Annotated in this window: 46 protein-coding genes and 2 pseudogenes; 26 read left to right on the plus strand and 22 right to left on the minus strand. The window is 59.0% G+C overall.

The genetic code is table 11. The features are described 5' to 3' along the window. Positions 1-201: 201 nt before the first annotated feature. From ALO64_RS18290 to ALO64_RS18300, 3 genes are all read right to left on the minus strand, one after another. The gene (locus ALO64_RS18290) at positions 202-528 is read right to left on the minus strand and encodes a DUF7693 family protein (protein WP_044320800.1); all 327 of its coding nucleotides are present in this window, start codon (positions 526-528) and stop codon (positions 202-204) included. An 82-nt stretch (positions 529-610) separates the two neighbouring features. Next, positions 611-1,534 carry a hypothetical protein gene (locus tag ALO64_RS18295; protein ID WP_044343394.1) on the minus strand — a complete coding sequence of 308 codons (924 nt, stop codon included), beginning with the start codon at positions 1,532-1,534 and terminating at the stop codon, positions 611-613. A gap of 65 nt (positions 1,535-1,599) precedes the next feature. Beyond that, positions 1,600-2,760: a TDT family transporter gene (locus ALO64_RS18300; protein ID WP_005732636.1), complete on the minus strand. Its 1,161-nt coding sequence runs from the start codon at positions 2,758-2,760 to the stop codon at positions 1,600-1,602. Positions 2,761-2,889: 129 nt separating this feature from the next. Between ALO64_RS18300 and ALO64_RS18305 the strand changes: the two genes are divergently transcribed. Then, positions 2,890-3,843, plus strand: a complete 954-nt coding sequence (locus tag ALO64_RS18305; protein WP_010206659.1) for a LysR family transcriptional regulator — start codon at positions 2,890-2,892, stop codon at positions 3,841-3,843. Here the strand turns inward: ALO64_RS18305 and ALO64_RS18310 are convergent. From ALO64_RS18310 to ALO64_RS18360, 11 genes are all read right to left on the minus strand, one after another. Next, entirely contained in the window at positions 3,777-5,192 is a 1,416-nt protein-coding gene (locus tag ALO64_RS18310) for a lipid II flippase MurJ (RefSeq protein ID WP_002554129.1), read from the minus strand. The genes ALO64_RS18305 and ALO64_RS18310 overlap by 67 nt on opposite strands. A gap of 15 nt (positions 5,193-5,207) precedes the next feature. Beyond that, positions 5,208-6,029: an acyltransferase gene (locus tag ALO64_RS18315; RefSeq protein WP_005732638.1), complete on the minus strand. Its 822-nt coding sequence runs from the start codon at positions 6,027-6,029 to the stop codon at positions 5,208-5,210. Continuing rightward, positions 6,026-7,441: an O-antigen ligase family protein gene (locus ALO64_RS18320; RefSeq protein WP_031594878.1), complete on the minus strand. Its 1,416-nt coding sequence runs from the start codon at positions 7,439-7,441 to the stop codon at positions 6,026-6,028. Before ALO64_RS18320 ends, ALO64_RS18315 begins: the two co-directional genes overlap by 4 nt. Further along, entirely contained in the window at positions 7,441-8,541 is a 1,101-nt protein-coding gene (locus tag ALO64_RS18325; RefSeq protein WP_005732640.1) for a glycosyltransferase family 4 protein, read from the minus strand. The genes ALO64_RS18320 and ALO64_RS18325 overlap by 1 nt, the downstream gene beginning before the upstream one ends. Next, positions 8,532-9,749 (minus strand): glycosyltransferase family 4 protein, encoded by a 1,218-nt coding sequence (locus ALO64_RS18330; protein WP_044343393.1) that lies wholly within the window; start codon positions 9,747-9,749, stop codon positions 8,532-8,534. Before ALO64_RS18330 ends, ALO64_RS18325 begins: the two co-directional genes overlap by 10 nt. Positions 9,750-9,751: 2 nt before the next feature. After that, positions 9,752-11,065 carry a cellulase family glycosylhydrolase gene (locus ALO64_RS18335; protein ID WP_044343392.1) on the minus strand — a complete coding sequence of 438 codons (1,314 nt, stop codon included), beginning with the start codon at positions 11,063-11,065 and terminating at the stop codon, positions 9,752-9,754. 1 nt (position 11,066) lies between these two features. Further along, complete coding sequence (locus tag ALO64_RS18340; RefSeq protein WP_044343391.1) at positions 11,067-12,245, minus strand: glycosyltransferase; 1,179 nt, start codon at positions 12,243-12,245, stop codon at positions 11,067-11,069. Then, positions 12,245-14,236 (minus strand): GumC family protein, encoded by a 1,992-nt coding sequence (locus ALO64_RS18345; RefSeq protein WP_044343390.1) that lies wholly within the window; start codon positions 14,234-14,236, stop codon positions 12,245-12,247. The genes ALO64_RS18340 and ALO64_RS18345 overlap by 1 nt, the downstream gene beginning before the upstream one ends. Positions 14,237-14,253: 17 nt before the next feature. Continuing rightward, a complete protein-coding gene (locus ALO64_RS18350; RefSeq protein ID WP_044343389.1) occupies positions 14,254-15,033 on the minus strand; it encodes a polysaccharide biosynthesis/export family protein in 780 nt (259 codons plus the stop codon). A gap of 131 nt (positions 15,034-15,164) precedes the next feature. Continuing rightward, complete coding sequence (locus ALO64_RS18355; RefSeq protein WP_044320780.1) at positions 15,165-16,622, minus strand: mannose-1-phosphate guanylyltransferase/mannose-6-phosphate isomerase; 1,458 nt, start codon at positions 16,620-16,622, stop codon at positions 15,165-15,167. After that, on the minus strand, positions 16,622-18,058 hold the full coding sequence (locus ALO64_RS18360; protein WP_044343388.1) for an undecaprenyl-phosphate glucose phosphotransferase: 1,437 nt from the start codon (positions 18,056-18,058) through the stop codon (positions 16,622-16,624). The genes ALO64_RS18355 and ALO64_RS18360 overlap by 1 nt, the downstream gene beginning before the upstream one ends. 522 nt (positions 18,059-18,580) lie before the next feature. Between ALO64_RS18360 and yegS the strand changes: the two genes are divergently transcribed. Further along, positions 18,581-19,498 (plus strand): lipid kinase YegS, encoded by a 918-nt coding sequence (gene yegS / locus ALO64_RS18365; protein ID WP_002554118.1) that lies wholly within the window; start codon positions 18,581-18,583, stop codon positions 19,496-19,498. Here the strand turns inward: yegS and ALO64_RS18370 are convergent. Beyond that, positions 19,482-20,144: a response regulator gene (locus ALO64_RS18370; protein WP_044320779.1), complete on the minus strand. Its 663-nt coding sequence runs from the start codon at positions 20,142-20,144 to the stop codon at positions 19,482-19,484. The two genes, yegS and ALO64_RS18370, sit on opposite strands and share 17 nt — an antisense overlap. Before the next feature lie 157 nt (positions 20,145-20,301). Then, positions 20,302-20,733, minus strand: a complete 432-nt coding sequence (locus ALO64_RS18375; RefSeq protein ID WP_002554116.1) for a hypothetical protein — start codon at positions 20,731-20,733, stop codon at positions 20,302-20,304. A gap of 450 nt (positions 20,734-21,183) precedes the next feature. On the opposite strand from ALO64_RS18375, the gene ALO64_RS18380 reads away from it, so the two are divergent. Next, positions 21,184-22,110 (plus strand): chemotaxis protein CheV, encoded by a 927-nt coding sequence (locus ALO64_RS18380; protein WP_044343387.1) that lies wholly within the window; start codon positions 21,184-21,186, stop codon positions 22,108-22,110. Between the two features lie 102 nt (positions 22,111-22,212). Next, a pseudogene (locus ALO64_RS18385) lies at positions 22,213-23,020 on the plus strand (MOSC domain-containing protein). Between the two features lie 48 nt (positions 23,021-23,068). Here the strand turns inward: ALO64_RS18385 and ALO64_RS18390 are convergent. Next, positions 23,069-24,997 (minus strand): transglycosylase SLT domain-containing protein, encoded by a 1,929-nt coding sequence (locus ALO64_RS18390; protein WP_044343386.1) that lies wholly within the window; start codon positions 24,995-24,997, stop codon positions 23,069-23,071. A gap of 204 nt (positions 24,998-25,201) precedes the next feature. On the opposite strand from ALO64_RS18390, the gene ALO64_RS18395 reads away from it, so the two are divergent. After that, the gene (locus tag ALO64_RS18395; RefSeq protein ID WP_044343385.1) at positions 25,202-27,112 is read left to right on the plus strand and encodes an ATP-binding cassette domain-containing protein; all 1,911 of its coding nucleotides are present in this window, start codon (positions 25,202-25,204) and stop codon (positions 27,110-27,112) included. 66 nt (positions 27,113-27,178) lie between these two features. Here the strand turns inward: ALO64_RS18395 and ALO64_RS18400 are convergent, their stop codons facing one another. Further along, entirely contained in the window at positions 27,179-27,619 is a 441-nt protein-coding gene (locus ALO64_RS18400) for a universal stress protein (RefSeq protein WP_002554110.1), read from the minus strand. A 131-nt stretch (positions 27,620-27,750) separates the two neighbouring features. On the opposite strand from ALO64_RS18400, the gene ALO64_RS18405 reads away from it, so the two are divergent. The 7 genes from ALO64_RS18405 to ALO64_RS18435 all read left to right on the plus strand — a co-directional run bounded on the left by ALO64_RS18405 (position 27,751) and on the right by ALO64_RS18435 (position 36,209). After that, positions 27,751-28,188, plus strand: coding sequence for a hypothetical protein (locus ALO64_RS18405; RefSeq protein ID WP_002554109.1), 438 nt, complete (start codon positions 27,751-27,753; stop codon positions 28,186-28,188). 658 nt (positions 28,189-28,846) lie between these two features. Beyond that, positions 28,847-31,012, plus strand: coding sequence for a fatty acid oxidation complex subunit alpha FadB (fadB, locus tag ALO64_RS18410; protein WP_044343384.1), 2,166 nt, complete (start codon positions 28,847-28,849; stop codon positions 31,010-31,012). 4 nt (positions 31,013-31,016) lie between these two features. Then, positions 31,017-32,192 carry an acetyl-CoA C-acyltransferase FadA gene (fadA, locus tag ALO64_RS18415; protein WP_004656895.1) on the plus strand — a complete coding sequence of 392 codons (1,176 nt, stop codon included), beginning with the start codon at positions 31,017-31,019 and terminating at the stop codon, positions 32,190-32,192. 105 nt (positions 32,193-32,297) lie between these two features. Continuing rightward, on the plus strand, positions 32,298-32,534 hold the full coding sequence (locus ALO64_RS18420) for a DUF1653 domain-containing protein (RefSeq protein WP_005732650.1): 237 nt from the start codon (positions 32,298-32,300) through the stop codon (positions 32,532-32,534). Positions 32,535-32,648: 114 nt separating this feature from the next. Then, positions 32,649-35,261: a type I DNA topoisomerase gene (topA, locus tag ALO64_RS18425; RefSeq protein ID WP_005732652.1), complete on the plus strand. Its 2,613-nt coding sequence runs from the start codon at positions 32,649-32,651 to the stop codon at positions 35,259-35,261. 131 nt (positions 35,262-35,392) lie between these two features. Further along, positions 35,393-35,914, plus strand: coding sequence for a DUF6586 family protein (locus tag ALO64_RS18430; RefSeq protein ID WP_044343383.1), 522 nt, complete (start codon positions 35,393-35,395; stop codon positions 35,912-35,914). A gap of 61 nt (positions 35,915-35,975) precedes the next feature. Beyond that, entirely contained in the window at positions 35,976-36,209 is a 234-nt protein-coding gene (locus ALO64_RS18435) for a hypothetical protein (protein ID WP_002554102.1), read from the plus strand. A gap of 16 nt (positions 36,210-36,225) precedes the next feature. Here the strand turns inward: ALO64_RS18435 and sulA are convergent, their stop codons facing one another. Both sulA and lexA read right to left on the minus strand, forming a co-directional pair. Beyond that, positions 36,226-36,696 carry an SOS-induced cell division inhibitor SulA gene (gene sulA, locus ALO64_RS18440; protein WP_004656886.1) on the minus strand — a complete coding sequence of 157 codons (471 nt, stop codon included), beginning with the start codon at positions 36,694-36,696 and terminating at the stop codon, positions 36,226-36,228. 9 nt (positions 36,697-36,705) lie between these two features. Next, the gene (gene lexA / locus ALO64_RS18445; RefSeq protein ID WP_044343382.1) at positions 36,706-37,314 is read right to left on the minus strand and encodes a transcriptional repressor LexA; all 609 of its coding nucleotides are present in this window, start codon (positions 37,312-37,314) and stop codon (positions 36,706-36,708) included. A 258-nt stretch (positions 37,315-37,572) separates the two neighbouring features. On the opposite strand from lexA, the gene psrA reads away from it, so the two are divergent. From psrA to ALO64_RS18460, 3 genes are all read left to right on the plus strand, one after another. Beyond that, positions 37,573-38,289 carry a transcriptional regulator PsrA gene (psrA, locus tag ALO64_RS18450; RefSeq protein ID WP_004665746.1) on the plus strand — a complete coding sequence of 239 codons (717 nt, stop codon included), beginning with the start codon at positions 37,573-37,575 and terminating at the stop codon, positions 38,287-38,289. A 103-nt stretch (positions 38,290-38,392) separates the two neighbouring features. Then, a complete protein-coding gene (gene nagZ / locus ALO64_RS18455; RefSeq protein WP_044323041.1) occupies positions 38,393-39,403 on the plus strand; it encodes a beta-N-acetylhexosaminidase in 1,011 nt (336 codons plus the stop codon). Positions 39,404-39,412: 9 nt separating this feature from the next. Then, positions 39,413-40,153 (plus strand): S-methyl-5'-thioinosine phosphorylase, encoded by a 741-nt coding sequence (locus tag ALO64_RS18460; protein WP_002554097.1) that lies wholly within the window; start codon positions 39,413-39,415, stop codon positions 40,151-40,153. Position 40,154: 1 nt separating this feature from the next. Here ALO64_RS18460 and ALO64_RS18465 read toward each other — a convergent pair whose 3' ends face one another. After that, positions 40,155-40,694 (minus strand): cytochrome b, encoded by a 540-nt coding sequence (locus ALO64_RS18465; protein ID WP_004656874.1) that lies wholly within the window; start codon positions 40,692-40,694, stop codon positions 40,155-40,157. Positions 40,695-40,910: 216 nt separating this feature from the next. Here ALO64_RS18465 and ALO64_RS18470 point away from each other — a divergent pair, with 216 nt between their 5' ends. Genes ALO64_RS18470 through ALO64_RS18480 form a run of 3 tightly spaced genes read left to right on the plus strand, consistent with a single transcriptional unit; the run spans position 40,911 to position 43,938 of the window. Further along, a complete protein-coding gene (locus ALO64_RS18470; protein ID WP_044343381.1) occupies positions 40,911-41,696 on the plus strand; it encodes an endonuclease/exonuclease/phosphatase family protein in 786 nt (261 codons plus the stop codon). Continuing rightward, entirely contained in the window at positions 41,693-42,943 is a 1,251-nt protein-coding gene (clsB, locus tag ALO64_RS18475; protein ID WP_044343380.1) for a cardiolipin synthase ClsB, read from the plus strand. The genes ALO64_RS18470 and clsB overlap by 4 nt, the downstream gene beginning before the upstream one ends. Beyond that, positions 42,940-43,938 (plus strand): lysylphosphatidylglycerol synthase domain-containing protein, encoded by a 999-nt coding sequence (locus ALO64_RS18480; RefSeq protein WP_002554093.1) that lies wholly within the window; start codon positions 42,940-42,942, stop codon positions 43,936-43,938. The genes clsB and ALO64_RS18480 overlap by 4 nt, the downstream gene beginning before the upstream one ends. 19 nt (positions 43,939-43,957) lie before the next feature. On the opposite strand, the gene ALO64_RS18485 is transcribed toward ALO64_RS18480, so the two are convergent. Next, positions 43,958-44,866 carry a MurR/RpiR family transcriptional regulator gene (locus tag ALO64_RS18485; protein WP_002554092.1) on the minus strand — a complete coding sequence of 303 codons (909 nt, stop codon included), beginning with the start codon at positions 44,864-44,866 and terminating at the stop codon, positions 43,958-43,960. A gap of 291 nt (positions 44,867-45,157) precedes the next feature. Between ALO64_RS18485 and ALO64_RS18490 the strand changes: the two genes are divergently transcribed. The 8 genes and pseudogenes from ALO64_RS18490 to ALO64_RS18525 all read left to right on the plus strand — a co-directional run. After that, positions 45,158-47,095 carry a bifunctional 5-dehydro-2-deoxygluconokinase/5-dehydro-2-deoxyphosphogluconate aldolase gene (locus ALO64_RS18490; RefSeq protein WP_044343379.1) on the plus strand — a complete coding sequence of 646 codons (1,938 nt, stop codon included), beginning with the start codon at positions 45,158-45,160 and terminating at the stop codon, positions 47,093-47,095. 46 nt (positions 47,096-47,141) lie between these two features. Then, positions 47,142-48,047 carry a myo-inosose-2 dehydratase gene (gene iolE / locus ALO64_RS18495; RefSeq protein ID WP_004665739.1) on the plus strand — a complete coding sequence of 302 codons (906 nt, stop codon included), beginning with the start codon at positions 47,142-47,144 and terminating at the stop codon, positions 48,045-48,047. Positions 48,048-48,060: 13 nt separating this feature from the next. Further along, positions 48,061-48,870, plus strand: a complete 810-nt coding sequence (gene iolB, locus ALO64_RS18500; protein ID WP_044343378.1) for a 5-deoxy-glucuronate isomerase — start codon at positions 48,061-48,063, stop codon at positions 48,868-48,870. Positions 48,871-48,898: 28 nt separating this feature from the next. After that, positions 48,899-50,401 (plus strand): CoA-acylating methylmalonate-semialdehyde dehydrogenase, encoded by a 1,503-nt coding sequence (locus ALO64_RS18505; RefSeq protein WP_044343377.1) that lies wholly within the window; start codon positions 48,899-48,901, stop codon positions 50,399-50,401. Positions 50,402-50,436: 35 nt separating this feature from the next. Continuing rightward, on the plus strand, positions 50,437-51,267 hold the full coding sequence (locus tag ALO64_RS18510; protein ID WP_044343376.1) for a TIM barrel protein: 831 nt from the start codon (positions 50,437-50,439) through the stop codon (positions 51,265-51,267). Between the two features lie 55 nt (positions 51,268-51,322). Next, a complete protein-coding gene (gene iolD / locus ALO64_RS18515) occupies positions 51,323-53,260 on the plus strand; it encodes a 3D-(3,5/4)-trihydroxycyclohexane-1,2-dione acylhydrolase (decyclizing) (RefSeq protein WP_044343375.1) in 1,938 nt (645 codons plus the stop codon). A gap of 67 nt (positions 53,261-53,327) precedes the next feature. Next, positions 53,328-54,337: pseudogene (locus ALO64_RS18520) on the plus strand (Gfo/Idh/MocA family protein). A gap of 51 nt (positions 54,338-54,388) precedes the next feature. Continuing rightward, a partial coding sequence (locus ALO64_RS18525) for a sugar phosphate isomerase/epimerase family protein (protein WP_054991776.1) occupies positions 54,389-55,137 on the plus strand: 749 nt, incomplete at its 3' end.

The following is a 55,137-nucleotide window of genomic DNA, read 5'->3' on the forward strand; positions in this document are numbered from 1 at the left end:
CTGAGCCGAACCTCAATCCACCTGAAATAACAGAACCGCCGTATGACGCAGAGCGTCACGAACTGCATTCCCAAGCGGTGCGTGAGGAACGAGGGGTACCTCTGCCAAACTGTCGTGACTCAAGTGCGCATAGGCATGCCCGACGCCCGTTTTCGAACCTGCGGTACTCAACCATTAATAACGGATGCGTTGCAGGAACTATCATTGAGACTCAGGTGACTGCCCCCGGACCTGATCGGCCGCCTCACCCAACAACCGCTCGATCTGCGCATGCTCCCAGCCACTGAGCAAACTGACCGGGTCGGTGCGCAGCCAGCTTTCGAACGAGCCCTCCCGGCCTTGCGGACAGCAGCACGCCCGACAGCGCGTCGGGCTGCCATCGGTTATTTCCAGCGTCAGCAGCCAGCCGTCGATATCGACCTTTTGCAGCCCGGAGCCGGAGGTTGTGCCGATAAGCCTCAACGACCGTGTGCCCATCGCAGCATCCCGCAGTTGCTGATACACCTCACGAGTCGTCAGAGCTTTCACAGGCGTCACCCGATTCCATTTTTTTGAGTAAAGCACGATTTCGAAGCGTGCAGGATGAGATAACTGCCAGCTCAAAAGCCCTTCAGGGCGCCGCGCTAAACAGGCGCTCGATCTCGGGCCGGGTCTGATTGATCGCACCCAGCTGGCGGATCAGCTCGGCCTGTCTGCTGCCACGTATGCCTGCGGTGGTCATGACCGCGTCGCGCACGTAGGTATAGACACCGCTGACGCCAAACGGCGTGATGTAACGCACGTGCTCGCTGATACCTTGAGTGATGGCCTTGAAGTGCTCGCTGGCGTAATAGGTTCGACGGGCCCAGGCCGATTCGAACACCAGTTCCATCATGATGATGTTCAGGCGTGACGCCTCGACCTTGTGATCAACGTCGGGCGCAGGCGGTGCCGGCTGCGCGTTGTCGTAGGATTGCGCGAGGTGCAGGCGCAGTTTGAGTACGGCATCGGCATCGGCATCGGCACCGGCCATTTCATTCGCGAGCTTTTCAATGGCCTTGCGGGCGGCGGGCAGGTCATCGCTGGCGAGATGGAAATGCAGGTGCATTTTGTCAATCGTCGCCGTTTCGTTGGGAATCGGATCGGGCAGGCGATCCACCAGTGTGCTGGAGCCATCCGGCACGTCGTAAGCAATGGTTTGCTCAAACATGTTCTGCTCGTCGGAGAACAGCAGAGCGCTGGCGTCCTTGAATTGTTGCTGACTTTCGGCGGATAGAAAGCCGATCTCCACACCGCCATCCAGCACGTAGCCCGGCAGTGGCGTGACGCCTTCGATCAGCGGCCACAAATGACCATCCTTTTCACGCGTCAAGTGATGCTGCACATACCAGCCAAGGCCCTCAAGCCTCGCGCACAGAGGGCCGTGAACATCGCGCCAATAGGTGGCGAACAAGTCATGGGGAACGCCGTTCCTGCGCAACACCGTGGTATACGAATTGATAACGATGCTTTCATCGCGAGCGCCGTAGTTACCGGAAAATTCTGAGATATGCATGAGTGCTCTTTGTCCTGAAGATGTTTCTCTCAGGCGCTTCGTCCGCGAGGTAAGTTCAAGGGAAATTACCGGCGGACACATTGGCTCGAAGCGATGCAGGGCGAGACGAACAGATGTCCCCGGTAGGCGCCTGCCAGAGTACGTGCCGACACCACCGACCACATCAGTGCCAGCAGCGCGCCGAGCCCGGTACCAAACACGTCGAAAAAGCTCAGGTGCAGGGTAGCGCCGAGTTTGAGCGTCGCCAGCGCATACACGCCGAGCGGGAAGGTAAATGCCCACCAGCCCAGATTGAATTCGATACCCTGCTTGAAGTAACGCGCCGTGATCAATACAGCCAGCGCCAACCACCACAGCCCCAGCCCCCAGAACAGCGTACCGACCATCACACCGATGCCAGCCACCACCGTGCCGAGCGACGCCAGGCCGTGGGCGGCAAAGATGACCGGGGCCTCGTTGCCCATCACCAGCATGCCCAATGCGCCTGTGCCGATAGGACCAAGTGCCAGCCAGCTCGACGCCGCCATGCTTTCATGAGGCAGTTTGTGCAATGCCAGACGCAACAGCAGAATCACCAGAATGCTCAATGCCACCGGTACCGAGTAGGCCCACAACACGTAGCTGGTGATCAGCACGGTGAACTGCGAATCAGCGGCTGCGAGGTGCGGGGTCAGCAGTCCGCCGCAGGCTGCTGCAACTTCTGCTGCCACCACTGGCAACAGCCAGACAGCGGTCATCTTCTCGATACTGTGTTCCTGACGGGTAAACATCATGAACGGAATCAGCACGCCACACGCCAGGGCCATTGCTACATCCAGCCACCACAATGCTTCGGCCAGCGGCACGATGGCAGTGCCCCAGCGCGCCGGACCATACACCAGCAGGCCGCTGATGACAGTCGCCAGCCCCATGGGAATGGTGCCGAAGAACATCGATACGGTGGAGTGCCCGAACACCTGACGCGCCTCGTCGAAAAACAGCAGCCAGCGGCTGGCATACATGACGCTGAAGAGGGCGAACAGGCCTATGTTCAGGAGCCATAACGCTTCACCCAGCGTGCGCAATGCAGCAATGTCCCCCGGCAGTTGCGCCAGCGCCAGTGACAAAATTCCGGTGCCCATAGTCACTGCGAACCAGTTGGGGGTGAATTGTCGAACGGCCTCCAGCGGGCTCGTCAGCGCTGCAAGAGGCGCGTTGACCTTGTTGATAATAGCGAACCTGCTCATGACCGTATCCTGCTGCTGAATGGGAAACAGGTTTTCAGTCTACGTAGTCACAGACAATCTTCTAAACGGGTAATCTATCTTCTTGTTACCTGATTTTCAGGTAGATTTACCCGGCTACGGAGTTCAGTCTTGAGACTCAACCTGCGTCAACTACAGATTTTTTGCGCAATCACCCGCTGTGGCAGTACCACCAGCGCGGGTCATGCCTTGTCTTTGTCCCAGTCGGCTACCAGCGCGGCATTGAACGAGTTGGAAAGTGCGCTGGGCACCCGGCTGTTCGATCGGGTGGGCAAGCGGCTGGTCCTCAACGATAACGGCCAGACACTGCTGCCACGTGCCATGAAGATGCTGGAAAACGCCCAGCAGATCGAAGACAGCTTTCTATTGCCGGGCGCGACCTTGAATGCTCGCCTGCGAATCGGCAGTAGCAGCACCATTGGCAATTACGTCGTGCCGCAGATAGTCGGCGCACTGCGCAGTTCGACGCCTCTGCTGCGAGTCGATGTGGACATCGGCAACAGCACACTGATTGCTCGCAAGGTCGCGCAGTTTGAAATCGATATGGGCCTCATCGAGGCACCGTGCCATCTGCCAGAGCTGATCGCTGAGCCATGGCTGGTCGATGAAATGGTCATTGTTGCCGGCAGCGCTCATCCGTTGGCGCGGCAACAGCAGGTTTCACTGGGGGAGCTGCAAAACGCTGAATGGCTGTTGCGTGAGCAGGGTTCGGGGACCCGGGAGGAGGTCGAGCACTTGTTGCTCAGGCATTTGCACGATCTGCAGGACATGCGCCAGATAGGCAGTTCTGAAGCGATAATGCGCACCCTTGCTCAAGGCATTGGCATCAGTTGTCTGTCCCGGCGTATCGTCGCCGATCTGCTGGTGAGCGGGCAGTTGCGCACACTCGCCAGCCCGCTGCCGCCGCTCAATCGTCGGTTCTTCATGATCACTCACCGCGACAAGTTCGTCTCACCGAGCCTGGAGCTGTTCAGGGAGGCCTGTCGGCAGTCTGCCGATCAGGCAGGCACGTTGCGCCATGGTTTGAGCCACAACGTCAGCCCGAGCAGCAGCAAAGCGCCGTAAACACAGCTCAGGCCCAATTGCAGCCAGGTGTCGTGAAGCGGGTGCAGGAGCAGGGCGGCGAAGATCATCAGCAGGCTGGCCAGCAGCCAGTGACTGCGCCACGGCAAAACACCGAGCAACGCCTGACGGCGCATCAGCAGCACGCCTGTGACCAGCGCGCCGCCCAGCGCCGCGATGGCGATACCGGTCAGGCCGAAGGCAAAGGGCAGCGTCGCCAGCAGCAGCGCGTTACACAGACTGCCGATCAACTCGCAGTTGAGCGGCAGGCGAGTGTCACCGGCGGCGTAGGCGTAGCGCGCCAGCAAGGCGTTCCAGGCACCAAACATCAGCGGCACGGCAAACCAGGCCAGCAGCTCAGGCAACGGACCCTCATGGCTCTGATTGGGCAGCAACAGGGTCACCAGCGCACCGGCCGCACCGATCAGCCCGGCTACGGCCGGCAGGGTCAGTAATGTGGCGCTGCCCAGCCCGCGTCTGAGTAGCGACAAACGCTGCTCGCCCGCGCTGCCGCTCATCAACCCGAGCAGTACCTGGTTCAGGCTCATCAATGCAATGAGCGGCAGGTTGATCAGTTTGCGCGCCAGATTGACCCAGGTTACCGCGCCTTCACCGAGCAACGACGCGACCATTCGCTCAAGCAAGGCAAGGCCCTGGCTGGCCAGGTTGCTGCTCAGCAGTGGACCAATGCGTTGCAGCAGTTCGCGCACGGCACCGGCTTCTGATTGCCACTGCCAGGGTCGCCATCCCGAACGATACAGGGCAGGCAACAACACGCCCGGCATAAGCACGCTGCCCAGTACGCACGCGCTGGCCAACCCGGTCGATGTTGCGGCGTGGCTGAACGTGGCGAGGTAGATAACGGGTGGCAGGTTGAACAGCAGCGAGCCGAGCCCGGCCAGTACGAAGCGCGAACGGGCCTGCAAAGGTACGCAGAACAGCGCGTGAAGCATGAAGCCGGGTGCGCACCAGGCCAGCCAGCGCAGGCCGCTGGCTGCCTGTGCATAGCCGTCGGCGTCCAGCCCCGGACCGATAAGACGCACCAGAAACCCGGCACCGATCGCCAGCACTGCGCTCAATGCCACCCCGGTCAATAACAAACGCGGTGCCATGCCGCCCAGCCAGCGTTGTTGCCGGTCAGCCGGACGTTGCTGATAAAGGGGCAGGGCGGCAGCGCTGAGCAACCCCGCGGCCAGTGACATACGCAGCGCTTCGGGCAAAAACATCGAGACCAGAAAGGCATCGCTCTGACTGCCGGCACCCCAGGCTGCTACCAACAGCCATTCACGGGCAAAACCGGCTGCCAGACCGGTGAGGGTGGCCAGTGTCAGCCAAAGTGTCGAGCCCAGCATCGTGCGCCCTGCCGATCAGTGAAACAGGGTGAACAGGCCTTTGCCGCCCACCTTGTAGTTGAGGCCGCGGGCGCGCTCACCCTTGACCTCGGCATTCGGCCCGCTGACGATCGCATACGGCGCGACAGGTTTGGACACCACACTGTTGCCGCCCACTACCGCGCCTTCACCGATGTCTGCACCGAACGAGAGCAGCGCGCGGCTGCAGATCCATGCGTAGTCGCCGATGAACACCGGCCCGCCGACCGCCCAGAATTCGGGCTCGGCGAGGTCGTGTCCACCCGCAATAATCAGCACGTGTGAAGCGATGGTGACGTGATCGCCAATCACCAGCCCGCCACGGGCGTCAAGCTGGCAGTGCCAGCCCACGGTGGTGTCGTTGCCGATGCGCAGGCTGTCGACGCCCAGCACCTCGGTATTGCGCCACACAGTCGAACCCTTGCCGATTTTCGCTCCACCGATGCGCAACCACAGCAGGCGCAGGGTATGGCTGGGGATCTTGCAGATCAGGATGTTGTAAGCCTGTTCCCAGGTCCGCAACATGCGGTCACGCAGGGTCGGCCAGTTGATTCCGTACAAAGGAATCAGCGCACCCAGGGTTTCGCTGGACAGCAGCTTGTAGAAGCGCCGCGCCAGCGGGTTTTCGATTCTTGGTTCGATATTCAGGTAGCAGATGAACGACAGGGTGCGATCCTTGATACGTGTTTCAAAGCACACTTCGTTGTCCAGCATCCACTGGTAGGCGGCTTCCAGCTCTTCGAGCGGCACCGCCATCTTGCGCGCGTAGTCGGGCAGTGCCTCTCTGAGATTATGAGAATGCATCATGCGGTGTTTCATGAGGAGGCTCCCGGCTCGTGTGAGGCGTCAGGGTGTTGAGGAGTCGTTTCGGCCTTGGCGCGCAGGCGTCTGGTTTCGTGCAGGCTGATGCCGACAAATAGCCAGAACAAGGCAACCAGCACGCTGGTGAAACTGAAGTAGTGGTCAAACAGGCCGCTGAACAAAGCAGACAGCACGCCCGTGGTGCAGCCCAGCGCAATGGCGTTTTCCCGAGTCAGCACTACCCGGTCGCTGCCTGGGCGAACTTCTTTCCACCAACTGATGGTCACGGCGATGAACAGCAACATGCCCGGCAGGCCGATCTTGTAGATGAAGTTCAGCCACAGGTTGGAAATACCGAATTTTGTATAGCCCAGTACCGGCGGGTCGACCTTGAAGCCGATGCCGAACGGGAAGGTGGCGACTGCGTCGGGAAAATGACTGTATTCCAGGAAGCGAATCGCGGTACTGGCGTCGTCGGAGGTGAACAACCCCATCAGTCGGTCCTGCAGCGGCGGGTAGAACGCCAGCAGGAAAATACCGGCGACCAGTCCGCCCATCAGTAGTCGCCCCAGATGCGGAATGCGTCGCCGGGCCATCAACAGCATCACGGCGATCAGGCTCAGCAGCGCGCCGCGTGAGCCGGTCAGCAACAGACCGATGGCACCCAGTGCCGCCACCGTCAGGCCCAGCCTGCGCGCCGAGCCGGTGCGCGTCATACCGAAGCAGAATGCCAGCGGCAGCAACATGGCCAGAGCACCGCCTGCCACGTTGGGGTGCATCCACGGTGAGCCCATGCGGCTGGCAAGCGAAAGCAGGCTCTCGCTCAAGATGTCTGCACCGCTGTAGCCCAGGCTGCCGAGGATCGGAATGATGGCAGTTGCCGAGCCTTTGGTCACATACACCGAGATCGACAGCACCAAAAGCAGCAAAGTCCCGCCGAGAAGCGCCATGACCGCCTTTTCCAGGGTCTTGAGGTCAGTCAGCAAGCGCGGTACCAGAAACAGGGTAGACAGGTTGAACAGCCAGCGAACCCAGTTGATCGGGCCGTTGCCGTCGGCGACGACGGTCAACTGGCCGACCAGAAACGGGAACGCACTGAACAGCATCAATGCCACCAGCAATTTTTCGGTGCTCAGCATTTTGGGCACAGTGTTGCGTTCCTGAAAGACTGCATGCAGCAGGTAGCTGGCCCAGGTCAGCATGATCAGCGCTTCGGACACCGTGGTACGAACGCCAATCTGAATTGTAGAGTAGGGCAGGAAGGTCCCGATCAGGCAGAACAGCACGAGCCCACGGACCGGGCGGCGAATGATCGTGGCCGCCGCTGCCAGACCGATTGCTGCCGCCACGACGAACGGTGCAGGCAGCATGCAGATCATCACACCGAATATCAGGCTGAACATCAGCCCCAGGGGTAAGGCCAGTGGCATCAGCGCAATTCCTCCAGCGTCGCGTGCACGCGTTCGCAAAAGGCTTTCAACTGGTAGCGTTCTGTCCATTCCCTGGCAACTGCGGGGTCCTCTTCGGGCGCATGCGACAACGTGCCCATCAGTCTGATCAGGTTGCCACTGTCGACAGGTGAAAAGCGCGGGCTGTCGGGCGGAGCGATTTCATCCAGCGAAGAGCCTGTGGCCACGGCAACCGGCGTGCCTGTGTTCAGTGCTTCGATCACCGGTAGCCCGAAGCCTTCGCTTCTGGACGGCTGCCAGAGTCGCTCGGCATTTTGGTAGACCGCGTGCAGTTCTGCATCGCTCAGGCCGCTGAGCACGTGCAGGCCCGGTAACTGGCGCTGGGCTTCGGTCAGCGGATCGTCGCCACCGACCAGTACCAGTTCCGGGGTGTCGACAAATTGCATGCGTGCGGTCTGCCAGGCATCCACGAACCACTTGATGTTCTTGCGCGGTTCGCGTGTGCCCACGCATAGCCAGTAACGCAGGGGCATTCGCAGTTGGCTGATATCAGCCGGCTCACCCTTGAAACCTTCTACCAGCAACGGCACCACGCGCAGCTTGCCTTTGACCCTGGGAAACAGGCGCGCGACTTCGTTGGCAGTGAATTGCGACGGCACCCAGATCTGGTCGGCCACTTTCAGCGACCAGGCAATCGAAAGGTAGTCGGTCAGCCGGTAAATCCTGGCTTTCAGTCGTGAGCCGTGACTGTTGTGCTGAGTGATCTGAAACAGATCGTGCAGCTGTAATACGTAGCGCATGTCAGCCGGTTTGCGCCCCAGCGGCAGGCCCATGTTGATGTTGGCGAAGTAGATCTGCACCCCGGCATCACGCAGGGCACCCGGCAGGAACATGCCTTCGAAGCGCAAGCGATCCGGCAGGCGATGCACCGAGTCCAGTGGTGCCGCCCAGCGTGGAGTGTGCATCAAACGGCGTACCGGGTGATCGTAGGGTGCCACGCCGAACAGCTGCAATTGCACGTCCGGATGTTCACGAAACGCCTGTTCCAGCGCGAAATTCTGGCGACCGATGCCGCTGATGGGGTAACCGGCTGCCGCGCGGTAGTCGAGTCCTATACGCATGAGCGCGATCCTTGCTTGGGGAGCGAAAAGCGGGTGTAGATCACTTCCAGCTGGGCGGCCGAAACGGACCAGTCGTGCCGGGGACGCACATAAACGCGGCCGGCTTCGCCAATCTGGTCGAGCCGTAACGGTTTATCGGTGTATTCAATGATCAGGGTTGCCAGCCCGGACGCGTCTTCGCTGCCCAGGTAATGTTCGCCATTGGTGACCGACAACCCGGAAACGCCTTGCGCGGTGGTGACTACCGGCAGTCCGGCGGCCATGGCTTCCAGCGTCTTGAGCTTGGAGCCGCCGCCCTGGCGCAGGGGCGCGAAGAACATTGAGGCACTGGCCTGCAAGACGCGCAGGTCAGGTACGAAACCCAGCCATTCGATACGCGGGTCAGGCCAGCGTTCACGCCAGGCTTCAGGCAGCCCGAAGCCGCCGATGGCAAAGCGCACAGCAGGTGCCTGAGCCCAGACCAGCGGCATGATTTCGTCCAGCGCCCATTCGATGGCATCGATATTGGGGCCATATTCGTAGTTGCCGATGAACAGCAGGCGATGGCTGTTTCGGTCCGCATGAACGCTGGCGTAGTAAGCGCAGTCGACACTGTTGACGACATAAGACGTGGCCCTGCCGCTCAAGCGCGACAGCACCTTGGCGTCGTCTTCGGTGACCGCGATCAACTCGCCGGTCTGGCGAAATACCCGGGTTTCCCAACGCCGGTAGCGCCAGCGGTCATACACGGCGAAGGCATTGGCCCAGCGTGGCAGGCGGTCGTAACTGGCGGCGCCAAGGTCTGATTCAACATTATGTTCGGTCAGCACGAACGGTTTGCCTGAACGCTTGAGTACGCGTTCGAATGGCTGAAAGAAATAGGTGTGCTGCAACTGGATGATGTCCCAGTCTTCTTCAAGCAATTGCTCGAAGACTTTTTCCAGTTTCGGGGCGTAGCCGTTGACGCTGGCGAGCATCGGCGCAGGTGCAAACGCCACGGCCAGCAGTGTGCGCAGGCTCAACAGCGGGCGTCGATCGATTACGATCAAGCGCTCCAGCCAGGGTTCCAGTGCCGAATGAGCGCTATCGTCCAGCGCGTTCTTGGACTGCACCAGCAGGGTGATGCGATGGCCGCGCGCTGCCAGATTGCGCAGCAAATGGTATTCCCGGGTTTTGCCGCCGCTGGTGGTAGGCCAGGGCAGGTAAGGGAGCGTCCATAGAATTCGCATACTCAGGGCTTCCATTCCAGAATTTGCAGAGTCGGCTTCAGCAGCAGAGTGACACCCTGGCTTGCGGACAATGGAGTGCGGCTGCCGCTCAGCGGGTCATGCACGACCGCGTCGGTGATGTTCGGGAAATTCAGCGAGGTGCCGGTCGCACTCCAGAACATCAGTAGATGAGTGCCATCGTCACGGGTCCACGGCACTGCGTAAAGATCGCCCGGTACACGGCTCACTGCGGGCGGCTCGGCGGGTTGCAGGCGCGGGCCGGTGATCTTGAGAAAATTCTGCAGTGCGGTGTAGACCGGTTTGGGGCTGGCTTGCAGGTCAAGCAGGCCGTAACCCTGATCGCGGGCCGAGGCGCGCTCATCCAGATCACTGAGATTGAACAGGAAGATGCGCTGGAAATCCATCGCACTCATCAGTGCCAGACGGCGCAGGGTGTAGTCAGCCTGACCTGAAGTGCCAATCAGATGTTGCATCTCCACTGGGCCTGCATAGCTTGACCAGCCCCATTCAGTGGCCCACACCTGCTTGACGCCATTGTTGTGCAGCAACTGGTTCATGGCATTGGCGCGCACCAGAAAATCGCGGTCCGGTAGCGAATCGCCTTCGGGGTACTCGGAATACGGATGGTATGCCGCCACGATGTTCTGCTGGCTCAGGCCATTATCGAGCAGGGCCTGCAGCATGTAGCCAGAGGTACTGTGCATCTGACTGTAATAAGCCATGCCCGCAGTGACGATGGTCTTGTCCGGCAGGGCGGCGCGAATCGCGCTGGCAGTGGTGGTCAGCAGGCGTCCATAGGCGGTCGGGTCCTCCTTGGGCAGCCAGACAATGTTCGGCTCGTTCCAGACCTGCCAGTTGTTCACCTGTGGATAGCGCTGGGCCAGGGCGGTCATGCGTGCGGCAAATACGTTGAAATCCGTGGGCGGATACTGATCGCGGCTTTTCGCACCGGCCGGTGCGCTGCTGGCGAAAGGTGCCGAGCCCACCAGATAAGCCACCGTGTTGTAGCTGTGCGCCTTGATTGCGGCCATGGCGGCATCCAGCTCGGTCAGTGCGTAGTGATCCTTTTGCGGCTCTATCACCGGCCAGTGAATGGTCAGGCGCACCCAGTTGAGGCCCAGTTCGTCCAGGCGGCTCATCTGTTGTTGATAGATATCAGGCGCAAAATACTGAAACTGCACGTTGACGCCCAGAAAGTCCGCCCAGACCACCTCGAGAGGTGCCTTGAGGACCGTTGCTGCCTGGGCCGCGCCAGTCATTGCTGCGCTGAGCAGTGCGCTCGCGACGATTTGCCGGAATCTGGATGGACGCTGCATGTCACTTCTCCTCGCACGCCTGGCGGAATACATCCCGAAAATGCTCTGCGGTGTGGCTCCAGACTCTGGCCTTGCCCATGTGCGAGGCGTTTTCGGCCCATTTTTTGACCAGCTCCGGATCCGCGCAAGCTTGCGTCAGAGCCTTTGCCAGTCCGTCCACATCGCCTTGCGGATAGATCATGCCGTTGCCGTGCGAGACTTCTTCGGCAAACGAGCGTGCATCAGAAGTAATCACGCCCCTGCCACACGCCACCGCCCATGACAGCGCGCCGCTGGTGCCGCGCAGTTTGCCCAGAAGCTTCAGTTTGCTCGATTCGCGATAAGGCAGGACCATCACGTGATGGGCCTGGATTACCTGCGGGATCTGCTCGGCAGGCAGGTCCAGTTGCCAGTCGATCAGATCGACAAGGCCCAGTTGGCGGATACGCAGGCGCAGTTGCTCCAGGTAGCTGCCGGACGGGCCGAAGGCCATTTCCGGCTCGCTGCCGCCTGCCAGGGTCAGGCGTACGGTCGACCTCAACGCAGGCTGCGCGGTGAAAACGCTGGCCAGCGCATCAAGCAGGTCTTCGATTCCCTTGCCGCGATAAATGAAGCCGAAATACAGCAGGCGCAATGGCTTCAGAGGTGGTAGCGGGGCGGGAGCGATGGCGACGTTGCCGTGACTGATCACCGCCATCTGTGCGGTTTTCAGCCCCATGCGCTGACGCAGGCTCTGGCTGCCCGCCTGGGTCAGTGTCACCAGACGGGTCATGTGCTGCGCCAATTGCCGTTCTTCACGCAGGCACAGCGGGTCGGCCAGCACCGTCGCCATTTCCGGCAGCGGTGAGCGCATGCCGCTGGCGATCGATAAGGGCCACGGTAGTTTTTCGCGCCGCCACACCAGCCGCTCGGGATCGTGCACTGTCGCGGTCAACGGCAGCTTCGGGAAGCGTCGACGCAAGGCACGCAGGGCCTGAAACTCTGCCAGCCGTCCGCCACCCAGTTCGGCATGGACCAGATCGATTTCGCTCCAGTCCGTTTCGGCCACGCGCTGTTCTGCGGCACGTGGATCGTTGCCGACACCCAGCAGCGGTGTACTGACCTGCAGGCCGAGGCTTTCGAGCGCATGCCGCAGGTGACCGGCATAATCGGCGATGCCGTTCTGCTCGGGTGGCAGCGGCGCAAGCAGGGCAATGCGCATCAGCCTCGGCTCCCGATCCGTTTGAGGAAGTTAAGTACCTGCTCCGGTACCTCGAAACGACGGCGGTTGATAATGATGCCGTCGACTTTCTTGAATGCGGTATTGAGGTTATTCAAGGTGTCTTCCAGCATCGGCACGGTGGTGTCTTCGGCACGCACCACCAACACGATCAGGTCAGCCTTGCGTAGCAGCACAAAAGCATCCTGATTGGCGGAAAGTGCCGAAGCGTTGATCAACACGATTTCGCCAGGACTGGCCGGGCCGCGGCCTTCGGTGCGGACCCGATGACCCTGTTCGATCAGTAATGTACTCAGCCGCTCGATCACGAACGACACGCCTGCGCCGGACTTGACCGACGTGAAGCCGATGGTCAGGCCGCGCTCATCTACCTGATCGAGCGGCAAAATGCCGTATACCCGGTGCAAATTGGAGGTGAAGGCTGCACTGCGCTCCTGAGCACGTTCCAGGTCGGGGAGGCTGGTCCAGACTGGAACGCCGAAGCTGCTCTCGATCTTGTCGCCGTCGTGGATGCGCTGGTCCAGCAGGTAGAAGAAGTACAGCGCCACGGCACCGACCACAATACTCAGCGGGAATGCCAGAAACAGCATCAGCAGGCTTTTCGGGAACACCCGGCTGGGGTTGAAGGTGGCGTCTTCGATGGTCGCGATATTGCTGATCTGGCTGTTGTCCAGCTCACGGTCAATACGCGATTTTTCCAGGCTGTCCTTGTACAGCGCATAGCTTTTCTCGGCCGCATCCAGTTCGTTCTGCAGGCGCGAAAGCTCCGGCTCCAGATTCAGTGCCTGCTGGCGGTCGCTTTCCAGCTGCGCGATCTGCGCATTTTGCTGAACGAGCTGGGTTTGCAGGCGCGCGTAGCTGGTCTTCTGATCGGCGTACACGTTCTGCATGCGGTTGTAGATGGGGTTGGGAGTGATGCTTTCAGAGCGCTGGACGGTGGCTCCCTGTTCCTTGAGCAGCTTCTTGAGGTTGTTGACCTCCTCATTGATCGCCCGGATTGGCGGCGCCTCTTCCTTGAACGAGCGGAGCATTTCCTGACGCTCCACTTCCTTGCCATTGATGCGGTTCTGCAAGTCCTGGCGATTGGGGTTCAACGCCAGTTCGCGACCTGCCGAGACTGTCTTGGGTTGCTCTGCCAACTGCTTTTTCAGCAGGTCCAGGCCGGCCTTGGTAGACGCAATGGAACGGGTTGTGTTGTTGCGCTCGGTACGCAGATCGTTGAGCCCCTGCGAGGTATCCGCCAGGCGCTGGGAAATGCTCACTGCGCTCAACTGGTTCAGGTAATTCTGGATTTGCTTCTTGTACTCGATGATGTTCGCGCCGGTCGTTTTCACTTCCGATTCATAGAACGCGTACAGGCTGACCCGGCCCAGTGTCTTTGTGCGTTGCAACTGGTACTCGGTGATCCAGGTCCTGAGCACGGTCTGGGCGATGTCCGGGTCGTTCCAGGTAAATCTCAGCTCCATCACCGACGAGCCCGGTTCGTGGCTGACCTTGAAGTTTTTCTCCAGATCCTCGGCCAGGCGTTCGGCCTGCGAGCGATGCTCCACCAGACCGATAAATTGCAGAACGTTGCGTACGCCGTTGACGACTGCCCCGACGACTGCCTTGAGGCCGTTTTTCACCGACGCCAGAACGCCGGTTTCAGGCGGCACCATAGACAGCTCGGCGAGGTATTTTTCGGACACGGCACGCATGATCGGTCGCCCGCTGAGCATGCGCTCTTCGTCGAGCAGCGGATCACGCAGGCCGCTCGGTATAACGATAGCCTGACGGTCGGACAGCTCGATAGGCACAGTGCTGCTGTCACGACCGGGCTTGACCAGCAGCAAAGCTGTGGACTCGTAGCGGTTGGGGAGCAGAAACGCGCCCAGAAGGATGATGACGAAGGTCGCCACCACGGTGATCCTGACTTCGCGCTTGAAAATGAACAGCAGGCGCAGCAGGTCGCGGAATGAGCGGATGTTGATCATGTCTGTTTCCCTGACAATTAATTGTTGTTGCGCAGCTCGTAGTTCATGCCCAGTCCGATCGACTTCGCGAAGGGGATCAGCTGGTTGAAATACAGGGATACGCCGTCAACCTTGTTGCCGACCGATGATTTGGGAACGAACACGATATCGCCACGTTTCAGCAGTACCGGCGCTGTAGGGCCACCCGCACCACCCGCCCAGAGAAACTTGCTGTAATCAAAGAAGTAGGTCTTGTAGAGCCCGTTTTCTTCCTGACGCAGCAGCGCGACCTGGCCGGCATCGGCATCCAGCGCTACACCGCCCGCGCCGACAATCGCCTGATCGAGATTGGTGGCGACATTGACCGGCAATGTCACCGAGTTGCGCACGGCACCGCCGACAAATACGGTATTGCCCGGTGACTGGGAAATGTTGATGGTCAGTGCAGTCTCGCGGTAGACATTCTGCAGCTTGCTTTCCAGCAGGTCATTCAACTGCTGGAGTGTCAGGCCCGCAGCCTTGACAGTGCCGATGTAAGGGTAGGAAAAGGTGCCGTCGTTGAGCACCTGAAACAGGGTCAGCTCATAGATGGAGTTGGCGGTAAACGCCGAAATCGACGGTGCCTCGCCGCTGTTGCGCACGATTCGCAGGGTATCGCCAGGGCGGATTCTTTCCGACGGCAGCGGTTTGCCCGCCAGTGCGCGACCTGCTGCCTGACCGGCTTCAATTTGCGCACGGTCATCCGGTAAGCCCACCCTGGACGGGGTGTTACATGCACTCAACAGCAATAAGCTTGCGATCAGCATCATGCTTTTCATTGGTCCTGAACTCCTGTCGAGCACAAATACGGCTCCCTTGCGGGTAATAAATTCATGTTGGCGGGTACTGCCTGTTCCGGTTGCTATCAATTGAAAACCGAGTGAATCAAGCGGCGTTTGCCGCTCGTGGATCAGCTCTTCACAGTCTTGTCGGGAACACGTCCGTAAATATCGGTGAAACGCACGATATCGTCTTCGCCCAGGTACTCACCGCTCTGCACCTCGATCATCACCAGGTCGATGACGCCCGGATTGACCAGCCGGTGCGTGAACCCCGGTTTGATGAACGTCGACTCGTTGGTATCAAGCATGAATTCACGCTCGCCGTTGGTGACGGTGGCCATGCCGCTGACCACGATCCAGTGCTCGCTGCGGTGATGGTGCATCTGCAATGAGAGTGATGCCTGCGGGCGAACCACAATGCGCTTTATCTTGAAACGCTTGCCTTCTTCGAGCACCGTGTAGGTGCCCCACGGACGCGTGACGGTGCGGTGCAGACGGTAGGCATCATGGCCCTGGCTCTTGAGCTCCTGAGCGATGACCTTGACGTCCTGACTGCGGCGTCCGTCTGCGATCAGCAAGGCGTCGGGGGTGTCGATGATGATCAGGTTGTCGAGGCCGATAGCGCCCACCAGACGTTTGGGTGAGTCGATGTAGCAATTGCTGACGTCATGCAGCACGGCTTCGCCATTGCAGTAATTGCCTTGAGCGTCGACGGGAGACAGCTCACGCACGGCCTGCCAGGAACCGATGTCACTCCAGCCGAGTTGGCAGGGCACTACGGCGACCTTTTCGGATCGCTCCATCAGCGCGTAGTCGATGGAAATGTCCGGGGTCAGGGCAAACGATTCGCTGTCCAGCTCGACTTGCAGTTCACGATTGCCTTCCTTGCGCGGGCTCGATGCCAGGCAACTGCTGACCGCATTCAGCACGTCAGGCGCGTGAGTACGCAGCTCTTGAAGCACGGCATCGGCACGCATGCAGAACATCCCGGCATTCCAGAAATGCAGACCACCGTCCACATAGCCCTGGGCGGTGACTGCATCGGGTTTTTCGACAAAACGGGCGACCTGACAGGCATCGGCGTCAAGTGCCGGGCCTTTTTCGATATAGCCAAAACCGGTTTCCGCTGCGGTCGGCACGATGCCGAACGTCACCATCCAACCCCCAGTGGCCAGCTTCTGCGCGGCCGTCACTGCTCTGGAGAATTCCTCGACATTGGTAATCAGGTGATCAGCAGGCAAAACCAGCAACTGCGCGTCATCGCCATACAGCTGGCTGACATGCAGCGCAGCGGCAGCGACCGCCGCTGCGGTATTACGCCCGAAGGGCTCGAGGATGAAATCCAGACGCGCATTGCCTTTGTTCAACTGGCGATAGTCGTCCACCGTGCGGAAGTACACTTCCCGGTTGGTAACCGTCAGCAGGCGGTCGACTCCGGGCAGACCGACCGCCCGCAGGAAGGTCTTCTGCAGCAGGCTCTGGCCGTCGGGAAGGCGCATGAACGGCTTGGGCATGGCTTCTCGCGAGACCGGCCACAGACGGGTGCCGGAGCCACCGGCGATGATGCAGGGAATAAGCGTGCTCATCAGTAAGCCTCGCGAGTGAATAGCACTGCAGGCACAGTGCGCATAAGGATGTACAGGTCGAACCAGACAGACCAGTTTTCGATGTACTCGAGATCGAACTCGACGCGTTTTTCGATTTTTTCCACGGTGTCGGTTTCACCACGATAGCCGTTAATCTGCGCCAGCCCGGTGATCCCCGGTTTGACGCGATGCCGCGACGTGTATTCTTTCACCGCCTGCTCGAACAAAATCCCTGCAGCCTTGGTGGCCGTCGCATGTGGGCGTGGCCCGACCATTGACATGCTGCCTGCCGCTACGTTGAACAGCTGTGGCAGTTCATCCAGGCTGGTCTTGCGAATGAAGCGCCCGACCCGTGTGATTCTGGCATCGCCACGGGTGGTCTGGCGCTCGGCCGTTGCATCGGCCTGGTGCTGATGCATGGAGCGGAACTTGAATACTTCGATCAGGCGATTGTTGTAACCGTAGCGCTTCTGGCGGAAAAACACCGGGCCTGGGGAGTCGAGCTTGATCGCCAGCGCAACCAGCAGCATTACCGGTGACAACACCAGCAAAGCGAGCGACGACAGAACGATATCTTCGGCGCGCTTGATGAATGGAGACCAGCCACTGAGCGGCAGATCCGACGCATTGAACATCGGCAGCCGGGCCACTTCGGTAATGCGGTTGTGGGTATGCCGGAAGGCAATCATGTCCGGCACCAGCAACACGTTGACCGGTAGCCTGCGCAGTTCGCGAATGATGTAATCCATGCGGTTTTCCGCCGTCCAGGGCAGGGCGACCAGCACCTGGGTCACTTTCTCTTCGCGAATCAGCCGTTCCAGGTCGCTGGTATTGCCCAGCAGAGGCAGGTTGGCTACGGTCTTGGGCATGCGACCGATCCGGTCGTCGATAAAGCCGGTGACACCCGAACGGATGTCCTGATGCTCAAGCAGGTACTCGGCCAGGCGCAGGCCATTTTCCGTCGCGCCCAGAATCACAGCGTGTTGCAGGAATACACCCTTGCGCATCTGCCGCTTGAACAGCATCAACAGCAGCAGGCGAATGATGCCGAACAGCGCCAGGCTGGTCAGGTACCAGATCAGCGATTCTTCGGGAGAGAGATAGCCGAACAGCCCCATTGCCTGTTGCATGAACAGCAATAGCCCGAAGGCTGCGGTCCAGGCAACTGCCAGCGCGCCCATGCGCAGATCGTTGCTGAACAACGCTTCGGAATAGACGCCCATGCCCTGAAACACCAACACGCCGACAAAGCCGAAAAACAGCAGCATGGTCAGATAACCCTGCTGTGTTTCCGGGCCGTCATGCTTGATAAGCAGCATGATTGCAAGGCCGGGCAGAATGCAGGCAATGCCATGCGCCAGGCGAATACCGAAAAGAAAGTATTCGACCAGACTGGTGCGGGTGAGCGAAAGACTGTCGACCGGCTGCAACCTCATAGAACTCCCTTACTCCCTGTATGCGTCTGGATCCTGCTGATCCCAGGCGATTTGCAATGACGCGTTTGCAGCTTCAAATAGGCATCTGTTCACAGATAGTGTCCAAGCGTAGCCAGTTACGTGTCGAGGTCATGACGAATCCGGACTGTCTTTTGTGAATATCACTTTATATATGTCGTCCTGTTCCGAATTTTATTTAAGACTTTTCAACCATTTGTAGATGAAACTTCCCTCAAGTGAGGGGCCTGCTGTCAGTAAAGCTCATGAAACAAATAGCGTCAGTACAAAGGTGTGCCAACTCTGATGCAATCGTTGCTCCAGAGCTTCTGCTTCCGGGTTTTGCCCAGTATTGGCGGGGGTTGATCTGTTCTTGATGACGTGAAAAAAATTTCTGTGACGGGTGGGCCTTTTTGACATGTGCGGGGTCACAGTCATGCGTCGTGCGAAATGTATGCGGGCGCTGATTACAGAAAGAGCGTCGTTCGCAGGCTACAATTCGTAGGGTTCGTCAGAGGAGGTGTCATGACACAACGCAGGGCAATGCTCATTCTTCACGGTAAACAGGCGCTCAACGAAGACGTACGTGATGCCGTTGCAGACAAGCGCAAGCAGGGCTGGGAGCTGGACGTGAGGCTCACCTGGGAAGCTGGCGATGCCCAGCGCCTGGTTGGCGAAGCGCTGGCCGCCGGGCATCGGCATATCGTGGCGGGCGGTGGTGACGGTACCTTGCGAGATATCGCCGAGGCCCTGGCGCTGGCCGAAACACAAGCCAGCCTGACTATTTTGCCGCTGGGCACTGCCAACGATTTTGCCCGCGCAGCCGGGGTGCCTCTTGAGGTCTCCAAGGCTCTGCAACTGATGGACGTAGCACCGCGTGCCGTCGATCTGGGTGAAGTCGGCGGCAAACTGTTCCTCAACATGGCTACCGGCGGCTTTGGCAGTCAGGTAACGGCCAACACATCCGAAGACCTGAAAAAGGTATTGGGCGGCGCGGCCTATCTGTTTACCGGCCTGACAAGGTTCAGCGAATTGCATGCTGCCCACGGCGAACTCACCGGGCCGGATTTCCACTGGCGTGGAGACCTGCTGGCGCTGGGTATCGGCAATGGCCGGCAGGCAGGCGGTGGACACGAGCTGTGCCCGACCGCACTGGCCGATGACGGTCTGCTCGACATCAGTATCCTGCCCGCGCCTCAGGAAGTGGTCGGCACGCTGAGGAGTCTGCTGGAAGGCGGGCTGGGCATCGACAACATGTTCATTCGCGCGCGTTTGCCTTGGGTAGAACTCAAGTCGGCTCAGGGGCTGGACATCAACCTCGATGGTGAGCCGTTGTCTGGCGAGGACTTGCGCTTCGAAGCTCGGCCGGGCGCGCTTCAGGTGCATTTGCCGGCGGATTCTCCGGTGCTGAGCCGTGCACCGATGCTCAATCGTCCAGACTGATAATCCGCTCGCGAACGCAAAACAGTACCAGCCCGGCGACGTCGAATATCTGTAGCCGCTTCATGACCTGGGAGCGGTGGGTCTCGATGGTCTTGATGCTCAGTCCCAGGCCGACGGCAATCTCACGTGTGGACTTGCCGCGCACGATCAGACGCAGGATTTCCAGCTGGCGAGCGGTCAGGTGATACCGCTCCTTGGCCGCCTGGGCCCTGTCCGAGCGTGTTCCGCGCAGGGCGCGCTCGATAACGGTATGAGCGATGGCCGGGCTCAGGTAGCGTTCGTTGTTGCGCAGCGCTTCCAGTGCCTGTTCCAGTTCGGTCGCGGTGGTGTCCTTGAGCAGATAGCCGCGAGCCCCGATGTCGAGCGCACGCATGATCATGTCCGGATCGGTGTGCATTGACAGGATCAAGACCTTGCAATGTGGCTGTACTTTAAATAGTTGTTCAAGCGCCTCAAGGCCGTCGACGCTCTTCATCCAGATATCGAGCAGGATGATGTCGGGTTTGAGTCGCTGCGCCAGGCTCGACAACTGCGCGCCGTCCGCCGTTTCACCGATAATGGCGTAGCCCGGCATTTCTGCAACCAGCGCTCGCACACCGGCTCTGATCAGGGAGTGGTCGTCGACCAGTAACAGATTGCAGGTCATTGTGGCTTCTTGTGTAAATGGGACCGCCGAGGCGTGCTTTCAGTCCCTGGTCAACCTTTAAGACGATTTGAAAGCAGTGAAGACAATAGGACGGAAAACCCTGACGTGACAACATCACTTCAATGACATTGCGTGTGTGATGCTCGACAGTCGAGCGTTATCGTTGGGTTGCATCCTTCACCGCTGCCGATTGCGAGGAAGCGCTGGCCAGCTTTTCCAACAGCTCCAGCTGTTCGTTGTTGTCCATCGTCAACTCACCCGTTTGCGGATCGAGAAGCTCGACCTGCCAGGACATCAGCATCAGGCAGTTTTTGACGGTCAGCAGGGTTTCCTGTGAGAGTTCATTGGCCTGGTCGCCGCTTTTCAATAATTGACACAGCTGACGTGAAAACTCGGCAATACAAGGCACAGGCGCGGCTTCCGCCTCCTGGGCCAGCGTGCGCAGGGTGGTCAGAAGGCAGCCGGTGGCGTCCTCGTCGTTGGGGATCAACTCCAGGTGCGAAAGACATTCTTCCGACTTGTACAGAAGTGCCTGAGAGGTGCTCAGGAACTGGTCGTGCTTATGCTGCCAATCGTTGTTGCTCAGCATCCTTTGTCTCCACTGATCATGGATAGCGAACTTCCGCCCGCGGCGAATGGCTGACAGTTAATGTCGATTTCAAACAAAAGTATGTAGGGCATTTCTGAATGTTGCCAGCGCCGCTTGATTACAAGGTTTGAAAAGCGGACACGAACCTGACGCCATTCTTGTATTGAGAATGGCGTCACAATAGTGGCAATTAGATGTCGATCATATCAGGTTATCCCCGATTGACTTTTTGTGCTTCTTTGATTTTTACCTTGAGCGACTGGGTATGTTCAGACTTTTCCAGAACGCGCTCATCGTCGTATTTGTCTGGCAGGAAAGCGACACCAGTAAATCATGATGGTAAAGTGACATCAATACTGAGAATGGCCTTTCATCGCCATTAAGGTCCGGCTGGTTTCAGCCGATACAGGCTCAACAGACTCATCGTGACCATTGCTTCAGGAGCTAATAATGGCAGGCATTCTCGACACAGTAGATCAGCGCACACAACTGGTGGGCGAGAATCGCCTGGAAATCCTCATGTTTCGCCTTGCCGGTCGGCAATTGTTTGCGATCAACGTGTTCAAGGTCCAGGAAGTATTGCAGCTACCCAAGCTGACCCTTATGCCGCAACGTCACTCGTTCGTCTGTGGCGTTGTCAACCTGCGTGGCCAGACCCTGGCGGTGATCGACCTTTCCCAGGCCATTGGTATGGGGCCGCTGGTGCCGGGGCCTGGCAGCACGATCATCGTCACCGAGTACAATCGCTCGGTTCAGGCCTTCCTGGTAGGTGGTGTGGATCGCATCGTCAACATGAACTGGGACGCGATCATGCCGCCGCCGGCCAGCGCCGGTCGTCAGCATTACCTGACGGCGATCAGCAAGGTCGATGACCAACTGGTAGAAATCATCGACGTCGAAAAAGTACTTGCCGAGATCGTGCCGTACAACGCCAAGGTGTCCCGCGAGAAGCTCGAAGACCCGGTACTGGAAAATGCCCGTGGTCGTGAGGTGTTGCTGGTCGATGACTCCAAGGTGGCACTGGCGCAGTTGCGCGACACGCTGTCTCAATTGGGCCTCAAGCTGCACGTGGCCAGTGATGGTCTCAAGGCGTTGAACATGCTCAAGGGTTGGGCGGACGCGGGCGAGAACGTCCATGAAAAGCTGCTGATGGTATTCACCGATGCCGAAATGCCGGAAATGGACGGTTATCGCCTGACCACCGAGTTTCGCAACGATCCGCGTTTGCGCAGTCTGTACATCGTTCTGCACACCTCGTTGTCCGGCAGCTTCAACGAATCGATGGTCAAGAAGGTCGGTTGCGACAACTTCCTCTCCAAATTCCAGCCCGACAAGCTGGTCGAAGTAGTGCGCGAACGTCTTTTGATGATTGGCTGATACCTCGCGCGATTGTTGATCGCGGATGCCTGCCGCTCCGGCTTCGGATAAGCTTCGATGTCTTCGTCAAAGCTTATCCCGCCATCAAAGGAACCGGCTCTCATGTTGCGTCTCAGCTCTCTCTATCGTTTCCCTCTCAAATCCTGCAAGGCGGAGACGCTGCAACGCGCGTCGTTCGACCAGTTGGGGTTGGCGGGGGACCGACGCTGGATGCTGGTCGACGAAAGCAACGGTCGGTTCTTCACTCAGCGCGCCCTGTCGCACATGTCCCAACTGACGGTGTTGTGGAATGCCCGCGGCGGTGTAACCCTTTCGGCACCCGGTTTCGAGCCTCTGGACGTCGCGGTTCCGCTGGACATCGAGTCAAACCTGCGCGGTGTGACAGTCTGGCGTGATTCGTTGCAGGTGCCGGACGCTGGCGATGTGGCAGCCGAATGGGTCAGCCGGTTTATTGGCAAGCCCACCCGCATGGTTTATCTGCCGGCAGAGCGTGCGCGCTGGCTGCCCGGGGGCTATCAGACGATTAACGATCGGGTGAGTTTTGCCGATGGCTTCCCGTTGCTGCTGATTGGTCAGGGCTCGCTCGATGACCTGTCGACCCGCCTGGGCAGGCCATTGGAAATGCTGCTTCAGACCCAATCTGGTGGTTGAAGGGGCCGAGGCCTTTGCCGAGGATGGCTGGAAGCGCATCCGTATCGGCGACATCGAATTCCAGCTGCTCAAGCCTTGCGCGCGCTGCATTCTCACCACTATCGACCCCGCTACCGGCGAGCGCAGCCCGGATCGCGAACCCTTCGCCACGCTCAAGACCTATCGGGAAGTGGAGGGTAACGTGCTGTTTGGCCAGAACGTGGTCAACGAGGGGCTGGGCGAGCTTGAAGTGGGTATGCCGGTCGAAGTTCTGGAATAGGCGTTGCGTGGCGGCAGGAGTGCTCTGAGAAGCACTCCTGCCGACCGGTCACTGATCGTCGAAAAACCGCTCGTGCCAGTCAACCAGCGGCTGAGGCGAGTTGAGTTTCTGGCCGTAGATCACCGAATAGGACAACACGTTCTGTACGTACTGGCGGGTTTCATCGAACGGTATGCTCTCTACCCAGACATCGAAGGCCAGGTGATTGGCACCTTTCAGCCATTGGCGTACGCGGCCTGGCCCGGCGTTGTAGGCGGCTGAAGCAAGCACGCGGTTGCCGTTGAACTGGGCATGCACCGAACTCAGATAGGCAGCGCCCAACTGAATGTTGGTGTCCGGGTCCAACACCTGCTGCGGCGAGGCCAGCGGAATGCTGAACTTGCGGGCAGTTTCCTTGGCGGTGGCGGGCATCAACTGCATCAGGCCGCTGGCGCCGACGCCCGAGCGAGCGTCATCCATGAAGGCGCTCTCCTGGCGGGTAATGGCGAATACCCAGCTTGAGTGCAAGCCACGCACCTTGGCTTCGCGTACCAACGTGTCGCGATGGGCCATCGGGAAGCGGATGTCCAGATCATCCCAGTATTGCGCCTGGCTGATCGTGCGAATGGCCGGGAAATACCATTTCAGGTCGTAGGCCAGTTTGGCCTGGGCAACCATTTCGTCACGGTTGAACTGGCGGCTGACGTGATACCACTCGCGTCGTCCATCGACGATTTCGCCGCGATCATGAAACTCCAGCGCACGACGCACTCCAGGGGTATTGCGTACCTTGTTGATCAGCGCCTGGCTGAGCACCAGGGGCTTGTTGTTGAGCTGATAGGGGCTTTGTGTGCGATCGGCCGCCAGAAAACCGTAGAAGTCGCGTTCTTTGGCCACGTCCTTGTACAGAGCGGCAATCAGCGGGCTGTTGGGCTGCGCCAGTTCCAGAGAGCGGGCTTCCCAGTAACGCCAGCGATTGGTTGCAGCAAGGTCCTTGGGCAGTCGACGTGCCAGTTCGTAGGCATCTTCCCAGCGACCCAGCCGCAGCAGCAGACGCATACGCCACTCGGTAACCGTATTGTCGCGCAGCTCCGGGTCGTACCGGGTCATGACCTCCAGGGCGCGGTCGTCGTAGCGACGTGCCAGGGTCAGGCCGATTTCCTTGGCAATTTCCACCTGCTCTTCACGGGAGAAGTGCATGGTTGCCGCGTAGCCATCGAGCATCGACAGGGCTTTCTGCGGATCCTCCTTGGCCAGTCTGCGCAGGCCAAGGCCGACCACATCGGACATGGCTTCATCCACCGGCGCGAACTGCGCGGGGTTGTTGACCATTTCCGGCTTCTGGGCGACGGTCAGCAGCAGGCGTCCTTGCGGGGCCAGCGAGTTGAGACTGTTGACCAGTGTGTTGGCCAGGCTGTAATTGCGTGCCTGAGCGGCCAGTTTGGCCCGTTGCCAGCGTTTCTGCTCTGTCAACTGGCCTGCGGCTGCCCATTGCGCGAAAAAGCCGTCACAGGCGGCTGGCAGTGTCTTGCCGGTCATCCACAGTTTTTCTGCGCTGGCATAGCCTTCGGCACGCTTGTTGTTGCTCAACTGGTATTGGCCGTACAGGCAATCCAGTTCGACGAAATTCATTTTCGGGTCGTAGTACTTGACGAACGGTTGCCAGTCACCGCGTTCCGCCAGCCAGCGCAACCAGCGCAACTTCATCCAGTTGGCCTGTGGCAGGTCTCCATGCTCGGCAAGAAACTTCTCGATTTCCGCGTTGCTGGCAGTCTTCAGGCGCGCCGTCAGCTCGTCGTATTCGAGGTAGGGCTCCAGCGGATAATCGGCCAGCGCCGTGCTGTACATCTGATACGGGCCTGAATCGCCCTTGGCCAGCGCACGCTTGGCTTCGTCGTAATACTTGCGTTGTTGGTTGAGGTCTACCGCATGAGCAGTCTGGATGGCGGTGGTGGAGAGGAGCAGGCACGATAAAAAGCTGAACAAACGACTGCGCATGAGACTTCCGAGCAGATGAGTCGTGAAAAGTATTGCTAGCTTAGCCTTTTGCCAGCTCATGGTGAAAGCATTGCCGACGAGCTTGTCTCATATGGAAATAATTGTCGGTTATGAAGGGTATGTGGAAGTTGTCACGGGTGCCACGATTCCCGACATCCGCCGGTTATCTCAGGTAGAATGCGCGCCCGGTTTTTGGAGAAGCTCATGACCCTGCTCAAATTCAGCGATGTGTCCCTTGCTTTCGGCGCCATGCCGTTATTGGACAAGGTGTCCTGGCAGATCGCCCGTGGTGAGCGGGTGTGCATCATCGGCCGTAACGGCACAGGCAAATCCAGCATGTTGAAGCTGGTAAAAGGCGTTCAGAAGCCTGATGACGGGGCTGTCTGGCGTGCGCCCGGCCTCAAGATCGGCGAATTGCCCCAGGAATTGCCGGTAGCCGACGGACGGACTGTCTTCGACGTGGTGGCCGAAGGTCTGGATGGCGTCGGTGCGTTGCTGGCCGAATACCACCATCTGGCGCAGAACTGCGTCACCGAGGAAGACCTGAACAAGCTGATGCATGTTCAGCAGGACCTCGAAGCCCGTGATGGCTGGTGCCTGCAGCAACTGGTCGAGAGCACTCTCAGCCGCTTGCAGTTGCCTGCCGACAAGACCCTGGCCGAGTTGTCAGGTGGCTGGCGTCGCCGTGTTCTGCTGGCTCAGGCGCTGGTTTCCGAGCCGGATCTGCTGCTGCTCGACGAGCCGACCAACCACCTGGATATTGGCGCTATCGCCTGGCTTGAAGAAGCCCTCAAGGATTTCCAGGGTGCGGTGCTGTTCATCACGCACGACCGGGCATTCCTGCAAAACCTTGCGACCCGTATTCTTGAGCTGGACCGCGGTGGCCTGATCGACTGGGACGGCGATTACGCCAGTTTTCTGGTCCACAAGGAAGCCGCACTGGCAGCCGAAGAGACTGCCAACGCACTGTTCGACAAGCGTCTGGCTCAGGAAGAGGTCTGGATCCGGCAGGGCATCAAGGCTCGACGTACCCGTAACGAGGGCCGCGTGCGTGCCCTGAAGGAGCTGCGTGTAGAGCGTAGCGAGCGCCGTGAACGTACCGGCAAGGCCAATATCCAGCTCGATACTGCCGAGAAATCCGGTAAGCAGGTCATGGTTCTCGACAACGTCAGCTTTGCCCATCCGGGTGGCCCGATGTTGATCAAGGATTTCTCCATGGTCCTGCAGCGCGAAGACCGTATCGGTCTGCTCGGCGCGAACGGCACCGGCAAGACCACATTGCTCAAGCTGATGTTCGACAACCTGCAGCCGACCGGTGGCAAGGTTGAAGTCGGTACGCGTCTGGATGTGGCCTATTTCGACCAGTTGCGTCACCAGCTCGATCTGGAAAAGACCGTGATCGACAACGTTGCCGAGGGGCGTGATTTCATCGACATCGATGGCCAGAGCCGTCATGTTCTGAGTTACCTGGGTGACTTCCTGTTCAGCCCGCAACGTGCCCGCACGCCAGTCAAGGCGCTGTCCGGTGGCGAGCGTGCCCGTCTGTTGCTGGCCAAGCTGTTCAGCAAGCCTGCCAACCTGCTGGTGCTCGACGAACCGACCAACGACCTGGACGTCGAAACTCTGGAGCTGCTCGAAGAGGTCTTGCTGACCTTCAAGGGCACCGTGCTGATGGTCAGTCACGACCGGGCATTCCTGGACAACGTCGTCACCAGCACGCTGGTGTTCGAAGGTGAAGGCAAGGTTCGCGAATACGTCGGTGGTTATCAGGACTGGCTGCGTCAGGGCGGTTCGCCGCGTCTTCTGGGTGTTGCCGACACCAAGTCGGGCAAGGCCGAACTGGCCAGCGCTGTGGTGCAGGCCGCACCGGTTGCCGCGCAGGACATGCCGGTCGCCAAGAAGAAGCTTAGCTACAAACTTCAGCGCGAGCTGGAGGCGCTGCCTGCACAGATCGATGAGGTTGAAGGCAAGATGGCCGTCCTGACTGCAGAAATGGCCGAGCCGGGCTTTTACCAGCGTTCTGCGGAACAGACTGCTGCCGTGCTGGCGCAGCTGGAAAACCTGCAGGCCGAGCTGGACAAGCTGCTGGAGCGCTGGGCCGAACTGGACGAGTGATCGCTGACGCGTTCGTGTGATGCAAAAAAGCCCGGGTAACCGGGCTTTTCGCTGTAGCAGGTCAGATTACTCGGGCTTTTTAAGGCTCACTGCCAGCACATCGCACGGAGCACCGTGCAGGACGTCGTTGGCGGTGGAGCCAAGCAACAAGGCCAGGCCATGGCGGCCATGGCTGCCGACAACGATCAGGTCGCAAGCTTCGCTCTTGGCCAGCTTGTGGATTTCCTGTCGTGGCTGACCAAACACCATATGGCTTTCACTGTTTTCCAGCTGCGGGTACTTGAGTTTGAGCTTTCCGAGCTTTTCCCTGGCCTGATCGATCTGTTGTTGTTGCAGTTGCGAAAGGTCCATCGGGACATCACCGCCAAATGCCATGGCGATTGGCTCGACGATGTGCACCACTGACAGTTTTGCTTCGCTGGCCTTGGCCAGCAAGCTGGCGCGACGGATGACCGGGTCACACTCATCGGTGAGGTCAATGGCAACCAGAATGTGTTCGTACGGCATGAGGGTGTCCTCCGGGAACATTGCGATGGTGGGAGTATGGCTCTTTCGTTCGCATCTGGGCAGACCCTTGTGCAAGCCATTGTTTTCAAAAATGTTGTGAGAAGTCCGAAATCGGCTTGGGGGCAAGAAATATGACGGTCTGGATAGTCCTGTCAATCATTGGTGTGATGCTGAGCCCGCTTGTGTGGTTGCGCCCGTCGCGTCATCAGAGCGGCAGGATGGCATTGCGCATGGAGGCGCGCCGTCTGGGAATGGGTATGCAGCTTGCCCCGCAAGAGTGGCCGCACTGGCTGACGAAAGAACCGCCAAGCCCTTGCGCGCAGTACCATCGCCCGCGACTGGGCTCGCATGCAGATGCCTGGGTTTACTGGCAGAGCGAACCGGGCGTCTGGCGCAACCGCTGGCGTGAGGTCTGCGAAGATCCAAAGCTGCTGCCTCATCTGCAGACGTTGCCCGCAGATGCCTACAAGGTCGAAGCTGACGGGCAGATGGTTGCCGTGTACTGGGCGGAGCGGGGCGAGGCAGAAGTGTTGCAGCGTATTGATAAGCTGCTCAGGGAATTGGCCTGAGCCTGATTCAAAGGCATTAAATCGCAGGCATTAAAAAGCCCGATAAAAACATCGGGCCGGGGTTGGCCAGGCAGGCCGATAATTCGTCGCGTGCCGACAGGCTTTCGCTGCCGTGTCGGCCTTCGCTGTTGCGCACCCGCAAATCAGCTGCATTGCGAGCCTCTTGTGGCGCAGTGTTGCGACTCTAGCCCTTTTGCTCCATTTTGTCGCGATTCCTGCAAATATTTTTTGTATGTGCCCTCAGGCGGTGCGTCCGCGCCTGATTTTCCTGGCCTACAGCTGTCTCGTGTCACGCTCTCTAGATCAGGCTACAGCACCTGAGTTCGGCTACTATCACGCTGGCGAATGATGGCGGATCGCACACAGGCGTGGGCATTATGGAGTGCCTGCATATTCCCGCGAAAACGAATATTTTCGAGTGTTTAGTCGAATTGACAATCTCTCGGTTATGCCTGATGGTGTGCGTACCCAAATCAAACGGGCGTATGAAATGATCGTTTGGTCGTCAGAAGGCTCTGACAGAATCCTGGCTACCACGTCGCGGCGGGTAAACGTGTGATTTGGCGAGTTCATCGGCGGCGACGTCGTAGCCCCTNNCCCCGTCGGACATTAATGTCCGGCGGGTATTGTTCAGCTTCCATATTGTGGAGATCAGTTGATGATTTACGAAGGTAAAGCCATCACGGTTAAGGCTCTTGAAAGTGGCATCGTCGAATTGAATTTCGATCTCAAGGGTGAGTCCGTCAACAAGTTCAACCGCCTCACCCTCAATGAATTGCGTCAGGCAGTCTATGCAATCAAGGCCGATGCCTCGGTCAAGGGCGTGATCGTCAGCAGTGGCAAGGACGTGTTCATCGTCGGTGCCGACATCACCGAGTTCGTCGACAACTTCAAGTTGCCGGAAGCCGAACTGGTTGCGGGCAATCTGCAAGCCAACAGGATTTTCAGCGATTTCGAAGATCTGGGCGTGCCCACCGTTGTCGCTATCAACGGCATTGCGCTGGGCGGCGGTCTGGAAATGTGCCTGGCCGCAGACTATCGGGTCATCTCCAGCAGTGCTCGCATCGGTCTGCCCGAAGTCAAGCTGGGCCTATACCCTGGTTTCGGCGGTACTGTGCGTTTGCCGCGCATCATAGGTGCTGACAACGCAATCGAATGGATCGCGTCAGGCAAGGAAAGCTCCGCAGAGGATGCTCTGAAGGTTGGTGCCGTTGATGCGGTAGTTGCACCCGAGAAGCTTCAGGCCGCGGCCCTTGACCTGATTCAGCGCGCCATTTCCGGCGAGCTCGACTACAAGGCCAAGCGCCAGCCCAAGCTGGACAAGCTCAAGCTCAATGCCATCGAGCAAATGATGGCATTCGAAACCGCCAAAGGTTTTGTCGCAGGTCAGGCCGGACCGAACTATCCGGCACCGGTCGAGGCCATCAAGACCATCCAGAAAGCCGCCAATTTCGGTCGTGACAAGGCGCTGGAAATCGAAGCCGCCGGTTTCGTGAAAATGGCCAAGACATCTGCTGCGCAGAGCCTTATCGGCCTGTTTCTGAACGATCAGGAACTGAAAAAGAAAGCCAAGGGCTACGACGCAGTCGCCAAGGAAGTGAAACAGGCCGCCGTACTGGGCGCCGGGATCATGGGCGGCGGCATTGCCTATCAGTCGGCAGTCAAGGGCACGCCGATCCTGATGAAGGACATCCGCGAAGAAGCCATTCAGCTGGGTCTGAACGAAGCCTCCAAACTGCTTGGCGGCCGTCTGGAAAAAGGCCGTCTGACTGCGGCGAAGATGGCCGAAGCGCTTAACGCGATTCGTCCTACGCTTTCCTACGGCGATTTCGGCAACGTCGACCTGGTGGTCGAAGCGGTTGTCGAAAACCCGAAGGTCAAGCAGGCGGTACTGGCGGAAGTCGAAGCCAACGTGGGTGAGCACACCATTCTGGCGTCCAACACTTCGACCATCTCGATCAGCTTGCTGGCCAAGGCCCTCAAGCGTCCGGAAAACTTCGTCGGCATGCACTTCTTCAACCCGGTGCACATGATGCCGCTGGTGGAAGTGATCCGTGGCGAGAAGTCCAGCGAAGAAGCGGTCGCCACGACCGTTGCCTACGCCAGGAAAATGGGCAAGAACCCGATTGTGGTCAACGACTGCCCGGGCTTTCTGGTCAACCGCGTACTGTTTCCGTACTTCGGCGGTTTTGCCAGGCTGGTCAGCGCAGGCGTGGATTTCGTGCGCATCGACAAGGTCATGGAGAAATTCGGCTGGCCGATGGGGCCTGCCTACCTGATGGACGTTGTCGGTATCGACACCGGCCACCATGGCCGTGATGTCATGGCCGAAGGTTTCCCTGACCGGATGAAGGATGATCGCCGCTCTGTGGTTGACGCGCTGTATGAAGCCAAACGTCTGGGACAGAAGAACGGCAAGGGCTTCTACGCCTACGAGACCGACAAGAAGGGCAAGCCCAAGAAGGTCAATGACCCGGCTGTGCTGGATGTGCTCAAGCCGATCGTCTACGAACAGCGTGAAGTGAGCGATGAAGACATCATCAACTGGATGATGATCCCGTTGTGCCTGGAAACGGTTCGCTGCCTGGAAGACGGCATCGTCGAAACCGCTGCCGAAGCCGACATGGGCCTGATCTACGGTATTGGTTTCCCTCCATTCCGTGGCGGTGCGCTGCGCTACATCGACTCCATCGGTGTTGCCGAATTCGTTGCCCTGGCTGACCAATACGCCGAGCTGGGTGCCCTGTATCAACCGACCGCGAAGCTGCGTGAAATGGCCAGTAAAGGCCAGAGCTTCTTCGGTCAAGCGTCTTCCGAGGAATGAACGAATGAGCCTTAATCCAAGAGACGTCGTGATTGTCGACTTCGGTCGTACCCCGATGGGTCGCTCCAAGGGCGGCATGCACCGCAACACCCGCGCTGAAGACATGTCCGCGCATTTGATCAGCAAATTGCTCGAGCGCAACAACAAGGTTGATCCGGCTGAAGTCGAGGACGTGATCTGGGGCTGTGTCAACCAGACCCTGGAGCAGGGCTGGAACATCGCGCGCATGGCGTCATTGCTGACCCAGATCCCGCACACTTCGGCTGCGCAGACAGTAAGCCGTCTGTGTGGTTCGTCCATGAGCGCGCTGCACACCGCTGCGCAGGCGATCATGACCAACAACGGTGACGTGTTCGTCATCGGTGGTGTGGAGCACATGGGCCACGTCAGCATGATGCATGGCGTGGACCCGAACCCGCACATGTCCCTGCACGCTGCCAAAGCCTCCGGAATGATGGGCCTGACCGCTGAAATGCTCGGCAAAATGCATGGCATCACCCGCGAGCAGCAGGATGCCTTCGGCCTGCGTTCCCACCAGTTGGCCCACAAGGCGACGCTGGAAGGCAAGTTCAAGGATGAGATCATCCCGATGCAGGGGTATGACGAGAACGGCTTCCTCAAGGTCTTTGACTACGATGAGACCATTCGTCCGGACACCACCCTGGAAAGTCTCGCCGCGCTCAAGCCGGCGTTCAATCCAAAAGGTGGCACCGTGACTGCCGGTACGTCCTCGCAGATCACTGACGGTGCGTCGTGCATGATTGTCATGTCGGCGCAGCGCGCCCAGGACCTCGGTATCCAGCCTCTGGCGGTGATTCGCTCGATGGCCGTGGCCGGTGTCGACCCAGCGATCATGGGCTATGGTCCGGTTCCGGCAACTCAGAAAGCGCTCAAGCGTGCAGGCCTGACGATCGCCGATATCGACTTCATCGAGCTCAACGAAGCCTTCGCTGCACAGGCCTTGCCGGTGTTGAAAGATTTGAAAGTGCTCGACAAGATGAACGAGAAGGTTAACCTGCACGGCGGCGCCATCGCTCTGGGTCATCCGTTTGGGTGTTCCGGCGCGCGCATCTCCGGCACCTTGCTCAATGTCATGAAGCAAAATGGCGGCACCTTCGGTGTGTCTACCATGTGTATTGGTCTGGGGCAGGGCATCGCGACCGTTTTCGAACGCGTCTGATTCCTGTGTGTGATGCGAGCCGGGGCTTGGTGCCCCGGCTTTTGTTTTTTGAAAAAAAGGTTTCTTCAGCCAAATTTTTTGAACGTGTTACAAGAGGACCGCAGCATGCAACTGCAACCAGGGCTCTATCGCCATTACAAAGGCCCGCAGTACCGGGTTTTCAGTGTTGCCAGGCATTCCGAAACCGAAGAGGAAGTCGTGTTCTATCAGGCTCTGTACGGCGATTTCGGGATGTGGGTGCGTCCCTTGAGCATGTTTCTGGAGTCGGTCGAGGTTGACGGCGAGCACGTCCCGCGCTTTGCTCTGGTTGAGGCTGAACCCAGCCTGTTTTCACCAATGTGAGAAGGAATTGCACAACAGGCTGTGCTTGACCTCACCTTGTAGCCACTATATATAGCGTGGCCTTTACAAGCTCCTCACTGTCTTTCATCTAGTTATTCAGGAATTTTCTGATCCATGGGCAAATCGCTGGTCATCGTGGAATCCCCGGCTAAGGCCAAGACCATCAACAAGTATTTGGGCAACCAGTACGTGGTGAAGTCGAGTATCGGCCATATCCGAGACCTGCCCACCAGCGGTTCGGCTAGTGCCGCCAAAGACCCTGCCGCCAAGCGTGGCAAGGTTGCTGCGGGCGAGGGCCCGGTACTGACGCCTAAAGAAAAGGCGCAGCGCCAGCTGGTCTCGCGCATGGGAGTCGATCCGGAACATGGCTGGAAGGCCAAGTACGAAATCCTTCCTGGCAAGGAAAAGGTCATTGAAGAGCTGCGCAAGCTCGCCAAGGATGCCGACACCATCTATCTCGCGACGGACTTGGACCGCGAAGGGGAAGCCATTGCCTGGCACCTGCGCGAAGCCATCGGCGGGGATGACAGCCGCTACAAGCGCGTGGTGTTCAACGAGATCACCAAGAAAGCCATTCAGGAAGCGTTTTCCAAGCCAGGCGAGCTGGACATTGCCCGGGTCAACGCTCAGCAAGCGCGTCGTTTCCTTGACCGCGTCGTAGGCTACATGGTCTCGCCGCTGCTCTGGCAGAAAGTAGCCCGTGGTTTGTCTGCCGGTCGTGTGCAGTCGGTTGCGGTGAAGCTGGTGGTGGAGCGTGAGCGCGAAATTCGCGCGTTCAACCCTGAAGAATACTGGGAAATCCACGCCGATCTGGGCACCGCCAAAGGCGCCAATGTGCGGTTCGAAGTGGCGCGTGAAAACGGCGAAGCGTTCAAACCGCTGAACGAAACCCAGGCCATGGTAGCCCTTGAAAAGCTCAAGGCGTCCAGCTACAGCATCGTCAAGCGTGAAGACAAGCCGACCAGCAGCAAGCCCTCGGCGCCGTTTATCACCTCGACCCTGCAGCAGGCGGCGAGCAATCGCCTGGGCTTCGGCGTCAAGAAGACCATGATGATGGCACAGCGCTTGTATGAGGCTGGCTACATCACTTATATGCGTACCGACTCGACCAATCTATCGGCCGACGCGGTAAGCATGGCGCGTGACTACATCGAAACCGAGTTCGGCAAGAAGTACCTGCCGGAATCGCCTAACGTCTACAGCAGCAAGGAAGGCGCGCAAGAGGCTCACGAAGCGATTCGACCTTCCGACGTCAACACCCACCCGACCAAGCTTGCCGGGATGGAGCGTGACGCCGAGCGCCTTTACGAGTTGATCTGGCGTCAGTTCGTGGCTTGCCAGATGCTGCCTGCACAATACCTGTCGACCACTGTCACGGTCGCCGCAAGCGACTTCGAGCTGCGCGCCAAGGGCCGCATCCTCAAGTTCGACGGCTATACCCGTGCGTTGCCACAGATGGCCAAGCCGGGCGATGACGACGTTCTGCCGGACATGGCGCAGGGTGAAGCGCTGAAGCTGAACAAGCTCGACCCCAGCCAGCACTTCACCAAGCCGCCAGCGCGTTATTCCGAAGCCAGTCTGGTCAAGGAAATGGAAAAGCGCGGTATCGGTCGCCCGTCGACCTACGCCGCGATCATTTCGACCATTCAGGACCGTGGCTACGTGGCGCTGCACAATCGCCGCTTTTACTCGGAAAAAATGGGTGACATCGTCACCGGACGTCTGTCCGAAAGCTTTTCCAACCTGATGGACTATGGCTTTACCGCCGGGATGGAAGAAAACCTCGACGACGTGGCTCAGGGTGAGCGCGACTGGAAAAACGTCCTGGACGAGTTCTACGGTGATTTCCGTAAAAAGCTCGACGTGGCCGAGGCCGCTGATGGCGGCATGCGTGCCAACCAGCCGGTGATGACCGATATCCCGTGCAAGGTATGCGGCCGCCCGATGCAGATTCGCACCGCCTCGACGGGTGTGTTTCTGGGGTGCTCCGGCTACAGCCTGCCGCCCAAGGAACGCTGCAAGGCGACTGTCAATCTGACCCCCGGCGACGAAATTGCCGACGATGACGAGGGCGAGTCCGAGTCGCGGGTTCTGCGCGGTAAACATCGCTGCCCGATCTGTAGCACGGCGATGGACGCGTATCTGCTCGACGAAAAGCACAAACTGCACATATGCGGCAACAACCCCGATTGCACAGGTTACGAGATCGAGGAAGGCACTTACCGGATCAAAGGCTACGAAGGCCCGAGTCTGGAATGCGACAAGTGCGGCAGCGAAATGCAGCTCAAGACCGGTCGTTTCGGCAAGTTCTTCGGCTGTACCAATCCGGAGTGCAAGAACACCCGCAAGCTGCTGAAAAGCGGCGACGCAGCACCACCGAAGATGGACCCGGTGAAGATGCCGGAGCTCAAGTGCGACAAGGTCGACGACACCTACATTCTGCGTGACGGCGCTTCGGGCCTGTTCCTGGCTGCCAGCCAGTTCCCGAAAAACCGTGAAACCCGTGCCCCGCTGGTTATCGAGATCGCGCCGCACAAGGACGAAATCGATCCCAAGTACCACTTCCTTTGCGAAGCGCCGAAGAAGGATCCGGACGGTCGTCCAACAGTGATCCGTTACAGTCGCAAGACCAAAGAGCAGTATGTCCAGACCGAAGTAGAGGGCAAGCCTACGGGCTGGCGTGCGTTCTACGACGGCAGCGCCTGGAAGGTTGAAGACAAGCGTTGATCGCAAGCGCCCGTNNTGCCCGACGCAAACGTGTCGGGCGCTGTTTTCGACAGGCACGGCCTGCGGTGCCAGACTGATCCGGTGCCACAGGCTATGCTGTCCTCTATCCCATTGTTATGGAGAGTCTCGCCATGGCTCATGAGCTCTATACCCGTACCAACCAGAAGATCTATTTCGCAGGGCTTGCGCTCGACGCGTTGGGGAAGGCGGAGAAGGGGCAGGCGGTGAACGCGCCTGCATTGTTGCAGGCCGGGCGTGAGTCCGCCCTGTTTCATCTGTATGGCGCGCTGCTCGGCTTGTGCCACGAGATCGCGGGGTTCTACCGACTGCCGCAGGCCGGCTCGCGTCGTGCGGAGGACTTGTTGACTCAGGAAGTGCTGAACGCCATAGCAATTCCCGAAATGGCCGAGTTGGTTGAGCTTGCCCAGAACCGCCAGACATGGCTGGCTCAGTTGCTGACGGCCTATAACGCGTTGTATGAGCCGCCGCGTGCACCGAAAAAGCTCAAGGGTGACGTCACGCAGCCGATGATACAGGCTGTGAACCTGGACGCTGAGCCGGAGTCTGAACTGACACGTGAAGAGCTCGAAAACTGGCGTCAGCAACTCAAAGGGTTGGCCATCCGTTTTCGTGAAGGCCTGAGCGAGTGCTGAAAACCAATGAAGTGCAGGCTGGCAGGCTGTTACAATGCCCGCCTCTTGCGGAGTAACTGTAATGCCTACCTCTTTCCTGGAAATTGTCGAACTGCCTGACGGACGTATTGAACTGCGTCGTGCCGATGACGAGGGTTCTCTGGTGACGCTTGATTTCTCTGCGGATGCCAAAGCGTTCATGCAAGGTCAGCATGTTGAAGTCGCCAAGGCCATGTTGAGTGTGGGCGTACAGATGGCTGGCCGTCTGGCTGAGGGCGAAGTCGAGAAGGATGACGTGCCCCACGTCCTGCACTGATCGGCGACCGGGCTTTTTAGCCCAGCCGGATGTTCAGGCTCTGTGCTTCCCCGATTTTTGCAGCACTGATCAATTGCTGACGCGCTGCGGTGCCAAGTGGATTGATCCAGCTCACAACCGTATGGCTACGGCCAAGTCTGAGTGCTTCGCGAGTCAGCTCCAGTACACTTTGTGTGCCGCGCGGCTGCAGTAGCAGAATCCGTTCCCTGTTGAGTCCTGCATCGCGCAACCAGGTCTGGGTCAGGCTTGAGGGTGGCGCAATCAGCGTCAGCCAGCGTGCGTCGATTTCTTCGCTCAGTTCCCGAAGGATAGGGGCCAGAAGGTTCAGGCAGTTCCCGGCGGCGCCGCGCAAAGACAGTTCACTGAAGAGTTCTGGCTCGTTGCCCCAGGGTGTTTCGACTGCATCGGCAAGTAGCGGGGCGATGGGCTGAGCCAGAAACGCCTCGAACAGTGGCAATTGTGAATGCGGTGCTTGATGGAACTGCATAACGCCTCCTTAGCGGCGAATGACGCCGACGCTCAAACCTTCGATCACCAGCTCCTGATCCTTGAGATCGACCTCGATAGGGGCGAAATCAGGGTTTTCAGCCAGCAGCCAGACTTTGCTGCCTTCACGCTTGAAACGCTTGACGGTGACTTCGTCGCCGATCCGGGCAACTACGATCTGGCCGTTACGTGCTTCGCGAGTGGTGTGCACCGCCAACAGGTCGCCATCCAGAATCCCGACGTCCTTCATACTCATACCGTGAACGCGCAGCAGGTAGTTGGCGCTGGGGTGGAAAAAGGAAGGGTTGATGTTGCAGGACTCTTCGATATGTTGCTGAGCCAGAATCGGCGCGCCAGCTGCTACGCGACCAATGACCGGCAGGCTGCTTTCATCCGACCGTGCTTCAAAGCCGGGAATGCGGATGCCGCGTGAGGCACCAGGGGTCATTTCGATGGCGCCTTTGCGAGCCAATGCCTTAAGGTGTTCTTCCGCTGCGTTGGGCGATTTGAAACCCAGCTCCTGGGCTATTTCCGCACGTGTAGGTGGAAAGCCGTTGTCTTCCAGGCAGCGTTTGATGAAGCCCAGGATTTCAGCCTGGCGTGGCGTCAGTTTGATCATGATGGGCGCTCTGGCTTTTTATACAGTGACTGGGATTATATACAGTGAACGCGCGTTGGCAATCATCCTTTTTACTTTCGCTGCCAAGCGGTGCGATGTGTGGTTGCGAAGCCTTGCGTCAAAAAGCGCTGCATAAGCTGTCTATTGTCATTTAACATCCAGTTTCTTGACTGTTCAGCCACAAAATGAACGGGTCCGCTTGACAAACGGGGCGCCTGATACGTATGTTTCAAACGTTCGTTTGTTAGGCAGAGAGCCATGGCCCAGTCGGAAACCGTTGAACGCATTCTTGATGCTGCCGAGCAGTTATTCGCAGAAAAGGGGTTTGCTGAAACCTCCTTGCGTCTCATCACCAGCAAGGCTTCGGTCAATCTGGCTGCGGTGAACTATCACTTCGGTTCGAAAAAGGCGCTGATTCAGGCGGTGTTCTCACGTTTTCTCGGCCCGTTCTGCATCAGTCTCGATCGCGAGCTGGAGCGTCGCCAGGCAAAACCCGAACACAAGCCGAGCCTGGAAGAACTGCTGGAGATCCTCGTCGAGCAGGCGCTTGTCGTGCAACCGCGAAGCGGTAACGACCTGTCGATCTTCATGCGTCTTTTAGGGCTTGCCTTCAGTCAGAGTCAGGGCCACCTGCGCCGTTATCTTGAAGACATGTACGGTAAGGTGTTCCGTCGTTACATGACGCTGGTCAACGAAGCCGCCCCCCGTATTCCGCCTATCGAGCTGTTCTGGCGCGTGCACTTCATGCTCGGTGCCGCTGCATTCAGCATGTCCGGCATCAAGGCCTTGCGTGCGATTGCCGAAACCGATTTTGGCGTCAATACCTCCATCGAGCAGGTCATGCGCCTGATGGTGCCGTTTCTGGCCGCAGGCATGCGTGCCGACACCGGCGTCAGTGACCCGACCATGATCGCCGCTCAACTCAGGCCGCGTAGCAAGAGCAGCACCGGCACGCCTGCGGTCGCCAAGGCCTGACGCTCCAAGCCTTAATGTACCGGTGCATCGCATTGCGTCAGGCTTCAGGATCAAGCACCATGCCCGGATTGCAAATGGGCACTGGTGTGTAAGGGTTTTTTCTATGAGTTCTGGCCTGCAAGGCTCCCTGATGGTCGATGTCGCCGGCACCTGGCTGACCAGCGAAGACCGTCAGTTTCTGCGTCAGCCCGAAGTGGGCGGTTTGATTATCTTTGCCCGAAACATCGAGCATCCCCGTCAGGTTCGTGAACTGAGTGCGGCGATTCGCGCCGTTCGCCCGGACTTGCTGCTGGCAGTTGATCAGGAGGGCGGCAGGGTCCAGCGCCTGCGGCAGGGGTTCGTGCGTCTACCGCCGATGCGCGCTATTGCCGACAAGCCAGATGCTGTGCTGCTGGCCGAGCATTGCGGCTGGCTGATGGCCACCGAAGTATTGGCTGTCGGCCTGGACCTGAGTTTTGCTCCGGTGCTGGATCTGGACTACCAGCGCAGCGCGGTCGTCGGGACGCGTTCGTTTGAGGGCGACCCGGAGCGTGCTGCGCTGCTGGCAGGGGCTTTTATTCGTGGCATGAACGCGGCTGGCATGTCTGCGACCGGCAAGCATTTCCCTGGCCACGGCTGGGCCGAAGCCGACTCTCACGTGGCTATCCCGAATGACGAGCGCAGTCTGGAACAGATTCGCGCCAGCGATCTGGTGCCGTTCGCACGCCTGAGCCGACAGCTCGCTGCAGTGATGCCTGCTCATGTCATCTACCCGAAAGTCGATTCGCAGCCTGCCGGTTTCTCCAAGCGCTGGCTGCAAGACATCCTGCGCGACGAGCTGAAATTTGACGGTGTTATTTTCAGCGATGATCTGTCGATGGCCGGTGCCCATGTGGTCGGTGATGCCGCCAGCCGTATCGAGGCTGCGCTGACGGCGGGTTGCGACATGGGGCTGGTATGCAACGACCGCGCTGCGGCAGAGCTGGCCCTCGGTGCGGCTCAGCGCCTGAAAGTCAGGCCTTCGCCGCGCATCGCGCGTATGCGCGGTCAGGCATCAGCCAGTACTGATTATCGGCAACACCCGCGCTGGCAGGCCGCGCTTCAGGCCCTGCGCGCTGCTCAACTGATCGATTAAGAATTTGCGATGACTGTTTACGCGATTATTGGTGGGACTGGCCTGACCCAGCTGGAAGGCCTGAACATTCGGCAGTCCTTGCCGATGAACACGCCTTATGGCGCACCTTCCGGCGAAATCCAGATCGGCGATTATGCCGGTCGCGAAGTGATGTTTTTGGCGCGGCATGGTCATCCGCACCGTTTGCCACCGCATCAGGTCAACTACCGGGCCAACATCTGGGCCTTGAAGCAGGCTGGTGCCGAAGCGATTCTGGCGGTCAATGCGGTAGGTGGCATACATCCTGCGATGGGCACCGGGCACTTTTGCGTGCCGCATGATCTGGTCGACTACACCAGCGGTCGCCAGCACACGTTCTTTGCCGATGATCTGGAAGAGGTCACGCACATTGACTTCAGCTATCCCTACAGCGAAGCGTTACGGGCGCGGCTGGTTGCAGCACTGGCCGCTGAAGGGTGCGAGTTCTCTGATCGGGGTGTCTATGCCTGTACTCAGGGGCCGCGCCTGGAGACGGTCGCCGAAATCATCCGCCTTGAGCGTGATGGCTGCGACATCGTCGGCATGACGGGTATGCCCGAGGCCGCTCTGGCCCGTGAGCTGGAGCTGGAATACGCCTGCCTGGCGCTGGTGGTCAATCCGGCAGCGGGCAAGTCGACCACTGTCATAACCATGGCAGAAATCGAACAGGCCCTGCGCGATGGTATGGGCAAGGTAAAAGCCACGCTCGCCCGGGTTCTGTCAGCCTCCTGACTTACAGCATGCGCTTGAGGGTATTGTCCTTGCGCACAAGGTGATGCCAGAGCGCGGCGACTACGTGCAGGGCGATGACGTAATAGAAGATCGAGCCCAGCAGCTTGTGCACATCTTCGAACGTTTCGGCCCTGCGATCCGAGGTCGGCAGGGGCCAGGGTATCTGCAGGTCGGTGAGGGGAATGGGTAACGCGCCTTTTTCCACCATCACCGTCAGCAGACCCAATAAAGGCTGAGCGAACAGGAACGCATACAGCGCGTAATGCGTAAGTGTCGCGGCTAAGCGCAACGCGCCTTCAAGCGGCGGCGTTATGCCGGGCGGACGATGCCGTCGACGTTCGGCGACGCGGAAAAACGCCATGGCCAGAATCACAATCCCCACCCAGAAATGGCTCTGCACGACCAGTGTGCGGTATTCAGAACCCTTGCCAAACTGACTGCGGCTCAGAATCAGGGTATACGCCAGCACAATCAGTATGGCCATGACCCAGTGCAGCCATCTGGCTCGTGCGGTGTAGCGTTGAGAAGTCGGTGCATCCACGGTTGGATTCCTTGTCGCTTTTTTACAGGTCCGGTAAGCAGTTTAGGCAGTTGCCGGGATCCTGCGTTTCATTTGTACGCGTTTTTTTCAGCGTCAGATCAGTGCCATTGAATATGCCCGACTGAATATGGCAAATACGCAGCACAGGCGACACGGGACGGAACCTGTGCCGATGGGTGGCTTCATATGACGTGAATATTCACCCGGGAGCGAGTCTTGACCAGTGCCAATCCGCCTGTCGGCCCAGCAACGCCAGTGTCCGCCAGTGTTTCATTGAATGTACTGACCATGAACATGCACATGGGCTTTGGCATTTTCAATCGCCGCTTCATTTTGCCGGAGTTGCGTGAGGCTGTGCGTACTGTATCGGCCGATATCGTGTTTCTTCAGGAAGTGCACGGCGAGCACCAGAGCCATGCGCGCAGCGTCAAGGACTGGCCGACGATTTCCCAGTACGAGTTCCTCGCCGACAGCATGTGGAACGACTTTGCCTATGGTCGTAATGCGGTGTACCCGGATGGCGATCACGGTAACGCGCTGCTGTCCAAGTACCCGATCATCCAGCACGAGAACCTCGACATTTCCATTCATGGCACCGAGCAGCGCGGTTTGCTGCACTGCATCCTGGAGGTGCCATACGCCGGTCGGGTGCATGCGGTGTGTGTTCACTTGGGCTTGCGTGAAAGCCATCGGCGTCAGCAGCTCAACCTGCTCGCCGAACTGATGGCGCGTCTTCCCGAGGGTGAGCCGGTGATCGTTGCCGGTGATTTCAATGACTGGCGTCAGCGCGCCGATGCTTTGCTGGAGGGCACCGGGTTGCACGAGGTTTTTGTCGAGCGCTTCGGCGCGCCGGCCAAAAGCTTTCCGGCCCGCTGGCCGTTGCTCCGGCTGGACCGGATCTATGTCCGCAACGCGAATTCCCACAGGCCGAAAGTATTGTCCAGCCGCCCGTGGTTTCATCTTTCCGATCATGCACCGCTGGCGGTGGAGTTGACCTTATGAGTAATACGACAGGGCAGTGGTGTGATGGCAACTCGGTAGAGCTGCTGATCAACGGTGAAGACTTCTACGCCCGGGTGTTCGAGTGCATACGGGCCGCGCGCAAAGAGGTGTTGATCGAGACTTTCATCATCTTTGAAGACCGGATTGGCGAGGGCTTGCAACAGGCGTTGCTCCAAGCTGCGGCCAACGGCGCGAAAGTGGTTGTCACGGTAGATGACTACGGGACATCGGACCTGAGTTCGGTGTTTGTCAAAACCATGATCGATGCCGGTATTCAGATTCAGCTGTTCGACCCGCGTCCGCGATTCATGGGTATGCGCACCAACCTGTTCCGCCGTCTGCACCGCAAGGTGGTCGTCATTGATGGCGAACTGGGCTTTATCGGCGGCATCAACTACAGCGTCGATCACATGACTGACACGGGGGTGACGGCCAAACAGGACTATGCCGTTCTGGTCCGTGGCCCGATTGTTGGCGATATTCACCACAGCGCGTTGAACATGCTCAGCAAGGTCGTTCGTGACAAATTGCCGCCCATTGCACTGAAGCTGGACCGCGCCGGTGACGCCAGCATGCTGCTCGCCGAGCGCGACAATGACGAGCACAGTACCGATATCGAAGAGCAGTACCTTGAGGCGATTCGCGCTGCGAAGCAACGGATCACCCTGGCCAACGCGTATTTTTATCCCAGCTACCGCTTTCTGCGTGAGCTGCGCAATGCATCACGGCGGGGCGTCAAGGTCACCCTGATTTTGCAAGGTCAGCCCGACATGCCGTTCGTGCGGGTCTGCTCGCGGCTGACCTACACCTACCTGCTGCGCGACGGCGTGGTCATTCACGAGTACAAGCAACGTGCATTGCACGGCAAGGTCGCGCTGATCGATCAGGACTGGTCCACCGTGGGCTCCAGCAATCTAGACCCGCTGAGCTTGGCGCTGAACCTGGAGGCCAATCTGTTCATCCGTGATCGCGGGCTCAATGAGCATTTGCAAAACCATCTGATGGAGCTTGCCGCTGCCCACAGCAAGCAGATGAGCCTCAAGGGCGCGGCGCGCGGCCAGTGGTGGCGTGCGCCGATGATCGTTTTAAGCTTCTTTTTCCTGCGGCGTTTTCCGGCCATTGCCGGCCTGTTCCCAGTTCACGGTGTGCGCCTCAAGCCGTTACGGGCCGGTGACGTGGTGCCGGAAGCGAAAGTCATCGAACAGCAACAGAACAACCACGAGATGGACCAGGAGAAAATTTCATGACTCAGGCCGCAAATGCAGCGCCGCGAAGTGCGCAGGGAGCCAAATGGAAATGGGCAAAGCGGATATTCAATCTGTTTTTCTTCATTGCTGTCCCGGTCCTGTTGTTTCTGCTGGTCAAGAACCTTGACTGGCAAGAGGTCAAGCAGGCGCTGTCGTCCTACAAGGCCAGCACTCTGGCCATTGCCGCTGTTGTGGCCTTTGCCAGTTATGCAACCTATTGCGGTTTTGACGTACTGGCGCGGTATTACACCCGCCACACATTGTCGATCAAACAGATCGTGCCTGTGACCTTTGTCTGCTACGCATTCAACCTCAATCTCAGTTCATGGGTTGGCGGCATCGCCTTGCGTTACCGGTTGTATTCCCGGTTGGGGCTGGACGTGTCGACCATCACCCGGATTCTGAGCCTCAGCCTGATTACCAACTGGCTGGGCTACATGCTGCTGGCCGGTTTCGTGTTTTCGATGCGTTTTCTGGAGTTGCCAGAGGAATGGTCGATCGGCACCACGACCCTGCAATTGATCGGTTTCGGACTGTTGGCCGTGTGTGTTGCCTACCTGTTGGCCTGCCGGTTTTCCAAAAAGCGCTCATGGACCGTTCGTGATCAGGAATTCAATCTACCGTCGATGAAGCAGGCCTTGATGCAGGCCAGCCTGGGGGCTCTGAACTGGTCGCTGATGGCTGCGGTGATTTACACGCTGCTGCCCGACAAGGCGTTTTACCCGGCGATTCTCGGTGTGTTGCTGATCAGCAGCATCGCGGGTGTCATTACTCACATTCCAGCCGGGCTGGGCGTGCTTGAGACTGTATTCATTACCTTGCTGGCTCACCAGTTCTCCAAGGGCAGTCTGCTGGCAGCTCTGATCGGCTACCGCGCCATTTACTTCCTGCTGCCGCTGTTGATTGCATTGGTGGTGTATCTGGTGCTGGAAAAACGCGCGAAGAAAATGGGTGAGAAGAACCAGCAGCGAATGGGGCAGGAAGCTAAGACCTGAGGGCCAGGAATCTCAGCCCTCAATCATCAAACCCGACCTGCTCGTGGATCTCGTCGACTTTCAGCTCCAGCCGATACGCCACTGCAATGAACAGTGCCTGGCACAGGCATAGGGTGGCGCTCAGCGAGCGGAAGGCGAACGAGCTGCCTTCATTGACCAGCAACACCGAGTTAGCACGCTTGGCCAGCGGCGACAGATTGCTATCGGTGATGATCAGCGTCTTGGCCTGATGATGCTGGGCGATGCGTAGGCAATGCTGGGTTTCCTTGCCGTAGGGCGTGAAGCTGATGGCAATCACCAGATCGTTGGCACGCACGCTGCGCATCTGCTCTCGATAGCTGCCCCCCAGGCCCGATATCAAGTGAATACGCTTGTTGGTGTGTTGCAGGTTGTAGACCAGATAATCCGCCACAGCAAATGAGCGGCGCACACCCACCACGTAGATATTGTCGGCGTTGACCACCAGGTCTACAGCCTTTTCGAACTCATCGTCGTCCAGCTCTGCACTCAAACGCTCCAGCCCGGAGAGTGTTGCGCTCACGCATTCGCGTGCCAGATCACCCGAGTGGGCCTTCTGAGACTTATTGGCGATCATGCTGCGGATGCGTTGCTGGTAGTTCTGCACCGGCGTGGTCTTGTGCGTGTAAGCCTCGCGAAACAACGCCTGCATCTCACTGAAGCCGCTAAACCCGAAACGCTGGGAAAAGCGCACGATGGCCGACGGGTGGACTTCGCACTCGCGGGCAATGTCACTGATCCGGTCAACCATGATCCGGTCGCTCTGCTGGCTCATATAGCTGGCGATGCGCTTGAGCTGACGCGGTAAACCGTCGTACTCATCAGTGATCAGCCTTAGCAGGCCTTCGGCATTGGTCGGCGGCATGTCGACGCTCGTCTCGGGCAGAGTGGGCTGATCGGCGCGGGTCATATTCAAATCCTTTCTACCTGTTCTTTCAGGGCAATTTCTTACAGGGCAACATCTTTCAAGGTAACGCAGTTGTGTGCCCGACGATGGAGGCTGCCTTGGCCGGGACGACTATAGCTTACCCGTCTGTGCATTGTGCCAGCACTTGAATAGCGGTATGGAAAAAATATTCCACTAAAAATAATTATAGAATAAATATTGATTGATGAGGCTCGACGTTTTACGCTGCATTCACAAAGCAGCGTGTACACATGATGCAGGCGCTGCAGGCTGATAAAAATAACAGGAACCACCATGGGCCAGACACGCTTTGCCACTGGGCGTCAGTTGGATCTGATCTGCCTCGGACGCCTGGGCGTCGATCTTTATGCGCAACAAGTAGGTGCGCGGCTGGAAGACGTTTCCAGTTTCGCCAAATACCTGGGCGGCTCATCGGCCAATATCGCATTCGGTACTGCCAGGCTGGGGCTCAGGTCGGCCATGCTGAGCAGGGTAGGTGATGACCATATGGGTCGCTTCCTGGTCGAGTCGCTGGCCCGCGAAGGCTGTGATGTCAGCGCTATCAAGCGCGATCCCGAGCGCCTGACCGCCATGGTGCTGCTGGGGCTGAAAGACCGCGAAACGTTCCCCTTGGTGTTCTACCGCGAAAATTGCGCCGACATGGCTTTGCGCGCCGAGGACATCGACGAACAGCAGATCGCGTCGAGCAAGGCGCTGCTGATTACCGGCACGCATTTTTCTACCGATCAAGTGTTCAAGGCCAGCAGCCAGGCGCTCGACTACGCCGAAAAGCACGACGTCAAACGCGTGCTGGATATTGATTATCGCCCAGTGCTCTGGGGCCTGGCGGCCAAGGCTGATGGCGAGACACGTTTTGTCGCCGATCAGAAGGTCAGTCAGCATGTGCAGCGCATCCTGCCGCGTTTTGACCTGATTGTCGGTACTGAAGAAGAATTTCAGATTGCCGGCGGCTCTACCGATTTGCTCACGGCCCTGCGTACCGTGCGCGAACTGACGGCCGCGACGCTTGTGGTCAAGCTCGGCCCGCAAGGTTGCACAGTGATTCACGGTGCGATTCCTGCGCGGCTTGAAGACGGCGCAATCTACCCCGGCGTGCGGGTTGAAGTGCTCAACGTGCTGGGCGCTGGCGATGCGTTCATGTCCGGTTTTCTCAGCGGCTGGCTCAAGGATGCCAGCGACGAGCGCTGTTGCCAGCTGGCCAATGCCTGTGGCGGGCTGGTGGTATCGCGCCATGCCTGCGCGCCTGCGATGCCGACGCCTGCCGAACTGGATTACCTGTTCAGCAGCCCGCACCCCATTACCCGGCCTGATCAGGATGTTGTCCTGCAGCGGCTGCATCAGGTCAGCGTGCCACGCAAGCAGTGGCGGCAGCTGTTCATCTTCGCCTTCGATCATCGCGGCCAACTGGTCGAGCTGGCCCAACAGGCCGGGCGCGACCTGAGCAGCATCAGCCAGCTCAAGCAACTGTTCGTGCAGGCGGTTGAGCGGGTCGAAGCCGGCCTGCGCCAGCGTGGCATCGAAGCCGATGTCGGGCTGCTTGCCGATCAGCGCTTCGGTCAGGATTCACTTAACGCTGCGACCGGTCGCGGTTGGTGGGTGGCGCGTCCGGTGGAAGTGCAGGGTTCAAGACCCCTGGCGTTCGAGCATGGCCGCTCCATCGGCAGCAATCTGCTCGCCTGGCCGCAAGAGCAGATCATCAAGTGCCTGGTGCAATATCACCCCGATGACGAGCCCATGCTGCGTCTGGAACAGGAAGCGCAGATCAAGGCGCTCTACGACGCGTCGAAAGTCAGTGGTCACGAACTGCTGCTGGAAATCATTCCACCCAAGGATCACCCCTCGTCTCATCCTGACGTGATGGTCCGGTCGCTGAAGCGTTTGTACAACCTGGGCATCTACCCGGCGTGGTGGAAGATCGAGGCGCAGAGCGCGCAGGTCTGGCAGCAGTTGGACGAGTTGATCCAGCAGCGCGATCCGTATTGCCGTGGCGTGGTACTGCTCGGGCTCAATGCGCCTGTCGAAGACCTCGCTGCCGGTTTTGCCGAAGCACGACACAGTCGCGTCTGCCAGGGTTTTGCCGTCGGCCGGACCATATTTCGCGAGCCAAGCCGGGCCTGGATGGCCGGGGAAATAGACGATGCGGCGCTGGCCAGTCGGGTGCAGAGCACCTTCAACTGGTTGATCGAGTCCTGGCGCGAAAGCCGCGCCTGACTCTTTCTTGATCTGACGTCGCGATAACAACAAAAAAGGTGCAGCCATGCCCGTTTCCATTTCCACACCCAGGATCCGCATCGGCATCAACCCGATCTCCTGGAGCAACGATGACTTGCCGGCCCTCGGCGGAGAGACGCCACTGAGCACCGCCTTGAGCGAAGGCAAAGCCATTGGTTACGAGGGCTTTGAGCTCAACGGCAAATTTCCGAAAGATGCCAAGGGGGTCGGCGATGTGCTGCGGCCCTATGATCTGGCGCTGGTTTCCGGCTGGTATTCAAGCCATTTGGCGCGGCGCTCGGTGGCCGAAGAAATCGAAGCCATTACCCCGCATGTGCAATTGCTCGCCGAGAATGGCGCTTCGGTACTGGTGTACGGTGAAGTGGCTGACTCGATTCAGGGGCAGCGCATTCCGTTGGTTGAACGACCGCGTTTTCACACCGATGCAGCCTGGCTTGAATATGCCGAAAAACTCACCGAACTGGCGCGTTTCACCCTGTCCCGAGGGGTACGCCTGGCGTATCACCACCACATGGGCGCTTACGTCGAGTCGCCACAGGATATTGATCGGCTGATGACACTGACCGGCAAGGAAGTCGGACTGCTGTTCGATTCGGGGCATTGTTACATGGGCGGCGGCGAGCCTTTGCAGGTGCTGAGCAAGCACATCGAGCGCGTCTGCCATGTGCATTTCAAGGATGTGCGCAAACCTGTGGTGCAACTGGCACGCAACAATCTCTGGAGCTTTCCGGACTGCATCATCAATGGCACGTTCACGGTGCCAGGCGACGGTGATATCGACTTTTCTGCGCTGCTCAAGGTGTTGTTGCAAGCCAGCTACAGCGGCTGGCTGGTGGTCGAGGCCGAACAGGACCCAGCGGTAGCGCCGAGTTATGTGTATGCCAAAAAGGGCTATGACACCTTGCGCCAACTGCTGGCCGATGCGCAATAAGGAGGATTGAACCATGAATCTGCTGACCAAGAGCAAACCCCAGGGCCGTGACATCGTGACGCTGGCGCCTGGCTCGCTCGAGTACGTGAACTTTGCCGCCTACCGACTGGAGGGCGGAGAGCGCCTGCCTCTCGCTGCAGAAGAAAACGAACTGTGCGTGGTCTTGCTGGCCGGGCACGCCAGCGTGAATGGCGAAGCACCGGGGCAGGGCGCTTTCAGTTGGGAAAACATCGGCGACCGGCAATCGGTGTTCGAGGGAAAATCGCCGTTTGCGGTCTACCTGCCACCGCATAGTCAGGCAGAGTTCGTTGCGCGTGGTCCGCTGCATCTGGCCGTATGCACGGCGCCGGGCGATGCGGGCAAACAGCTTGCGGCGCGGCTGATCATGCCGGGCAGCATGAAACGCAGCGTACGCGGCAAAGGGGCCAACACCCGTTACGTGTGCGACATTCTGCCGGACAGTGAACCGGCGCATTCGCTGCTGGTGGTCGAGGTACGGACTCCTTCGGGACATTCGTCCAGCTACCCGCCGCACAAGCACGACCGGGACAATCTGCCCCACGAGAGCTTTCTCGAAGAGACCTACTACCACCAGGTCAACCCGCCGCAGGGTTTCGTTTTCCAGCGGGTTTACACCGACGACCGCAGTATCGATCAGGCCATGGCCGTGGAAAACAATGATCTGGTGACAGTGCCCAAAGGTTATCACCCGGTGTCTGTGCCCTACGGTTACGAATCGTATTACCTGAACGTGATGGCCGGTCCGACACGCGCCTGGCAGTTCCACAACGACCCGCAGCACAGCTGGCTGCTGGATCTTTGATTTCCCCTTTTTACTCTGGAGGCATGAGATGAACGAGTCACCGGTAATCGGCCATTACATCAACGGACACCTGAATGACGGCGATGGTGAGCGTTACAGCGATGTCTTCAACCCGGCAATCGGCACTGTTCAAGCGCGCGTTGCGCTGGCCAGCGTGAAAACCGTGGATGAAGCGGTCGCTTCGGCCAAGGCTGCTTTTCCCGGCTGGGCCGATCAGTCCTCGCTGCGCCGGGCGCGGGTCATGTTCAAATTCAAGGAATTGCTGGACCGGCACCACGACGAGCTGGCGCAGATCATTTGCCGCGAGCACGGCAAGGTGCTGTCCGATGCGCGTGGTGAAGTGGTGCGCGGTATCGAGATTGTCGAATTTGCCTGCGGTGCGCCCAGCCTGCTGAAAAGTGATTTCAGCGACAACATTGGCGGTGGTATCGATAACTGGAACCTGCGTCAGCCACTGGGCGTCTGCGCCGGGGTCACGCCGTTCAACTTTCCGGTCATGGTGCCACTGTGGATGATCCCTATGGCATTGGTGACCGGCAACTGCTTCATCCTCAAACCTTCCGAGCGCGATCCGTCGGCCAGCCTGCTGATGGCGCGCCTGCTCAAGGAGGCCGGTCTGCCTGATGGTGTATTCAACGTGGTGCAGGGCGACAAGGTCGCGGTCGATGCCTTGCTGCAGCACCCTGACATCGAGGCCATTTCGTTCGTCGGTTCGACGCCGATTGCCGAGTACATCCACCAGCAGGGCACAGCCCACGGCAAGCGCGTGCAAGCGCTGGGCGGGGCCAAGAATCACATGATCGTGATGCCCGATGCGGACCTGGATCAAGCCGCCGATGCCTTGATCGGGGCGGCGTATGGTTCGGCGGGTGAGCGCTGCATGGCGATTTCCATTGCAGTGGTGGTAGGCGATGTCGGCCAGCAACTGATCGACAAGCTGCTGCCGCGCATCGATCAGCTCAAGGTCGGCAATGGCATGCAGGCCGATTCGGACATGGGGCCGTTGGTCACCGCCGTGCACAAAGCCAAGGTAGAGGGTTTCATCGATCAGGGCGTCAACGAGGGGGCGAAGCTGATTGTCGATGGTCGCCACTTCAAGGTGCCGGGTGCCGAGCAGGGCTTTTTCGTCGGGGCGACGCTGTTCGACCACGTCACGCCGCAGATGCAGATCTACAAGGAAGAAATCTTCGGCCCGGTGCTGGGCATCGTCCACGTTGCGGATTTCGCCAGTGCCGTCGAGCTGATCAACGCACACGAATTCGGCAACGGTGTGTCGTGCTTTACCAGCGATGGTGGTGTGGCCCGTGCGTTTGCGCGGACCATCAAGGTCGGCATGGTCGGTATCAACGTGCCTATCCCGGTGCCCATGGCCTGGCATTCGTTTGGCGGCTGGAAACGTTCACTGTTTGGCGATCACCACGCGTATGGCGAAGAAGGCCTGCGCTTTTACAGTCGCTACAAGAGTGTCATGCAGCGCTGGCCGGACAGCATCGCCAAAGGCCCCGAGTTCAGTATGCCGACTGCCAAATAGCCTTCATCAATGGAATGTTGCGGAGAACAAGAACAATGAACCAACCTCTGCGTTTCGCCCTTAATCGAATGGTCGCGCCGCGCCTGTCTCTGGAAGGTTTCGTCGATCTGGCGGTGAAGCTGGGTGCCGATGCCATCGAGATTCGCAACGACCTCAAGGGTATCGAGATCGAGGACGGCACTGCACCCCAGGTCGTTCGTGACCTTTGCGCTGCCCGGGGGGTAAAGGTGCTGTCCATCAACGCCCTGTACCCATTCGATGTCTGGAATGAAGAGCGCGCAGCCCAGGCGACTAAGCTTGCGCAGTACGCTCGCGACTGCGGTGCGCGCGGTCTGGTGCTATGTCCGCTCAATGACCGTGCAGATCCGCGTAACGGCGCGCAGCGCGCTTCGGGGTTGCGCACCGCGTTGACTGCGTTGGCACCGATTCTTCGTGAGCACGGCATTCTCGGCTTCGTCGAACCGCTGGGCTTCGAGGAGTGCTCGTTGCGCCTCAAACGTCAGGCGGTGGACGCAATCAGGGCGGTGGGTGGGCTGGCCGTTTATCGGCTGGTTCATGACACCTTTCACCACCACCTGGCCGGTGAGGTCGAGCTGTTTCCAGAGTTGACCGGGCTGGTGCATATCTCCGGTGTCGAGGATGCGCAGGCACCGCTCAACAGCATTCGCGATGGCCATCGCGTGCTGGTCGGCGAAGCTGACATTCTGGGTAATGCATCGCAGATCGAGCGTCTGCTGGACAGCGGCTATGAGGGCCATCTGTCGTTCGAACCATTCGCCGAAAGCGTCCATGCGCTGGCCGACATCCCTCAGGCGATAGCGGCGAGCATGACGCACTTGTCACGAGCCGTTTCGCAGCGTCACTGACGTCAGCCGTCAGGCCGCCTCAAACCCTGGCCACCTCAAACAACAAGGTGCGAACATGAGTACAACCCGACTGACCATGGCCCAGGCCCTGGTGAAGTTTCTCGATAATCAGTACGTCGAAGTCGACGGCGTGCAGAGCAAATTCGTCGCTGGCATCTTCACCATTTTCGGGCATGGCAACGTGCTGGGTCTTGGGCAAGCGCTGGAACAGGACAGCGGCGACCTGATGGTTCATCAAGGCCGTAACGAGCAGGGCATGTGCCACGCCGCCATCGGTTTTGCCAAGCAGCACCTGCGGCGCAAGATCTACGCGTGCAGCTCTTCGGTCGGGCCAGGCGCGGCGAACATGATCACCGCCGCCGCAACCGCCTCGGCCAACCGCATTCCGTTGCTGCTGTTGCCGGGGGACGTCTACGCCAGCCGCCAGCCTGACCCGGTGCTGCAACAGATCGAGCAGTTTCACGACCTGAGCATCAGCACCAACGATGCATTCAAGGCGGTGAGCAAATACTGGGACCGTATCAACCGTCCCGAGCAGTTGATGAGCGCGGCGCTCAATGCCATGCGCGTACTGACCGACCCGGCTGATACCGGTGCCGTCACGCTGGCGCTGCCTCAGGATGTGCAGGCCGAGGCCTACGATTATCCGGACAGCTTCCTGCAAAAACGTGTGCACCGTATCGACCGCCGCCCGCCCAGCAAGGCCATGCTTGACGACGCGTTGAAGCTGCTGGCCGGCAAGCGCAAACCGCTGCTGATCTGCGGTGGTGGCGTGCGTTATTCCGGCGCAGCCGATGCCTTGCAAGCCTTTGCCGAGCGCTTCGATATCCCGTTCGCCGAAACCCAGGCAGGCAAGAGTGCCATCGTTTCGGCGCACCCGCTGAACATGGGCGGCATCGGCGAAACCGGCACGGTGGCGGCCAATCGGTTGGCGAAAGAGGCGGACCTGATCATCGGCGTCGGCACCCGCTATAGCGATTTCACCACCGCGTCGAAATGGCTGTTCCAGAACCCGGATGTGCAGTTTCTTAACCTCAATGTCGGTGCCTTCGATGTGCAGAAGCTGGATGGCGTGCAGGTCCTGGCTGATGCGCAGGTGGCATTGCAGGCACTGACCGAAAGCCTGCAAGCCAGCGGTTACCGTGCTGCCTGGGGCTATGCGCCGCAGACAGCCCGTGCGCAGCTGGATGCCGAGGTTGATCGCCTGTATGCGGTCGAGTACCAGAGCGAGGATTTCGTCCCGGAAATCAACGATCACCTGGATCCGGCCGTGCTGCGCGAGTTCATCGAGCTGACCGGCTCGTGTCTGACCCAGAGCGGCGTACTGGGCATCCTTAACCAGAACCTGCCTGCTGACGCAGTGATCGTTGCGGCGGCGGGCAGTTTGCCGGGCGACCTGCAGCGTGCCTGGCGCAGCACCGGGGTCGACACCTATCACGTCGAATACGGCTATTCATGCATGGGCTATGAGGTCAATGCCGCACTGGGCGTCAAGCTCGCTGCGCCGCACCGCGAGGTTTTCGCGCTGGTCGGTGATGGCTCTTACATGATGCTTCATTCAGAGCTGGCGACCTCGATTCAGGAGCGGCGCAAGATCAACGTGGTGTTGCTGGACAACATGACCTTCGGCTGCATCAACAACCTGCAGATGGAGCACGGCATGGACAGTTTCGGCACCGAGTTCCGCTTTCGCAATCCCGACACAGGCAAGCTCGACGGCGACTTTGTACCGGTGGATTTCGCCATGAGCGCTGCCGCCTATGGCTGCAAGACCTACAAGGTCAGCACCGCCGAACAACTGCGCCAGGCGCTTGTCGATGCGCAACGTCAAACGGTATCGACGCTGATCGACATCAAGGTCCTGCCCAAGACCATGATTCACAAATACCTGTCGTGGTGGCGTGTCGGCGTTGCCGAAGTATCAACGACCGGCACCACGGCCCAGGTTTACGAAAAACTCAACCGCGAACTGGCCAAGGCTCGTCAGTACTGATCACTTTTTATCGTTCAGCGCCCGTGACCCGTTCACGGCAAAATCCAATAAAAAAAGGAACATGAAAATGGCATTGAAACTCGGTGTGATCGGTACAGGCGCAATCGGTCAGGATCATATCCGGCGTTGCAGCAAGACGCTGGTTGGCAGTGAGGTGGTAGCCGTCACCGACATCAACCTGGAGCAGGCAGCCAAAGTGGTACGCGAGCTGGACATCGGTGCCGAAGTGTATGCCGACGGCCACGCGCTGATTGCCGCGCCCGACGTCGAAGCGGTGCTGGTCTGTTCCTGGGGCCCCAGCCATGAAGAGTACGTGCTGGCGGCCATTGCCGCAGGCAAGCCGGTGTTCTGCGAAAAGCCTTTGGCCGTAACCGCCGAAGGTTGCCGACACATCGTCGAGGCCGAGATCGCCAGCGGCAGGCGTCTGGTACAAGTGGGTTTCATGCGCCCTTATGATCAGGGCTATCGCGCCCTGAAATCGGTGATCGACAGCGGCCGGATCGGCGAACCGCTGATGCTCCACTGTGCGCACCGCAACCCTCGGGTCGGCGAGAACTACAAGACCGACATGGCCATCACCGACACGCTGATTCATGAACTCAATGTGCTGCGTTGGCTGCTCAACGATGACTATGTGTCGGTACAGGTGGTGTTCCCGCGCAAGACCAGCAAGGCCCTTGCGCACATGAAAGATCCGCAGATCGTGATGCTGGAAACGGCCAGAGGCACGCGCATCGACGTCGAAGTGTTCGTCAACTGCCAGTACGGCTACGACATCCAGTGTGAAGTGGTCGGCGAGAGCGGCATTGCCAAACTGCCTGAGCCTTCCCAGGTGCAGTTGCGTAGCGAAGCGAAATTGTCCAACGCGATCCTGATGGACTGGAAAGACCGGTTCATTGCCGCCTATGACGTCGAGTTGCAGGACTTCATCGATGGCGTTAACGCCGGCACGATTACGGACCTTCTGCCTGGGATGGCTATGCCGCTGCGGTGGCCGCCGATGCCTGTGTGCAGGCGCAGAACAGTGGAGCGGTCGTGCTGATTGCCCTGGAGATGCGTCCCGCGTTTTATGACTGACAGAGGTGTCTGGAATCGGGCTGTCTTTAAAACAGTAAAAGGGAGGGCATCATGCGCATCGCACTGGATCCTTATATGTATCGCCACCTGTCGCTGGGTGCGATGGTCGATAAGACGGCGGAACTGGGCTACCACTACATAGAGCTTTCACCGCGCGAAGATTTCATGCCGTTCTACAAGTACCCGCGCGTGGATCGTGCGCGAATCAGGGAGTTTCGTAAAGCCCTGAGCGATGCTGGTGTGAAACTCTCCTCGCTGTTGCCGCTGTACCATTGGGCTGCGCCGGATGAAGATTTGCGTATTGCAGCGGTGCGCAACTGGAAGCGCGCCATTCAGGTGGCCGTGGAAATGGACTGTGACCTTATGAATACCGAGTTCAGCGGACAATCCGATCATGCACTGGTGTGCGAAAACCAGTTCATGAAATCCATGGATGAACTGATGCCGTACTTCGAGCGAGAAGGCATCCGGCTCGATATCCAGGCGCATCCTTATGACTTCTGCGAACGTAACAACGAGTCAGTCGACATCATTCGCGGCCTGGACCGGGACTGGATCAATTACCTGTATGCCGCGCCACACACCTTTTTCTACGATGATGGCGTGGGGGACATTGCCTCCATGCTGCGGTACGCAGGTGACAAGCTCACCCACCTGATCATTGCCGACACCTATAATCACCGTGCTTCGTCCAACCTGCGCTACATCGTCAACCCGCCTGGCGTCACGGCAACGGTGCATCAGCATCTGGACATCGGGCAGGGCGAGGTGGACTGGGACGCGTTCATGCATAGGAATTT

This window comes from Pseudomonas meliae (assembly GCF_001400515.1).
GTDB lineage: Bacteria > Pseudomonadota > Gammaproteobacteria > Pseudomonadales > Pseudomonadaceae > Aquipseudomonas > Aquipseudomonas amygdali.

Coding starts and splice junctions, on each gene's coding strand:
- ALO64_RS18355 (WP_044320780.1), bottom strand. CDS start 16,622: ATGAGCACGCTTATTCCCTGCATCATCGCCGGTGGCTCCGGCACCCGT.
- ALO64_RS18485 (WP_002554092.1), bottom strand. CDS start 44,866: ATGACCCGCGCCGATCAGCCCACTCTGCCCGAGACGAGCGTCGACATG.
- ALO64_RS18510 (WP_044343376.1), top strand. CDS start 50,437: ATGAACCAACCTCTGCGTTTCGCCCTTAATCGAATGGTCGCGCCGCGC.
- ALO64_RS18370 (WP_044320779.1), bottom strand. CDS start 20,144: ATGACCTGCAATCTGTTACTGGTCGACGACCACTCCCTGATCAGAGCC.
- fadB (WP_044343384.1), top strand. CDS start 28,847: ATGATTTACGAAGGTAAAGCCATCACGGTTAAGGCTCTTGAAAGTGGC.
- ALO64_RS18315 (WP_005732638.1), bottom strand. CDS start 6,029: ATGAAACACCGCATGATGCATTCTCATAATCTCAGAGAGGCACTGCCC.
- yegS (WP_002554118.1), top strand. CDS start 18,581: ATGACACAACGCAGGGCAATGCTCATTCTTCACGGTAAACAGGCGCTC.
- ALO64_RS18325 (WP_005732640.1), bottom strand. CDS start 8,541: ATGCGTATAGGACTCGACTACCGCGCGGCAGCCGGTTACCCCATCAGC.
- ALO64_RS18295 (WP_044343394.1), bottom strand. CDS start 1,534: ATGCATATCTCAGAATTTTCCGGTAACTACGGCGCTCGCGATGAAAGC.
- ALO64_RS18320 (WP_031594878.1), bottom strand. CDS start 7,441: ATGCCACTGGCCTTACCCCTGGGGCTGATGTTCAGCCTGATATTCGGT.
- ALO64_RS18420 (WP_005732650.1), top strand. CDS start 32,298: ATGCAACTGCAACCAGGGCTCTATCGCCATTACAAAGGCCCGCAGTAC.
- ALO64_RS18375 (WP_002554116.1), bottom strand. CDS start 20,733: ATGCTGAGCAACAACGATTGGCAGCATAAGCACGACCAGTTCCTGAGC.
- ALO64_RS18430 (WP_044343383.1), top strand. CDS start 35,393: ATGGCTCATGAGCTCTATACCCGTACCAACCAGAAGATCTATTTCGCA.
- ALO64_RS18400 (WP_002554110.1), bottom strand. CDS start 27,619: ATGCCGTACGAACACATTCTGGTTGCCATTGACCTCACCGATGAGTGT.
- ALO64_RS18300 (WP_005732636.1), bottom strand. CDS start 2,760: ATGAGCAGGTTCGCTATTATCAACAAGGTCAACGCGCCTCTTGCAGCG.
- ALO64_RS18335 (WP_044343392.1), bottom strand. CDS start 11,065: ATGCAGCGTCCATCCAGATTCCGGCAAATCGTCGCGAGCGCACTGCTC.
- ALO64_RS18330 (WP_044343393.1), bottom strand. CDS start 9,749: ATGCGAATTCTATGGACGCTCCCTTACCTGCCCTGGCCTACCACCAGC.
- ALO64_RS18460 (WP_002554097.1), top strand. CDS start 39,413: ATGACTGTTTACGCGATTATTGGTGGGACTGGCCTGACCCAGCTGGAA.
- ALO64_RS18345 (WP_044343390.1), bottom strand. CDS start 14,236: ATGATCAACATCCGCTCATTCCGCGACCTGCTGCGCCTGCTGTTCATT.
- iolB (WP_044343378.1), top strand. CDS start 48,061: ATGAATCTGCTGACCAAGAGCAAACCCCAGGGCCGTGACATCGTGACG.
- ALO64_RS18310 (WP_002554129.1), bottom strand. CDS start 5,192: ATGCTGGGCTCGACACTTTGGCTGACACTGGCCACCCTCACCGGTCTG.
- ALO64_RS18405 (WP_002554109.1), top strand. CDS start 27,751: ATGACGGTCTGGATAGTCCTGTCAATCATTGGTGTGATGCTGAGCCCG.
- psrA (WP_004665746.1), top strand. CDS start 37,573: ATGGCCCAGTCGGAAACCGTTGAACGCATTCTTGATGCTGCCGAGCAG.
- fadA (WP_004656895.1), top strand. CDS start 31,017: ATGAGCCTTAATCCAAGAGACGTCGTGATTGTCGACTTCGGTCGTACC.
- ALO64_RS18380 (WP_044343387.1), top strand. CDS start 21,184: ATGGCAGGCATTCTCGACACAGTAGATCAGCGCACACAACTGGTGGGC.
- iolE (WP_004665739.1), top strand. CDS start 47,142: ATGCCCGTTTCCATTTCCACACCCAGGATCCGCATCGGCATCAACCCG.
- ALO64_RS18395 (WP_044343385.1), top strand. CDS start 25,202: ATGACCCTGCTCAAATTCAGCGATGTGTCCCTTGCTTTCGGCGCCATG.
- clsB (WP_044343380.1), top strand. CDS start 41,693: ATGAGTAATACGACAGGGCAGTGGTGTGATGGCAACTCGGTAGAGCTG.
- ALO64_RS18480 (WP_002554093.1), top strand. CDS start 42,940: ATGACTCAGGCCGCAAATGCAGCGCCGCGAAGTGCGCAGGGAGCCAAA.
- topA (WP_005732652.1), top strand. CDS start 32,649: ATGGGCAAATCGCTGGTCATCGTGGAATCCCCGGCTAAGGCCAAGACC.
- sulA (WP_004656886.1), bottom strand. CDS start 36,696: ATGCAGTTCCATCAAGCACCGCATTCACAATTGCCACTGTTCGAGGCG.
- ALO64_RS18340 (WP_044343391.1), bottom strand. CDS start 12,245: ATGCGCATTGCCCTGCTTGCGCCGCTGCCACCCGAGCAGAACGGCATC.
- iolD (WP_044343375.1), top strand. CDS start 51,323: ATGAGTACAACCCGACTGACCATGGCCCAGGCCCTGGTGAAGTTTCTC.
- ALO64_RS18390 (WP_044343386.1), bottom strand. CDS start 24,997: ATGCGCAGTCGTTTGTTCAGCTTTTTATCGTGCCTGCTCCTCTCCACC.
- ALO64_RS18435 (WP_002554102.1), top strand. CDS start 35,976: ATGCCTACCTCTTTCCTGGAAATTGTCGAACTGCCTGACGGACGTATT.
- nagZ (WP_044323041.1), top strand. CDS start 38,393: ATGAGTTCTGGCCTGCAAGGCTCCCTGATGGTCGATGTCGCCGGCACC.
- ALO64_RS18360 (WP_044343388.1), bottom strand. CDS start 18,058: ATGAGGTTGCAGCCGGTCGACAGTCTTTCGCTCACCCGCACCAGTCTG.
- lexA (WP_044343382.1), bottom strand. CDS start 37,314: ATGATCAAACTGACGCCACGCCAGGCTGAAATCCTGGGCTTCATCAAA.
- ALO64_RS18505 (WP_044343377.1), top strand. CDS start 48,899: ATGAACGAGTCACCGGTAATCGGCCATTACATCAACGGACACCTGAAT.
- ALO64_RS18490 (WP_044343379.1), top strand. CDS start 45,158: ATGGGCCAGACACGCTTTGCCACTGGGCGTCAGTTGGATCTGATCTGC.
- ALO64_RS18350 (WP_044343389.1), bottom strand. CDS start 15,033: ATGAAAAGCATGATGCTGATCGCAAGCTTATTGCTGTTGAGTGCATGT.